The 57,671-nt window shown below is 42.9% G+C and carries 45 protein-coding genes (1 of these 45 only partly in view); 11 read left to right on the top strand and 34 right to left on the bottom strand.

The features are described from left to right. Positions 1-52: 52 nt before the first annotated feature. From DDV21_RS11080 to DDV21_RS11155, 16 genes are all read right to left on the bottom strand, one after another. Entirely contained in the window at positions 53-328 is a 276-nt protein-coding gene (locus tag DDV21_RS11080) for a PTS sugar transporter subunit IIB (RefSeq protein ID WP_116877841.1), read from the bottom strand. Further along, a complete protein-coding gene (locus tag DDV21_RS11085) occupies positions 321-785 on the bottom strand; it encodes a PTS sugar transporter subunit IIA (RefSeq protein WP_116877840.1) in 465 nt (154 codons plus the stop codon). Before DDV21_RS11085 ends, DDV21_RS11080 begins: the two co-directional genes overlap by 8 nt. 296 nt (positions 786-1,081) lie before the next feature. Next, positions 1,082-2,749 (bottom strand): BglG family transcription antiterminator, encoded by a 1,668-nt coding sequence (locus tag DDV21_RS11090; protein ID WP_116877839.1) that lies wholly within the window; start codon positions 2,747-2,749, stop codon positions 1,082-1,084. A gap of 638 nt (positions 2,750-3,387) precedes the next feature. Continuing rightward, positions 3,388-4,104 (bottom strand): L-ribulose-5-phosphate 4-epimerase, encoded by a 717-nt coding sequence (locus DDV21_RS11095; protein ID WP_116877838.1) that lies wholly within the window; start codon positions 4,102-4,104, stop codon positions 3,388-3,390. Continuing rightward, positions 4,105-4,968 carry an L-ribulose-5-phosphate 3-epimerase gene (locus DDV21_RS11100; protein WP_116877837.1) on the bottom strand — a complete coding sequence of 288 codons (864 nt, stop codon included), beginning with the start codon at positions 4,966-4,968 and terminating at the stop codon, positions 4,105-4,107. Positions 4,969-4,972: 4 nt separating this feature from the next. Beyond that, positions 4,973-5,638: a 3-keto-L-gulonate-6-phosphate decarboxylase UlaD gene (locus DDV21_RS11105; protein ID WP_116877836.1), complete on the bottom strand. Its 666-nt coding sequence runs from the start codon at positions 5,636-5,638 to the stop codon at positions 4,973-4,975. Positions 5,639-5,739: 101 nt separating this feature from the next. After that, entirely contained in the window at positions 5,740-6,225 is a 486-nt protein-coding gene (locus tag DDV21_RS11110; RefSeq protein ID WP_116877835.1) for a PTS sugar transporter subunit IIA, read from the bottom strand. Between the two features lie 170 nt (positions 6,226-6,395). Further along, entirely contained in the window at positions 6,396-6,674 is a 279-nt protein-coding gene (locus tag DDV21_RS11115) for a PTS sugar transporter subunit IIB (RefSeq protein WP_116877834.1), read from the bottom strand. A gap of 230 nt (positions 6,675-6,904) precedes the next feature. Further along, positions 6,905-8,365 carry a PTS ascorbate transporter subunit IIC gene (locus tag DDV21_RS11120; RefSeq protein WP_116877833.1) on the bottom strand — a complete coding sequence of 487 codons (1,461 nt, stop codon included), beginning with the start codon at positions 8,363-8,365 and terminating at the stop codon, positions 6,905-6,907. A 495-nt stretch (positions 8,366-8,860) separates the two neighbouring features. Further along, positions 8,861-11,224, bottom strand: a complete 2,364-nt coding sequence (locus DDV21_RS11125; protein ID WP_116877832.1) for a phosphoketolase family protein — start codon at positions 11,222-11,224, stop codon at positions 8,861-8,863. A gap of 341 nt (positions 11,225-11,565) precedes the next feature. Next, positions 11,566-12,633, bottom strand: coding sequence for a zinc-binding dehydrogenase (locus DDV21_RS11130; protein WP_162886323.1), 1,068 nt, complete (start codon positions 12,631-12,633; stop codon positions 11,566-11,568). A gap of 47 nt (positions 12,634-12,680) precedes the next feature. Beyond that, the gene (locus DDV21_RS11135) at positions 12,681-13,949 is read right to left on the bottom strand and encodes a PTS galactitol transporter subunit IIC (RefSeq protein WP_116877831.1); all 1,269 of its coding nucleotides are present in this window, start codon (positions 13,947-13,949) and stop codon (positions 12,681-12,683) included. A gap of 510 nt (positions 13,950-14,459) precedes the next feature. Beyond that, a complete protein-coding gene (locus tag DDV21_RS11140; protein WP_116877830.1) occupies positions 14,460-14,759 on the bottom strand; it encodes a PTS sugar transporter subunit IIB in 300 nt (99 codons plus the stop codon). Between the two features lie 243 nt (positions 14,760-15,002). Then, positions 15,003-15,476, bottom strand: a complete 474-nt coding sequence (locus DDV21_RS11145) for a PTS sugar transporter subunit IIA (protein WP_116877829.1) — start codon at positions 15,474-15,476, stop codon at positions 15,003-15,005. A gap of 31 nt (positions 15,477-15,507) precedes the next feature. After that, positions 15,508-17,451: a BglG family transcription antiterminator gene (locus DDV21_RS11150; RefSeq protein WP_116877828.1), complete on the bottom strand. Its 1,944-nt coding sequence runs from the start codon at positions 17,449-17,451 to the stop codon at positions 15,508-15,510. Positions 17,452-17,838: 387 nt separating this feature from the next. Next, on the bottom strand, positions 17,839-19,131 hold the full coding sequence (locus tag DDV21_RS11155; RefSeq protein WP_116877827.1) for an adenylosuccinate synthase: 1,293 nt from the start codon (positions 19,129-19,131) through the stop codon (positions 17,839-17,841). A 187-nt stretch (positions 19,132-19,318) separates the two neighbouring features. Here DDV21_RS11155 and gshAB point away from each other — a divergent pair, with 187 nt between their 5' ends. From gshAB to dusB, 5 genes are all read left to right on the top strand, one after another. Further along, positions 19,319-21,598: a bifunctional glutamate--cysteine ligase GshA/glutathione synthetase GshB gene (gshAB, locus tag DDV21_RS11160; RefSeq protein WP_116877826.1), complete on the top strand. Its 2,280-nt coding sequence runs from the start codon at positions 19,319-19,321 to the stop codon at positions 21,596-21,598. Between the two features lie 739 nt (positions 21,599-22,337). After that, positions 22,338-23,162 (top strand): hypothetical protein, encoded by an 825-nt coding sequence (locus DDV21_RS11165; protein ID WP_116877825.1) that lies wholly within the window; start codon positions 22,338-22,340, stop codon positions 23,160-23,162. 57 nt (positions 23,163-23,219) lie between these two features. Next, positions 23,220-24,509, top strand: coding sequence for a toxic anion resistance protein (locus tag DDV21_RS11170; RefSeq protein WP_116877824.1), 1,290 nt, complete (start codon positions 23,220-23,222; stop codon positions 24,507-24,509). Positions 24,510-25,225: 716 nt separating this feature from the next. Then, the gene (gene hslO / locus DDV21_RS11180) at positions 25,226-26,101 is read left to right on the top strand and encodes an Hsp33 family molecular chaperone HslO (RefSeq protein ID WP_116877822.1); all 876 of its coding nucleotides are present in this window, start codon (positions 25,226-25,228) and stop codon (positions 26,099-26,101) included. Beyond that, the gene (gene dusB / locus DDV21_RS11185) at positions 26,085-27,059 is read left to right on the top strand and encodes a tRNA dihydrouridine synthase DusB (RefSeq protein WP_116877821.1); all 975 of its coding nucleotides are present in this window, start codon (positions 26,085-26,087) and stop codon (positions 27,057-27,059) included. The genes hslO and dusB overlap by 17 nt, the downstream gene beginning before the upstream one ends. A gap of 356 nt (positions 27,060-27,415) precedes the next feature. Here the strand turns inward: dusB and DDV21_RS11190 are convergent, their stop codons facing one another. Together DDV21_RS11190 and DDV21_RS11195 are read right to left on the bottom strand one after the other, a co-directional pair. After that, positions 27,416-28,915, bottom strand: a complete 1,500-nt coding sequence (locus tag DDV21_RS11190; protein WP_116877820.1) for a CHAP domain-containing protein — start codon at positions 28,913-28,915, stop codon at positions 27,416-27,418. A 724-nt stretch (positions 28,916-29,639) separates the two neighbouring features. Next, positions 29,640-30,872 carry an Ig-like domain-containing protein gene (locus tag DDV21_RS11195; protein ID WP_116877819.1) on the bottom strand — a complete coding sequence of 411 codons (1,233 nt, stop codon included), beginning with the start codon at positions 30,870-30,872 and terminating at the stop codon, positions 29,640-29,642. Positions 30,873-31,107: 235 nt separating this feature from the next. Here DDV21_RS11195 and DDV21_RS11200 point away from each other — a divergent pair, with 235 nt between their 5' ends. After that, complete coding sequence (locus tag DDV21_RS11200; RefSeq protein ID WP_241964678.1) at positions 31,108-31,725, top strand: LPXTG cell wall anchor domain-containing protein; 618 nt, start codon at positions 31,108-31,110, stop codon at positions 31,723-31,725. An 87-nt stretch (positions 31,726-31,812) separates the two neighbouring features. Continuing rightward, the gene (locus DDV21_RS11205; RefSeq protein ID WP_116877817.1) at positions 31,813-35,964 is read left to right on the top strand and encodes a glycosyl hydrolase family 28-related protein; all 4,152 of its coding nucleotides are present in this window, start codon (positions 31,813-31,815) and stop codon (positions 35,962-35,964) included. Between the two features lie 620 nt (positions 35,965-36,584). On the opposite strand, the gene DDV21_RS11210 is transcribed toward DDV21_RS11205, so the two are convergent. From DDV21_RS11210 to ptcA, 5 genes are all read right to left on the bottom strand, one after another. After that, positions 36,585-38,330 (bottom strand): Ig-like domain-containing protein, encoded by a 1,746-nt coding sequence (locus DDV21_RS11210; RefSeq protein ID WP_241964679.1) that lies wholly within the window; start codon positions 38,328-38,330, stop codon positions 36,585-36,587. 332 nt (positions 38,331-38,662) lie between these two features. After that, complete coding sequence (arcC, locus tag DDV21_RS11215) at positions 38,663-39,628, bottom strand: carbamate kinase (protein ID WP_116877816.1); 966 nt, start codon at positions 39,626-39,628, stop codon at positions 38,663-38,665. Between the two features lie 126 nt (positions 39,629-39,754). Beyond that, complete coding sequence (gene aguA / locus DDV21_RS11220; RefSeq protein ID WP_116877815.1) at positions 39,755-40,852, bottom strand: agmatine deiminase; 1,098 nt, start codon at positions 40,850-40,852, stop codon at positions 39,755-39,757. A 455-nt stretch (positions 40,853-41,307) separates the two neighbouring features. Next, entirely contained in the window at positions 41,308-42,666 is a 1,359-nt protein-coding gene (locus DDV21_RS11225; RefSeq protein WP_116877814.1) for an APC family permease, read from the bottom strand. A 300-nt stretch (positions 42,667-42,966) separates the two neighbouring features. After that, entirely contained in the window at positions 42,967-43,980 is a 1,014-nt protein-coding gene (gene ptcA, locus DDV21_RS11230; RefSeq protein WP_116877862.1) for a putrescine carbamoyltransferase, read from the bottom strand. A 209-nt stretch (positions 43,981-44,189) separates the two neighbouring features. On the opposite strand from ptcA, the gene DDV21_RS11970 reads away from it, so the two are divergent. Further along, positions 44,190-45,146, top strand: a complete 957-nt coding sequence (locus tag DDV21_RS11970) for a helix-turn-helix transcriptional regulator (protein WP_116877813.1) — start codon at positions 44,190-44,192, stop codon at positions 45,144-45,146. A 121-nt stretch (positions 45,147-45,267) separates the two neighbouring features. Beyond that, positions 45,268-46,002, top strand: coding sequence for a peroxide stress protein YaaA (yaaA, locus tag DDV21_RS11240; protein ID WP_116877812.1), 735 nt, complete (start codon positions 45,268-45,270; stop codon positions 46,000-46,002). A 143-nt stretch (positions 46,003-46,145) separates the two neighbouring features. Here the strand turns inward: yaaA and nrdG are convergent, their stop codons facing one another. From nrdG to DDV21_RS11280, 9 genes are all read right to left on the bottom strand, one after another. Then, positions 46,146-46,760 (bottom strand): anaerobic ribonucleoside-triphosphate reductase activating protein, encoded by a 615-nt coding sequence (gene nrdG, locus DDV21_RS11245; RefSeq protein WP_116877861.1) that lies wholly within the window; start codon positions 46,758-46,760, stop codon positions 46,146-46,148. A gap of 243 nt (positions 46,761-47,003) precedes the next feature. Continuing rightward, positions 47,004-47,504, bottom strand: coding sequence for a GNAT family N-acetyltransferase (locus tag DDV21_RS11250; RefSeq protein WP_116877811.1), 501 nt, complete (start codon positions 47,502-47,504; stop codon positions 47,004-47,006). Between the two features lie 11 nt (positions 47,505-47,515). Then, positions 47,516-48,472: a Gfo/Idh/MocA family protein gene (locus tag DDV21_RS11255; RefSeq protein ID WP_116877810.1), complete on the bottom strand. Its 957-nt coding sequence runs from the start codon at positions 48,470-48,472 to the stop codon at positions 47,516-47,518. Positions 48,473-48,500: 28 nt separating this feature from the next. Next, complete coding sequence (locus DDV21_RS11835) at positions 48,501-48,638, bottom strand: hypothetical protein (protein ID WP_162886325.1); 138 nt, start codon at positions 48,636-48,638, stop codon at positions 48,501-48,503. A gap of 235 nt (positions 48,639-48,873) precedes the next feature. Next, entirely contained in the window at positions 48,874-51,072 is a 2,199-nt protein-coding gene (gene nrdD, locus DDV21_RS11260; RefSeq protein WP_116877809.1) for an anaerobic ribonucleoside-triphosphate reductase, read from the bottom strand. A gap of 109 nt (positions 51,073-51,181) precedes the next feature. Further along, positions 51,182-52,759 carry a DUF2079 domain-containing protein gene (locus DDV21_RS11265; RefSeq protein ID WP_116877808.1) on the bottom strand — a complete coding sequence of 526 codons (1,578 nt, stop codon included), beginning with the start codon at positions 52,757-52,759 and terminating at the stop codon, positions 51,182-51,184. 327 nt (positions 52,760-53,086) lie between these two features. Further along, complete coding sequence (locus DDV21_RS11270) at positions 53,087-53,386, bottom strand: DUF1292 domain-containing protein (protein ID WP_116877807.1); 300 nt, start codon at positions 53,384-53,386, stop codon at positions 53,087-53,089. A gap of 55 nt (positions 53,387-53,441) precedes the next feature. Next, the gene (gene ruvX / locus DDV21_RS11275; protein ID WP_116877806.1) at positions 53,442-53,861 is read right to left on the bottom strand and encodes a Holliday junction resolvase RuvX; all 420 of its coding nucleotides are present in this window, start codon (positions 53,859-53,861) and stop codon (positions 53,442-53,444) included. Next, positions 53,858-54,127 (bottom strand): IreB family regulatory phosphoprotein, encoded by a 270-nt coding sequence (locus tag DDV21_RS11280; RefSeq protein WP_116877805.1) that lies wholly within the window; start codon positions 54,125-54,127, stop codon positions 53,858-53,860. The genes ruvX and DDV21_RS11280 overlap by 4 nt, the downstream gene beginning before the upstream one ends. 302 nt (positions 54,128-54,429) lie before the next feature. Between DDV21_RS11280 and DDV21_RS11285 the strand changes: the two genes are divergently transcribed. Both DDV21_RS11285 and DDV21_RS11290 read left to right on the top strand, forming a co-directional pair. Further along, the gene (locus tag DDV21_RS11285) at positions 54,430-54,870 is read left to right on the top strand and encodes a LytTR family DNA-binding domain-containing protein (protein ID WP_116877804.1); all 441 of its coding nucleotides are present in this window, start codon (positions 54,430-54,432) and stop codon (positions 54,868-54,870) included. 391 nt (positions 54,871-55,261) lie between these two features. After that, a complete protein-coding gene (locus DDV21_RS11290) occupies positions 55,262-55,723 on the top strand; it encodes a DUF3021 domain-containing protein (RefSeq protein ID WP_116877803.1) in 462 nt (153 codons plus the stop codon). Between the two features lie 189 nt (positions 55,724-55,912). Here DDV21_RS11290 and spx read toward each other — a convergent pair whose 3' ends face one another. Both spx and recA read right to left on the bottom strand, forming a co-directional pair. Next, a complete protein-coding gene (spx, locus tag DDV21_RS11295; protein WP_067064532.1) occupies positions 55,913-56,311 on the bottom strand; it encodes a transcriptional regulator Spx in 399 nt (132 codons plus the stop codon). A 394-nt stretch (positions 56,312-56,705) separates the two neighbouring features. Next, on the bottom strand, positions 56,706-57,671 hold the 3' portion of the coding sequence (gene recA, locus DDV21_RS11300) for a recombinase RecA (RefSeq protein ID WP_116877802.1). It continues 189 nt past the right edge of the window; the window shows 966 of its 1,155 coding nt (coding positions 190-1,155); the start codon falls outside the window, past its right edge; it ends in the stop codon at positions 56,706-56,708.

Genomic DNA, 57,671 nt, shown 5'->3' on the forward strand with positions numbered 1-57,671 from the left:
CTGACTTATACCTCACACCAGACTGTCTCTTTTTGCTAAAGCTGGGAACTGGCTAATTTAAAACACTTTCCAGCTTATTTTTGATTTCTTCTTTGTCTACAACACTATTGATGCCGATAATTTTCTGAGGAATATGCTTTTCGGACAGCTCTTCAGCTACATCTGTCAATGTAATGACAATGTCTCCGTTAAAGCCCGGCAAAGCATCTAACGATGCATGCTCTACCTCCAAAGGAAGCTTATGCTCCCGTATAACTTCCTCAACTTTAATTTTTAACATCAGACTGGAACCTACTCCTGCACGACAGGCTACAAGTGCTTTAATCATAACTGCTGCCTCCTTCATACTTTTTTAATAATGATAGAAAATCCTGTTTTGTTGTCACCGCCGCCAATTGGCTTACAAATGTCTCATGGCTTAATAAATCGGCCAATCCCGATAATAATTCAAGGTGAGAGTGGTTAGCTGCAGCACTCAAAGGAAAAAGATATTTCACAGGATCGTTTGCTTTATGGCCAGAAAACACAGGCCGCTTCAGTTTTGTAAACCCCAGAGCTGTCTTTAGAGCGCCGCTGCTTTCTGGTGCATGCGGCAGGGCAATATGTCTGGTAATAACAATATAGGGTCCGCTTTCATGAAAAATATCAATAATCCGTTCAGCATAAGCGTCAGTTACAAAACCATTTTCCGCCAAAGGCTTTACCGATAATCTGATTGCATCCGTAAAATCTTGAGCCTCAACATCCATTAAAATGAAACGGCTATCTATAGCTTCCGATAACATAATGCCGCCTTCCCTCCTTTCTTCATGACAATAGTAACAAAAAAATAAGGGCTTTTTAAGCCCTGTTTTGGTCCGATTTTTGGCTTGCTGCCAGCTAAAAATCGGACTCTTAGTTTTAAATAAAAATAAGAATAGTCTGTTTTTTTAATTTTATGTATGCATAAAATTAAAAACTCATAAGCCGAAGCTTTACAGCATAAAAAAGCTGGGACAGACCTCTGCGCTTGCTCTGCAATCCACCGTTGAGATCTGTCCCATTTTATCTTATTTTATTATTATGTCAAAAACAGTCATTCTTACTCCAAATCGGCTAGTGAAGCCAGTTCTTCCCCCACTATTTTTTCAATTTGGGTTTTTAAAGCATAACGGTCTTTTTTATTAGAAATATAAGCTTGCAGACATTTTTCTAATTTTTGGCTGAACTGTGATTCTGCTTGACTGCCTTGATTGTTGACAAAGCGTTTTAATTTGATAATATCGTCGTCATTCATAATGGGATGCACAACAATCAGAGGAAAACGGCTGTCTAAGGCATCACTGGTTGAAATAACCATATCTGCTTCCATAATATCATTAACGCTGTGGAACTGTTCAGAGGTTAAAACAGCTTCGATTTGACAGTTGTGCAGATGCGTTCGGCACTGACTGAGAAGCAGTTTCTGTACACCGATACCCTCATCACACACCAGAACAACCCTCTTTTGATTCTGAACGATCTTGTCCTGTCTTTGCAGTTCTCCGCCCAGATGGATTGTAAGATAAGCGATATCGTCGTCTGTCATACGAATCAGCCACGCTTCTTCTAAAATAGGAACACAAGCTTTAGTCATCGCAAATAAATCACTGTATTTTTCTTTGATGTGTTTGGTTAAAGGGTTCACCGACAAAACCCCGTAAGTTTTTCGGTAGAGCATAGCCTTGCAATGTGTTAACAGCTGGTTCAGCAGATAATCAGGGTTTTCGAACTCCAGGCCGTAGCGCTGCTGAATTTGGTTAAGAAATTCTTCCAAAACAGCACGCATTTCATCATAGTCACGGCTTTCAAGATGACTGTCACGATCTTTGCGAAAAGAGAGCAAAAGCATAGCAATCAAGCTGATTTCAACATCGTCCAGCTGCAGTGCAAAGGCAGCCGACAGGCCGGCAGCAATCTCACGAGCCAGCTGGTATTCTTTCCTTTGCCATGTCATACTAAAATCTCTTCTGACCGCTTCTTTTTCAGAATCTGTCAGATCAATGCTGCGATAGCTCAGCAGCAAATAAGGCAGAACCTGTACCATAAACTGGCTGTCCTGAGCATTGAGCGTTTTCCCTAACCTTTCCTGAGCGGAAGAAAGCTGCTGCTGGAGGTAGGCTGTCACTTCATCAGAAAAATAACTGTTAAAACCTGTTAAATCAATGATTCTATCCCTAACAATGTCAACAAAGTTTTTATTCCCCTCAGTGTAAATCGTGTAGAGCAGCCGGTATAAAAACTGAATTTTTGACAAAGGATGGCATTTTAAATAATAGCCTCTGGCTTTAGTAACTTGCAGCTGAATATCATATTCATCAGTCATCAGCTTATGACGAATGTCATTGAGATCATTGAGAATGGTGTTGCGCGATACCGCATTTAACTGCATCAGCTGATCAATGGTTACCCGCTTTTTAGAAACAGCAATGTAAGTCAAAGTCAGCTGGATACGTTCTTCTACACTCATCACATAGCTGTACTCATCCAGCTGTTCCAAAAGTTCCTGACAAGCTGCTTTTTGCTCTTTATTCAGGACAATGCCAACCCGCGGATAGCTGATTATCTTTTCCACCCCATTAGGCAGAGCCTCATTAATTTTTTCTAAATGATAATAAATTTTTCGTCTGGACTGGTTGAGTTTCTTGGAGATTGCCATAACAGTCTCAGGTTCATTAAGACTCAGCAGATAAGACAGGAGGGCATAGCTTTTTTTATCTAATATAATCATTGTTCTCCCTCAAGTTAAGATACAAAGGCCGTGAAGAACGCAAAAGGAAAATGACGGTAAGCCAGAAATCTATGATTTCGTCTGCGCACCTCTGCCAGGATGACTAGGGAGCGAGACAGAACCCCAGACCATAACGTTCGATGTCTCGCCCCCGCAAAGCCTAGCAGACATTTTAAAGCTTTGAAAAAGCGGCTAAAATGACGCTAGGCTACTGCGTCTTGTACGTAACACCGACAAAATTAAGGATTAGTTTTAAAATTATCCTTTAGATCTGTCTATGGGCTGCAAAGACGACAAAGCCTTCAGTCAGCTACGGCTGATGGTAGCCAGAAATCTGTACTTTCGAGCGGGCGCACCCGTCATTTGCCGATATTCCTATAATTGTGCCTCTTTTTACGGCGGAACTTAGGCTGTGCTGTGATTTTTAAAACCTCTACTAACAATAGTATAATATAAAAATATTTATTTTTTCGCATTTCAACTTGAGGAATAAGTCAATTTGCTCATTGATAAAAATGCGGCTGACGGCCAGCTCTTAAGTTTTCCTTATTCGTTTTCGCTGCACATTAGCCTTAAGTGAAACCGGCTAAGAGATTAAGGAGCTGAGACAGATAACTGTCCCAACTCGCTTTTGTCTGTTAATGATCAGCACCCTTTTGTCCGTAATAAGCATTCGGTCCGTGCTTGCGCAGATAGTGCTTGTCCAAAATATACTGAGGAGCCGGCTGAACATGCGGATTAATTTGTTCCGTCAGCCGATTCATGCGGGCTACTTCTTCTAAAACAACACTGTGATAGACTGCCTGATCAGGATCTTTCCCCCAAACAAACGGACCGTGATTGCGGACAACAATGCCAGGAACAGCCACAGGATCGAGTCCGCGCTCCTTAAAGGTCTCAATAATAACCGTTCCTGTCTCCTTTTCATAAGCGGTATTCACTTCATCAGGAGTTAGAGAACGGGCGCAGGGAATCGGGCCGTAAAAATAGTCAGCATGGGTCGTTCCATAGAAAGGAATGTCCCGCCCTGCCTGAGCCCAGCCGACAGCTTCTGTTGAATGTGTATGGACAATGCCGCCGATCTCTGCAAAAGCCTTATAAAGCTGAACATGGGTCGGCAGGTCGGACGATGGGTTGAGATCCCCTTCAATCACATTACCGTCAAGGTCTGTCACAACCATATTTTCCGGTGTCAGTTTTTCATAATCAACACCGGAAGGCTTGATAACAATACGGCCGCCTTCACGGTCAATTTCTGACACATTGCCCCAAGTGAATTTAACCAAACCATGAGCCGGCAAAGCAATATTTGCTTCATAAACGCGCTGTCTCATAGCCTCTAGTGATTTAACCATTTATTTTAACCCCGCTTTCTCAATCAAAGGATAGAGAAAATCCTGAGCGGCCTTGATGGCCTTTTCCGTTTCCTCTACCGTTTCACAATTTTCAGACCACATTTCCAGTAAAAACGGGCCTTGGTAGTTAATGTCTTTTAAAACAGCAAACATCTCTTCCCAGTTGACACAGCCAGCCCCAAAAGCAACGTCACGGAACTGTCCCTTGCTTTCATGCGTAACAGCATAGGTATCCTTTAGATGCAGGGCAGCAATCGAACGATGGCCAAGGAAAAATTCACTGTAAATATCATTATGCCAAGCTGAGACATTGCCTGTATCCGGATAAACAAAAAGATAAGGAGAATCAATTTCTTTTTCAACTGCCAAATATTTTTCAATAGAATTGATAAAAGGATCATCCATAATCTCGATAGCCAGAATGACCTGAGCCGCCTCGGCCCAGTCGCAGGCCTTGCGTAAGTTTTTGAGAAAGCGCGACCGTGTCTGCGCAGTTTTTTCTTCATAGTAAACATCATAACCGGCCAGCTGGATAACCCGAACCCCTAAGTCCTGAGCCAGTTCAATGCATTTCCGCATCGTTTCTAAAGACCTGGCTTCAACCTCAGGTTTGCCGGAGCCTAAAGGGTAACGGCGGTGTCCCGAAAAACAGATAGTGGGAATCCGAACACCGGTTTCATAAACGGCCTTTACCAAATCAAGACGCTCTTCCTTACTCCAGTCCAGTCTGGCCAAGCGATCATCGCTTTCGTCAATCGACATCTCAACAAAATCAAATCCTAACTTTTTAGCAAAATGGAGCCGTTCCCGCCAGGAAAAGAATTTAGGTGTCGCCTTTTCATAAATACCAATAGGACGAGTCATTGAGTCACCCCCAAATCCGTTTGATTTCATCTTTAAAGGCCCGTGCTGCCGCTGCCGGATCGTCAGCTTCAGTAATGCCCCGGCCTGCAATAAAGGTAAAGACATCAACCCCTTCAAAGAGTTTCAGGGTATCAACCGACAGACCGCCTGTTACTGAAACGCGGAAGCCCATTTCAATGAGTTTTTTGACCTTGCTGAGATCTTTTTCTCCCCATGTTTCGCCTGCAAGCAGGGCATCCCGCGACTGGTGGTAAATAGCCTGTGAAATACCGGCATCCAGCCATTGCTGTGCTTGTTCATAGGTCCAGTCCCCGTATAATTCAATCTGGATTTCACCGCGTTCGCCGCGAACGGCCTCAATAGCCTTACGGGCCGCCTCCATAGTTGGAATGGTCGCACAGCAGATACAGGTCATCCAGTCAGCACCGCGTTCTGCATTATTTTTAGCAACTGTACCGCCTGCATCAGCACATTTTGTGTCGGCCACAATCCACTTATCTGGAAAAAGGCTGCGCAGGACTTCTACTAATTCACTGCCGACTTGCAGCAGGCAAACTGTGCCGGCTTCAATAATATCCACTTCATGGCCCACAGACACGGCAGCCTTGACGGCTCCCTGCAAATCTGAATGGTCAAGCGCAACCTGTAAATTTGGAAGAGTTTTGGTCATTTTTATCATCCTTTCAATAGTATTAATCGTCAAAACAGCGAAATAGCTGAACTGCTCTGGCTTACAGACCGGCAGACCAGCTGACGGTTCCGCAAAGCTTCTTAAGAATCCAAGTCCAGTCCTTCAAGATAAGGGCTGTCTTTCGATTCTTCCACCATCGCTAAAACGTCCTCGGGAGTCTGACAGTTTACTAAACGTTCAATTGAATTGTCAAGTTCAAACAGAGCAATAATCTGCGGAATAGCCACAGAAGTATGAATTTCCGAACTGGTTGCCGCCAAAGCCAGAAGGACAGATACCTCTTTTCCGTCTGGAAAAACAACGGGTTTAGTGAGTGTCACTAACGAAAAGGCATCACGGTTGACGCCGGCTTCGGGACGGGCATGGGGCATAGCCATACCGGGCATCAAAATATAATAAGGTCCGTATTCATCAGTTGAATCAATGATGGCTTGGTAGTATTCTTCTTTAACGGCTCCGCTGTCAATTAAAGGATCGACAGACAGTCTGACCGCCTCCTTCCAGTCTTCTGCCGTCAGCCCCAGACGTATAGACTGGTTTTCTTTAAAAGCTTGTGCTAAATTCATTATCTTCCCTCTCTTTATGAAATATAATCTAACCTGTTTTGACTGCATAAAGCAGTTAAAACAGACTCTAATACTGGATTTCCTCTCAACCAAACAAGCTCTCCTGCAATGCTGCTGGTTAACAGGAAAGGTGCCCTCAGCAAAATTGAAAGCACCTTATTAAAATATCATTACAAAATAGCCTGTAATTTCGTCTTGATTTCGTTGTCATCCATCAAATTATCAAGGCCGACAAGGTGCCCGTCAGTACGGCCCTCCAGCTCCTTGATCAGGTGATTGGAAGCAACAACAATATCATAGCCTGAAGCTAAGCCTTTAGCTTCACCAACTGAACAGGAAGCCGATTCAATATTGGTAACCCCAAGCTGACGCAGAGCGTTTTCAACCTTCATTTTGATTACCATTGATGAACCCATCCCGTTACCGCAAGCTGTAAGTACTTTAACCATTTGTTTTTCCTCCTGTTTTTATTTCGTTTTCACCCTAAAACTTCCAATTTTCAGCCGAACGCTCTGTATTCTAGAGGCCGCTCCTAAAGACAGCTGCCAAAAATGCAAAACTCGAATACTCAGCCTTTTATCAGTCAGCATCGTATCGCTGCAGACATTTAGTCTGTCAAAACAGCCTTGGAAGCAGAACGCCATAGTCCTTCGCCCTGTTTTCAGCCCTGCTGTCAAACTCATTCTTCAGCCGGTGCATCACCGCGATAGTAAGCTTCTTTGTCCTTAGCTTTGATAAACTGAAGCTGAGGAATAGCAAGCAGGAAGGCACAGACAAGGATAAAGCCGATGATACCAATATATTTAAAGAGATAAGCAAAAGGTACCCAAGGGATTTCAAAGTCAATATTACCATGGTAGCCGCCGTAAGAAGCCAAACCAAGCAGGGAAACAGCCAAAGCGCCGACAGCCACCTGCAGAACCCCTGAAATAAAGGAAAGGACAACGGCTGCCTTCCAGCCGCCGCGTTTATCAGCATAAACTGCAATGGCAGCATTATCAAAGAAGACTGGAACGAAACCGGTAATGATCAGAACCGGATTTTTAAAGACAATTAGGAGCATAATGGTCACTAATTGACCGATCAGCCCTGTTGCAAAACCAAAGAGGGTAGCTGAAGCTGAACCGAAACCGTAAGATGCTGCAACGTCAACCGCCGGAAATGAACCTGGCAGCAGTTTAGCAGAAATCCCTTGGAATGCATTGGTTAATTCTGCGACGAACATCCGCACCCCCTGCATCAAAATAAAGAGATAAACGGAGAAGGTGAAAGCCGTAGAGACGACATACATAAAGAACGACTGTGTTTCCGGATTAAAGACGGTTCCTGTTGTGATAATATCAGGATCTGACATGATTTCCGGACCTAAAATATAAAGAATAGCACCGAAAAAGAATAGCATCAGCGTAGCCGAAGCGACAACCGTATCGTGGAAAATATTTAAGAAAGCCGGCAGTTTTAAATCATCCAGATTTTCTTCCCTTTTACCGAGTTTCGGTGCCACTTTATCAACAAACCAGATGGCAAACTGCTGTTGGTGGCCGATGGCAAACCCCCCGCCGCCAGTCAGGCGCTGCGTAGCTTCCACAGTCATATTAGAGCTGACAGCCCAGTAAAGACCGCAGACGACCCCAATAGCCACAGTTCCCCAGAACTGATTACGCAGTACCGGAATCAGTACAAGAACCATCAATGTTACAGTTGCGGCCTGCTGCACCATAATATGGCCGGTAATAAATAAGGTCCGAATTTTGGTTATTCTGCGCAGAGCAACCAGCAGGATATTTAGGAAAAAACCAATCAGCAGAGCTGTTGTGGCTGTTCCTACAAAAGCTGGGAATTGTTCTTCAATCAGAGTATTTGCTGCAGTCAGCCCAAAATAAGGATCAATAACAGCCGCACCGATATTAAACTTAGTGTTCAAAGCTGCCAGAATCGGCCGGAAAGTTGTAACCAGCCCAGAAGCTCCGACATTGAGAATCATATAGCCGACTGTCGCCTTAACAAATCCCGCAAAAACATCGTGCCACGGTTTTTTCAGCAAAATATAGCCGATCAAAACCAGAAGTCCGACGAAGAAAGCCGGTTGCTGCAAAATATTTTGCGAGAACCAGTTAAGAATACTTAGCAGTATATTCATGTTAACGACTCCTTTTCTAAATGTGCTTTGTTTTCTTATATCTTTATTATAGATTCTGAAAGCCTAAACAAAAAGACCAAGAAACACACAAGCATGTGTACAAAAATGTGCTGAAAGGTTTTTGACCAAAAGGCTGATAATCTTATTTCAAGACCTTAAAAACTATTTATAGAGGTTAAATAAAAGCCGACTGCCAGTGTCTGCTGTCCTTTAATCATCTCATCCGACTTAGACTTAACGTTTTTTAGCTACTGTCGCTATAAAATTAGATAAGTCGATCATTTGCTTGAGGGTAAACACACTGAGCTAATCTTTAAAAATGGGAAAACTAAAAAAGAGAGAACTGTAAATTTCTTTCAATGAAAAAATTCACAGTCTCTCTTTAAACAAAAATAAGCAATTCTTCTAACATAAGAAAAACCGGGACTTTTATTTAGCCCGGTCTTAAGAAGTTATTTTAAAACGGTCACAGTATTTGTACTTGGGCAGATAGGTTTAGTCTAATCCTTCCCACTGCCAGCCTTTAACCTCCGGAATATCATCACCATGCTCCCGAATATATTGGGTATGGTAAGCGATTTTGTCATCCATTATTTTGGCAAAATCAGCTGCCTTATCTCCCAAAACAGCCACAGCAGCATCCTGTGCCAGGTGGAAGCGATCCAATTCAGACAGGACACGCATATCAAAAGGTGTGGTAATATCTCCGTTTTCTCGGTAGCCATGGACGTGAAGATTGTGGTTGCGTCGGGTGAAAAAGATATCCCGAATCATTCCTTCATAGGCATGAAAAGCGAAAATAACAGGTTTGTCTTTTGTAAAGACGGCATCAAATGCAGCATCGCTTAAACCTCGTGAATCGACATCTGGATGGCGGAGCTTAAGTATATCAACAACATTGACAAAGCGAATTTTCAGATCCGGGAAAGCCTTATGCAAAATCGTAATAGCAGCCAAGGCCTCTAGGTTCGGTTCCGTTCCAGCAGCAGCAAAGACCACATCCGGCTCCTGCCCTTTATCAGTCGATGCCCAATCAATAACCTTATAACCTTGTTCAGCCAGTTCTTCTGCTTCCTTGACGGAATAAAATTGAGGACGGGGATGTTTTGACGTCACAACTAAATTAATTTTATCCTCTGACTGCAGCGCCTTGTTCATTACAGCCAGCAAAGAATTGGTATCCGCCGGCAGGTATTCTCGAATAAATTCCAGTGTCTTTTCAGACAGATGAGTCAGAATACCCGGGTCTTGGTGGGTATAGCCATTATGATCCTGCTGAAAAACAGTGGAAGTAGAGATTAAATTTAAAGACGGATAATTCTTGCGCCAGTTCGTATGTGTTTTCGATTTACGCAGCCATTTAAAGTGCTGAGTAATCATCGTATCTACCACGCGCAAAAAGGATTCATAAGAAGCAAAGAAACCGTGGCGTCCCGTTAAAACATAGCCTTCCAGCATTCCCTCAGCCTGATGCTCAGACAGCTGGGAGTCAATCACGCGCCCGACCGGACTAAGCCATTCGTCATAAGTCTCATCCCTGCGAGCCAGCCACTGCCGGTCCGTTTTAGTGAACACTTCATTCAGCCGATTGGATTTTGATTCGTCCGGACCAAAAATACGAAAATGATTTGGATTTGCTTCCACTAAGTCGGCAGCATACTTCCCGAATTCTATCATATCTTGAGCAATGGCAGCACCTGGATTTGCAGTATCTACAGCAAATTTTTTCCAGTCGGCAGTGTCTATCGGCTTAAGGATGCCGGCATTAGTAATTGGATTAGCAGACATCCGCCGGTCTCCTTTAGGAGAAATGGCAGCGACATCAGGAACCAATCGGCCGGCCTCATCAAACAGTTCTTCCGGCCGGTAAGAGTTCAGCCACTTTATCAGAGCATCTGCTTGTTCCATATGCGCGGAATCGACAGGAATCGGAACCTGATGGGCACGAAAACCGCCTTCAATAGGTGCACCTTGCCATTCTTTAGGGCCTGTCCAGCCCTTAGGAATACGTGCAATAAGAACCGGCCATTGGGGCATACTGGCTTGTTCAGCCGGATGCTGCCGGGCCGCTGCCTGAATGGATTTTATCTTTTCAACAGCCTGATCCAGTTTTTCGGCCATCAGCTGATGAGCAGCCAAATCGGGAGTCTTAACATCTACAAAAATAGGATCCCAGCCCAGGCCTTGGAAGAATTGCTGCAGTTCTTCATCTGTACGGCGGGCAAAAATAGTCGGATTGTGGATTTTTCCGCCATTGAGATACAAAATCGGCAAAACTGCCCCATCATTAACAGGATTGATGAAGGTGTTCGACAGCCAGCCTGCCATCAAAGGGCCTGTTTCTGCCTCGCCATCTCCAATAACAGTTGCTGCAATAACATGAGGATTGTCTAGTACGGCACCAGCTGCATGTGACAGCGCGTAGCCCAATTCTCCGCCTTCATGAATGGAGCCCGGAGTTTCAGGAGCAGCATGCGAAGCGATTCCTCCAGGGAAAGAGAATATTTTGCACAGTTTGGTAAAACCAGCTTCAGTTTGGGGAATGTCAGGATTTAATTCCGTATAACGGCCGTCTAAATAGGCATTTGCGACCATCACTTGGCCTCCATGGCCGGGACCTTCAATATAGAACATGTCCAAGTCATATTTATTAATGACGCGGTTAAGATGGGCATAGATAAAATTTTGCCCCGGAACGGTTCCCCAGTGTCCAATTGGGTGAGCCTTAAGGTCATTTTTCACGAGCTCTCTTTTTAAAAGAGAATTGTCCTTGAGGTACATTTGTGCAGCTGAAAGATAGTTGGCTGCGCGCCACCAAGCGTCAACCTTTTTTAAGTAGTCTTCTGATTCATAGGTCATAAGTTTTCTCCTTGTGATTTTTTGAGCATAGCTCTTTTAAATAAAGGGGCGGGACGAGAATCAGCAGATGCGGGGAATCCATTGTTCGTCCCACCCCATACAGTCGGCTGAACCGTCCTTTCCTTTGCCTAGGCAAGGAAGGCGATCAGACAACTTTTGCGTTTTATGTTTAAACCGGTATACTGTAAGACTTTGAGGTCCTTTTTACTCAAAGCCTGATTGTAGGCTGAAAGTCAGCATCAGTCTGCCTCATACACGTTTTTAAGAAAGAACCGGTTAGGTTAGACAGATAAATTTCCTGTGAACAAACCAGCAGCAGGCCTGTTCTTTCTTTTTTTCAGTTAGTCTAACTCTCCGGGATTGGAGGCAATCAAAACTTTCAGTTCTTTACCGGCCATCATCGCCTCAAAAGCATCGCGCCAATGTTCCAAATCAAAGACAGCAGTCACCATTTTTTCTTCATCGATAGCCCCTTTGCCTTCCAAATGAATGGCTATGGGCCAGTCATACGGGTTCTGTGAACGCGATCCCTGATACAGAATTTCATGCTGAATAATGGTTCTTTCATCCAGCTCGTTCAAGTCTTTAGCGAACAGCCCAACTTGCTGCAGGACCCCTCCTTTGCGAATCAAAGGGAGAGCTGCATTGACTGCTGGGATAGCACCGGAACAGTCATAAACCTTATCCACACCCACGCCATCAGTTACCTCTCTTATAATTTGCGCCAAGTCTTCTTCCTGTGTATTAACGACAATATCTGCCCCTAATTCTTTTGCAATCTGCAGCCTGTCTGCATCTTTAGTCACCCCTGAGACAATAGTAAAGGCGCCGATTTCTTTGGCAATCTGCAGAGACAGCAGCCCCATTGGCCCAGGTCCGATAATCAGGATAGTATCGTGAAAATCAAGCGGTGTCAGCTGATACATGGCATGCACACAGGAAGCTAGAGGTTCAGACATAGCAGCCAGTTTGTAGCTGACATTATCCGGAAGGATATGGACACTTTCCTCCCGTGTCAAAACATAATTGGCCATGCTTCCAAAGGCTTTTGTCCCAATTCCCGACCGCTTTTCACACAAGTTATACTTTTTCTCTTTACAGTAAGTACAGGTCCCGCAGGTATCAAAGGTTGTCTCACTGGTTACACGGTCTCCTACTTTGACTTTTGTGACCTCTTCTCCGACAGCTACTACCTGTCCTGAGAATTCATGTCCTAAAACCAAAGGCGTAACAGCATTTTTATATTCCCCTTTATAGGTGTGAATGTCTGTTCCGCAGATACCTGTATAGGCCACTTTCATCAACACACGGTCCCCTTTTACCTCAGGAACATCAATCTCTTCCAAAGACATATGATCAAAACCGGGTGCTGATTTTAAAACAGCCTTCATTTTTTTAGGAATACTCATTTTCATCTCCTCCATACCCATCATTTATAAGATTATCAGAATGCCTTTTAAAAAACGGAGTTAATCAATTCTGACAGCTTCAGGAAAATCCAGTTCAATAAGTTCCCGCCTGTATCAAAATTGGAAATTTGCGAAGCCCCCTTAGGAAATTTAATGACACCTTCTGCCATTTGGGTAAGTACAGGCGCATAGTCTGTTGCCATCCACAGAGCAAAGGTAATCACGACTGTCAAAGCAATAACAGAGTGTAAAATGTTACCCTTTCGTGTAGGCACAACCAAAGCAGCGAAAAATGGAATAGTCGCTAAGTCAGCAAAAGGCAGGACGCGGTTCCCTGGAAGCAAAACAGCAATCAAGAGAGTAATGGGAACCATCAGGAGCCCCGTTGACAATGCAGCAGGTGAGCCGGTTGCCAGTGCTGCATCCATCCCTAAGAAAATTTCACGATCGGCATAACGTTTTTGAAGCGTAGCCTGAGCGGCTTCCTGAATCGGAATAAGGCCTTCCATCAGAATCTTGACCATACGAGGCAGAATAAACATGACTGCTCCCATAGCCATGGCTGTCTGCAGAATTCTTGTGATATCATAACCGCCTAAAATAGCCATAGCACCACCGATGATAATCCCCATAATCATCGGCTCTCCAAAAATACCAAAGCGTTTTTGAATCGTCTCAGGTTCGACATCCAGTTTTCCAATACCGGGAATCTTGCTTACTGCCCAAGCAATCGGTATCCCAAGAAGCGCATAGCCCTGAGCTGAGCCGGTTGTTATCGAAACCCCTTCAAGCCCATAATAGTCCTGAACATAAGGAGCTGTTTTGTCTGCAATAATCTGGACAATGACAGTATAGCCGATACCGCAGACAATACCCCAGAAAAAGCTTTTAGTTACAATATAACCGGTCGCAGCTGCCGCACTCATATGCCAATAATTCCAGATATCAATATTAAGTGTTTTGGTCCAGTTAAAAGCCAGCATAATAAGATTCACTGCTAAGATAACCGGTATCATGACTGCTGCAATCGGCTGGGCCCATGTCGCTGCCGCAACAGCTGGCCAGCCCGCATCTACAATTGTCAGCTCTAAACCAAACCGCTCAACCATAGCCTGAGCTGCAGGACCGACATTATCGGACAAAAGCCCTAATACCAGACTAATTCCCAGCATCCCTATCCCTACAGTTAAGCCTGACGTGATAGCATTTCGGATAGGCACCCGAAAAATAACAGCTAAGGTAAAAATGATTATCGGAAGCACTACGCTTGATCCCATATTCAAAATACCTTGAACAACAGTTGTTAACGTATCCATAACCCACTCCTTTTATAAGATACAAAGGCCGTGAAGAACGCAAAGAGAAAATAGGCGTCCGACCGCTGAGTCACTAAAGACTCAAGAGAGGACGGTCTTTTTCTCACAGCGTTTAGGCCGTGTTCAATTTACAAGATACAAAGGCCGTTAAAAGAGCAAAGCAAAAATAGGAAAATTGACGAAGAGTCGCTGAGACTTTAGGAAATTTTATACTCACAGAGTAGCCACACTCGTAAGTCGTTGACGCCTCCAACAATTGCGTCTCTTTTTTGCACCGCTCTTAGGCCGTGTTCATTTCCAACAAGATTCAAAGCCCGTTTAAAGCTCACAGCAAAAATGACGGTAAGCCAGAAATCTTCGATTTCGTCTGCACACCTCTGCCAAGACGACAAAGCCTTCAGACGGCTACGGCTAGACAATGATTAAAAATCAGAATTCAGCTTGGTCCATTCTTTTTTGCAAAGAGTTTAGGCGTGTTCAGTTCAACAAAGATAGTAACCAGATGTTTTCTCACTGGCGGGCCTGTATTTTGGCAGCTTCTTCTAAAATTTGGGCTTCAACCTTGTCTTGTCCAATTCCAGTTAAGAATGCCATTGCTTTTATTGCCGGTATTTTATACTCTGTAGGCAGCATCGTTGTTGTAATCAGCATATCATTTGAATCCTGCTTAGAAACAGCCTCTGCTATTTTAATCTGTGTAATTTGTGCATCAATCTGATTGCGGGCAAATAAATCTTCAATCTTTTTCATAACAACTGTAGAAGTTGCTATACCTGCTCCACAGGCTACCAGTACTCTAACTTTTGACATAATCAATCTCCTCTCAACAAGATACAAAAGCCGTTAAGAACGCAATGGGAAAATAGGGGGCTGACTGACGAATCGCTAGATTCTAAGTCAGGACATCTTTTTCCCGCAGCGTTTAGGCCGTGTTCAGTTCCAACAAGATACAAAGGCCGTTAAGAACGCAATGGGAAAATAGGGACAGTCGGGCGATGACTCGCATCGCGACGGATATCATTCTTTTCACTAGGATTTTAAGCCGTGTTCCATTTAAATGTTATTTGTTTTTACTATCGTTACAATATCATCTGCAGAATGTGCTTCTCTCATTCGTGCCAATACTTCTGAGTTCTGCAGCAGCCCCATTAACGACTGAAGCATTTCAAGCTGGGCATGAGGCTCTTTCAGCCCTAAGATAAAAGCAATTTCCGCAGCTACCGATTGATTAAAATCTTCCATGCTGACAAAGGCAACCGGGTCAGTTGTGACAATAGCAACAAATTCTTTTTTGATGCATTCAGCATCAGTATGAGGGATAGCGACACCCATTGTTTCTAACTGCAGGCCTGTAGGGAAATTTCTTTCACGTTCTATGATTTTTTCAAGAAAGCTTTTATGGACATAGCCCAAGTCGAAAGATTCTTGATAAATCTTCTGAAACAGAGCGCTCTTTGAGTCAAAATGTTCATTGACAAAAATTAGTTTGGGTGTGATATAATCCCGAAGTTTCATTTTTTCAGTCATACGGTTCCTCCCTTCCATTAGCTTCCTTAATTTACAATCGTTCCATAAAATCAGAGACAGTCGTCGAATGCCATAATTGATCAATATAATCTGAACTGTCAATTTTTGAATAAAGGCTGATAAGGGCATCCTTATAAAAAAATTCATCTTCCTGAGACATGGAAATTAGCATAATCACTTTGACCATATTGCTGCCCCAGCGAATCGGTTTTTTCAAAGTCATAATCACTAATTGGGACTCACTTACAGCAATTGACAGGGCATGCGGAAGCGCTATGCCGGTATAGACACTGGTACTCCCTAAGTCTTCTCGGATCTGGATAGACTGACGGTATGACTGATTCTTACGATTTTGAGGTGCTGATTTCTCTACAAGAAAATCGATACAGTCATTAGCAGTCCCCTTATCCACTTTTAAAAAAACATTGTCCCCAATCAGCTGCTGAATCAAAGATTTTGTGTAAGCTTCTTTGCTTTCTATAACGGATAAAACCCGTCTGTTTCCCTTTTGAAGCTGCAAATAGCGGCTTTGCAGATTTTCTAAATCAGCATCGGTCAATATAGGACTGATAAAAATAATCTTAGAAGCATCCATATCTGTATCTGACAGTGAAATAGAACTGATAATCATATCGGCCTGCTCAATTTTAGTTTGAGTCAGTTCACTAGCATCAATTTTGACCAAATGGTCAAAATTGGATATGACATGCGAGAGTGACCTTATATTCAGCTCAGTCGTTGCCAACCCCTGAGGACAGACGACATAGATCAGCAAAGGCTTAGCTAATTTTTCAATGGCAATTTCAAAGTGTACAGTTAAAAACGCCATTTCCCCATCAGTCATATCGATAGAAAATGTATCCGAGAGTTCACGGCAGGACAGCCAAACAATATTGTAGAGAACGCTATACTTTTTTTTGATTTCTTCTGTGATATCACTGCTGACAATAATCTTATTTTTCAAACGGAAAATCATTGGCTGAACATGGCTGATTAACATCTTAAACAGATGGCGATCTTGTCTCAAATCAATACTGAGAAGCCGACTAACACGATCGATCAAATTGCTGATAATACTGTTAATCTGGTCTCCAACAATCAAATCCTTGGTTTCATAGCCGACAGATAATAAAGTATAAGACAGGTTAATAATCTCTAACAGCGGCATTGAGTTATCTTTAAAATAAAGATACTCCCTGAATAAGTCACAGGCAAAAGTATAGACCTCATAGTAAGAAAGTTTGTCAACAAAATTTATATTGTCATTGAGGGCAAATGTATGACCGTTTACATAACGCATCTTTGCAACCAATAAGTCGACAATGAGATAAATGCTGTACTGTTCACTTAAAGTAAAGTGATAGACTTCCGCATAATGATTGACAATTGACATGACACGCTCTATTTCCTCTTTGGAGAAGAAATAGGTAAAGCGCTTAGTTTGAGTAATGCTGGATAGATCTAAATGGAATTCTGCTATCAGGTAATTCCTCAGAAAAGTCCGAATTTCCTGCTCTTGTCCGACAATATGATATTTGCCATTACGACGTTCCATGCGAATACGATAGTCAGCAAATTTATTTTCTAATTTACCGATGTCTCTTCTGACAGAGGTTTCACTGACAAAGTACTGAACGGACCAGTCGATAATGTCTACTTCTTTTTCATCAAAGAAAAGGGACTTCAGCAGCAAATATTCTCTGGATATATCGTTGATTTCTTCTGCATGGAAATGAAAATGGTTTAACAAATCCGCAAGATGCTTTTTTTCATTGGCATCAACAGCCAAGCGTATTCCTCTTCTAGGAATCTTTTCAATTTTATTAGACAGCTCTTCGATCTCACTATTTAAGAAAGACAAATCTGAGTAAATTGTCTTAGTTGAGACAGAATATTTATCAGCCAGTGTTTTACCTGTAATAAACTGTTCTGTCAGCAGCAAATCTCTCAAAATGCTTATCTGTCTGTAATTCATCTCACCACCCCCTTTCATTAGTCTGTTTTGTTCCATTATAAGGGTTTACCTGTGTAAGACAAAGCCAATATTTTTCTTCATTAATGCGGAAGCGCTGCCAACCTTGATGTTGTTGCTATTGTTGTTATTCAGCGAATTCAGCTTTTGACCGTCACTAGTCCGTCAGATGGATCGTATGGCAAGATACACAGGCAGCGTAGCATAAATCTCCCGGTCCAAGTTTATTCTAATAGCACACAATCCGATATTGCTTTGTCAGTTTATAAAAATAAGCATCAGATAGCAAAAAACACCTCTAAAGCTGAAAATAAAGTTCAGCTTTAGAGGTGCGCTTCAAATTCAAGTTTCAATCATTTTATTCTTAAAAAGCAGTCGACGCTCTCATCCTCAGCTATTGGCCCAAACGCTCTCCAAAATATTTGTTTGGTCTCGGCCCGGCCCGACTGAAAATGTTGAAATGCGTACACCGACCAGCTCACCGATGCGGCGCACATAATGCCGGGCATTTTCCGGCAGTTCTTCTAGGCTCCTAGCCTCCGTTATATCCTCCGTCCAACCCGGCAGTTCTTCATAAATCGGCTGACAGCGCTTGAGCTGCTCCAGACTGGCCGGATAATGATTAATCCGTTTGCCGTCCAGCTCATAAGCCACACAAATCTTAACCGTCTTAAGACCTGAAAGCACATCAATACAGTTCAGGGACAGATTTGTAATCCCCGAAACTCTGCGGCTGTGCCGCATCACAACTGAGTCGAACCAGCCGACCCGGCGCGGCCGGCCTGTTGTCGTTCCATACTCATGGCCTATATCCCGAATGCGGTCCCCTACTTCATCAAACAGTTCTGTCGGGAAAGGTCCGTCTCCGACTCGGCTGGTGTAGGCTTTACAAACCCCAACGACCTTGTTGATTTTACTTGGACCGACACCTGAACCAATCGTTACGCCGCCGGCAACCGGATTAGATGAGGTCACAAATGGATAGGTTCCCTGATCGATATCAAGCATAACCCCTTGTGCGCCCTCGAAAAGCACTCGTTTGCCGGCATCGAGAGCATCATTGAGAATCACAGAAGTATCGGTCACATAGTTTTTAATCCTTTGGCCATAAGCATAATATTCGTCAAAAATATCGGCAAAAGTCATCTCAGCACAGTCATACATCTTTTGAAAAAGGCGGTTTTTTTCAGCCAGATTAGCCTGCAGCCGCTCAGCGAAAATATCTTTATCTAAAAGATCGGCAATCCGAATACCGACACGCGCAGCTTTATCCATATAAGCCGGCCCGATCCCTTTATTTGTCGTGCCGATTTTATTGTCCCCTTTAGCTTCTTCCTGCAGCTGATCAAGTTTAATATGATAAGGAAGAATAACATGAGCCCGATCTGAAATACGCAAGCTCTCAGTCGCGACTCCCTCCTGATGCAAATAATCCAGCTCCTCAACCAAAGACTTGGGATTGATGACTACCCCATTGCCGATAACAGAGATTTTTTCCGGAAAAAAAATTCCTGAAGGGATCAGATGGAGTTTAAAGGTCTTATCATCAATCACAATGGTGTGCCCGGCATTATCCCCGCCCTGATAACGGGCAATAACTTCGGCATCGGCCGATAGAAAATCTGTGATTTTCCCCTTGCCTTCATCTCCCCATTGCGTACCAACAACTACTACTGATGTCATACTTTTGTCACAGGCCTCTTCGGGCCTCTATCCTTTCTTGTCAGCATGGCAGGAATCCCACCTGCAGATTTGCCCTACAATTCATTATAGGAGATTTCTGAACATTTTTCAATATGCCGTAGTCAAACACTGCGTTTTCCCGAATAATCATGTAAACTAAAGATATACTGCTAGCAAGGAGAAAACTATGTCAAAAATAAATCATATTTTGCAAAACAGCCCCAGAGACATTCCCATTCTTCAGGCTACCTTTGGATTAGAGAGAGAAAGCCTCCGCATCAATTCTGATACTCATAAACTGGCCCAAAGCCCTCACCCTGAGTGTTTGGGCAGCCGGGACTTTCACCCCTATATTCAGACAGACTACAGCGAACCCCAGATAGAGCTCATCACTCCTATCGCTTCTTCAACGGCAGAAGCCCTGCGTTTTTTACAGGCTATCACCGATGTCGCGCAGCGCTCGCTGGATCAGGCTGAATACCTCTGGCCCTTATCTATGCCGCCGCAGCTTACAGAAGAAGAAATTGACATCGCACACCTGAACGATGACTTTGAATACCGCTACAGGGAATACTTAGCCGATGTTTACGGCAAAATTCTCCAATCTATGTCAGGAATCCATTATAATATCGAACTGGGTAAAGACTTGGTGCAGCTGCTTTTTGCAGAGAGCGGCTACAGCTCGCTGACGGCTTTTAGAAACGCTCTGCATCTGAAACTGGCACAGAATTTCCTGCGCTATCAGTGGCTTTTGACCTATCTTTACGGTGCCAGCCCGCTGGCTGAACCGGGTTCCCTCAAAGAAAAGCTGGAAAAACCTGTGCGCTCCATCCGCAACAGCCATTTAGGCTATATCAACCACGATGATATCAAGGTTTCTTATGACAGTTTAGAGCGCTATGTCACCGATATTGAAAGCTGTGTGGCAGATGGCCGTTTAATCGCCGAAAAGGAATTCTATTCTGCGGTTCGGCTGCGCGGCAGCAAGCATAACCGAGATTATTTGACCCAAGGTGTTACTTATCTGGAATTTCGCTGTTTTGACCTCAATCCCTATTCACCTGTCGGAATTGATCAGGAAACCTTGGATACTGTCCACCTCTTCAGTTTGGCATTGCTGTGGCTGGACAGCTTAGAGCAGGTCGACGCTGAACTGGCTCAAGCTCAAGAGCTGAATGATCGAATTGCCCTCAGTCATCCCTTGGAAAAACTGCCTGACGATGCTCCGCTGGCTGAAATCACAGAGGCTATGCAGGCTGTCATTACCCATTTTCAGCTGCCATCCTACTATCAGGAGCTGCTGGAAAAACTCTGCCGGCAAATAGACAGCCCGGCTCTGACAATCGCCGGCAAACTTTATCAGGAAGCTGAACAGGATTCATTGGCCCTTTTTGGACAAAAAAAGGGTCTGGAGCATCATGCTTATGCCTGGCAGGACCATTATGCTCTTAAAGGGTACGAGACTATGGAACTCTCTACCCAAATGCTGCTTTTTGATGCTGTTCAGAAAGGCATCCATTTTGACATTCTCGATGAAGCCGATCAGTTTATCAAACTCTGGCACGGCAAGCATTTCGAGTATGTCAAAAACGGAAATATGACCGCTAAAGACAATTATGTTGTTCCTTTAGCTATGGCCAATAAGACTGTTACGAAAAAAATTCTCAGAGAAGCCGGATTCCCAGTTCCAGGTGGTGCTGAATTTTCTGATAAAGACAGCGCTCTGCGCTACTATAAGCACATTCAAGACAAAGCTGTTGTTATTAAACCTAAATCTACCAACTTCGGATTGGGCATATCTATTTTTAAAGAAGCGGTCAGCTTAGAAGCTTACGAGAAAGCGTTAAATATTGCATTTGCCGAAGACAGTGCCGTCCTGGTTGAAGAATATATTGCCGGAACCGAATACCGCTTCTTTGTTTTAGACGGTCAGTGCGAAGCTGTCCTCCTGCGTGTTGCAGCTAATGTTGTCGGCGACGGCAGACATACTGTCCGGCAGCTCATAGACCGGAAAAACACTAACCCACTCAGGGGGCAGGACCACCGCTCGCCCTTAGAAATCATTCAGCTGGGAGAAGTGGAAAAACTCATGCTGGAACAGCAAGGCTACAGTCCGGACAGTGTACTGCCCAAAGATGTTAAGGTTTATCTGCGCAGAAACTCCAATGTCTCAACAGGCGGTGACTCCATTGACTGCACCGAAAACATGGATAAATCCTATAAAGAGTTGGCTGCTGCTATGGCTAAAGCCATGGGAGCCTGGGTCTGCGGCGTGGATCTTATCATTCCTGATAAAGAGAAACCTTCGACTGTGAAACAGCCTCGCTGCACCTGCATTGAGCTCAACTTCAATCCCTCTATGTATATGCATACTTACTGCCACGAGGGACCGGGTCAAGCTATCACCCCAAAAATCTTGGCCAAACTCTTCCCAGAAGTTTCTGTCAGCTCAGACGGCAAAAACTGAAATTTGAGATACAAGTATCCAAATCTGTTTACTTTACAGCCTTCTCACGGCCGGTGATCTTATCTGGACGCTTCTTAATTGCCAAGTATCTTCCTCAATAGTCCGCCCCCTGTAAGTCAAGCCATCCCTATAAACTGTGGCAAGCTGCGAGTGCTCTATAGCAGTCTAAAGCTAGAAATGGAAAGGGACAGAACTTTAAGCCCTAAGGTTCTGTCCCTCTCTTTTTCAACTAAGAAAACACACTCACCTCACGCTTAAAAACAAGATAGCTTGCTAAAAAGACTGACAGAAAAAATTGTTTTTTACATGATTTTTAGATAAAATAGAGGTAAGTTTGACGGGAGTTTTGAAGTTTGCAAAATGTCAAGAACAGGTTAAGCCGGCAGGTGTTTTTCTTTTGTATGACTATTTCAGAGAATGCTGAAAACTGCAGATACTCTTGCTGTCTGGAGTTTTTAACCTGAAAAAACTGAGCAGCTTAAAAAAGGGCTGGAGACCTTCCTTGTCAGCCTCCTTCACACAAACAGCTAATAATTGGATTTTTACGGTAAATTCTTGTCAGAAAAGCTTATTTTAGGCTGAAATGATAATAAGCAGTGCTGACAGCAGATAAAACAGCTGTTTTATTTTCTCCTCTTAGTAAAAATCTGAGACGACAAATCCCAAGCAGACACAGCGGCCTAGAAAACAGCCTTTCCCCGCTGCCGCACTGTTCAACTAAAAGAAAGGGCTGGTGTTTATGCCTTATTACGGCCGTCCGCCAAAACGAAATGGCATTTTTAGATGGGTCATCGGAAGTATTTTTATTTTGATTTTTTTAGGGGTTATTATGGACTACTTTCTGCCGATTTTATTGCTGTTAGGGGCAGGCGGGGGAATCTATTATTTAGCAACCCGAAAATCCAGTCTTGAAAAAGCTAATATTGCGCAGCGCTTACAGGACCTAAAAGACAGTATCCGGCTGGCCGACCGTCAGGTTAAACTTTTGGATAATTACCTAGATGAAAAAGAGTATGCTCAGTACAGTGTCGTTGGGCGTCAGCTCCTGCCAAAATTAGCAGAAATCAAAACAGAAGCTGACAGTTTAAAGAATAATATGGATATTAATATCTATAAAAGGGTGACCAAAAAAGCTGAAGCCGTTGAGACAGATATCAAATTACAATTGGAAAAACTGCATGTCAGTTCGGCTTCTGAGCCAATCAGCCAAGCAGAAAACGATTTACTCAGACAGGCTCCTGAACTTGTTAAAGTTTACGACAGTATCCAGACCGACCATCGAGCCATTCTCGAAAAAATCGAGGAAACGGATAACAAAGCAGAGCTCACGGCACTTCATCAGGCTAACATGCAGCGTTTTCAGGATATTTTGGACGGTTACCTGAAAATTAAAGCTTCTCCTAAAAATTACTATAATGCCGATGAACGCCTGGCTAAAGCCAAAGCGGCCTTAGAACAATTTGATCTTGATTTGGATGAGACCCTGCGCCAGCTCAACGAAAGTGAACTTAAAGATTTTGATGTCAGTCTCAGAATGATGGGACAAAAAACAGAAGAACTCTAAACAGACTGACCGCCTTTCTCCAAACATCTAAAACATATAAGCAGCAAGGAGTTTATTATGACAGATACCTTTAATTTTGATATTGATGCCATCGCCAACAACGCTGTTGCTAAAACAGATAAAACGACAGAAATTATTGCCTCCAGCGATACCAGTACGTCAGGAGGACTGTCTTTCTATGAAAAACTGACAGCTGAACAGCAACAAGCCATTTCGGAAAAAGCACCAGCTTTGGTTGATAACTTTATCAGCGATCAAAATGCCTTGCTGGACTTCGGCCAGTCGGCGGTAGAAGGTGTCAATACAACGGTCAACCATATTTTGGCTGAGCAGAGAAAGCTTGAAATTCCTCAGGTTGATGAATTGCTGCGCAATACCAACCGTGAACTTAATGGCTTTATCGCCAAATATAAGGATGCTAAACCAGCCGAGCTCGAGAAAAAACCAAATTTCCTGCAAAAATTCTTTAAACAAGGCAAAGCAGGACTGCAGGAATTCTACTTTGATTCCAAAACCATTGAACAAAAAATGGACAGTATGGCAGCCAATGTGGTTCAGCAGGAGGAAACTCTGGCCAGAAATATCGTTTCTGCTGAAATGCTGATCGAAGATAACACTAAATCCATTGAGAATTTAGTCGGCGTGATTGCTTTCATTGAAGCCAGCCAGCAAGAAGCGGCGCAGCGGGCCGCTAAATTTCAGGAAGAACTGGCACAGCTGGACAGCTCTACTCCTGACTACCAAGTAAAAACAGATGAGCTGGCCCGGATGACCGAAGTTATCAATACCCTTGAACAGCAGCACACGGAGTATGTCAGCCGCCTCTATGTCGCTTGGGCAACGACACCGCAAATGCGCAATATGGTTAAAGTCTCTTCGGACATGCGGCAAAAACTGGGAATGCTGCGCCGCAATACCATTCCTACCATGAAGCTTTCCATCGCCCAGCTCGGCATGCTGCAGCAGTCTGTGCAGTCAGGTGTTACAGCTGATGCTATTGTCAATGCCAACAATGCTGCTTTACAGATGCTGTCTGAGACAAGCAAAGAAGCCATCCCCGCTTTAGAAAAATCTGCTCAAAGCCCTACGGTCACCATTGCCTCAGTTACGTCATTAGCCGAGAGCCTCGTCGCACAAAATCAAGGTATAATCGCAGCCATTGACAGCGGACGCAAGCAGCGGGCTCAGCTGGAAACCGCTATTGTCAAATCCGCTGAAACCATTAACGATTCTGTCAAACTCCGTGATGAAAAAATCGTACAGGCTCTGCTTAATCAAGGCAAAGAAACGCAGCAGGATGTCGAAAAAACGGATACTCCAGCTGCAGATGAAGAAACAGCAGACTAATTTTTTAAACCTTAATCTTTCAAACAGCCTCAAACGAATCTTAGCCCTGCTAATCTAATCGTACAGGGTTGTTTTTATTTATATAAGATACAAAGGGCGTTCAAGCTCACAGTAAAAATAGGAGCCTGACCGCCGAGTCACTAAAGACTCAAGGGGGAGGGTTATACTCACCGAGCAGCCACATTCGTACATCAGCTTGCGCTTCCTGCGATTGCGTCTCTTTTTTACAAAGAGCTTAGCCCGTGTTCAATTCAACAAGACACAAAGGCCGTGAAAAGAGCAAAGCAAAAATAGGAGGCTGGGCGAAGAACCGCAAGGTTCTAGGACAGACTGTCTTTTTTGCACAGCTCTTAGGCCGTGTTCAATTCAACAAGACACAAAGGCCGTTAAAAATCCGTATGAAAGACGGTAAGTCCGAAATCTTCGATTTCGCAGACGCACCTCTGCCAGGACGACTAGAAAGGGGCGGCTGTTAGGACGGCTACGGCTGACGGCAAGTCCGAAATCTGAGATTTCTCAGTCAGTACCCCTGTCAAGACGGCTAAGGAGTGAGACAGAATCTCAACCTATAAGATTTCCTAACTGCCGCAGATTTTAAACCGTATCTAGGTCAACTTACCGCTGCTGTTAAAGGTTAAAAACCATTGCCGGCTGACCTTATAGAGGTTTCAGTTTTCTTCCCGTTCTCTTTGTCTTTTTTATGTTAAAATAGCTTTATGGATAAAATCATTAAAACAATTTCAGAAAACGGGGCCTTCCGTGCTTATGTCCTTGACTGTACAGAAACCGTACGGACTGCTCAGCAAAAACATCACACTCTGGCCAGCTCTACCGTTGCTTTGGGACGTGCCTTAATCGCCAATCAGATATTGGCAGCTAACCAGAAAGGCGACAGTCAAGTTACGCTCAAAATCATTGGTGAGGGGGCTTTCGGCCATATTATTTCTATTGCAGATAACAAAGGAAATGTTAAAGGCTATATTCAAAATACTGGCCTTAACCTCAAAAAAACAGCCAACGGTCAAATCATCGTCGGGCCGTTAATGGGGAACGGCCATTTTGTTGTTATTACCGATTATGGAACTGGCAAGCCCTATACATCAACAACACCTCTGATTTCGGGAGAAATTGGTGAAGATCTTGCCTATTATTTTACCGAAAGTGAACAGACTCCGTCTGCAATCGGTCTCAATGTCCTTCTAAATGATGAGGACTGTGTCCAAGTCGCCGGCGGTTTTATGCTGCAGGCTTTGCCGAATGCTGCAGAGGCAGATATTGCCCGTTTTGAAAAACGCATTCAGGAAATGCCCTCTATTTCAAGTCTGCTTGCTTCGGAGAACCATATCGAGGCCTTATTAGCGGCTGTTTACGGAGACGATAACTATAAACGATTAGCGGAAACAGAACTCCGTTTTACCTGCGACTGCTCCCGCCAGCGCTTCACAAATGCCCTCAGGACCTTAGCCGCAGCAGAACTGCGAGATATGCTGAAAGAGGACCGAGGGGCTGAGATTGTCTGCCAGTTCTGCGGTCAAAAATACAATTTCACAGAAAAAGATTTAGAGGAGATAATAAATGACAAAACTGAATAGTTCATTTAAGATCGGTCAGGTGGAAATCCCTCACCGTACCGTCTTAGCCCCTATGGCCGGTGTGACCAATGCCGCTTTTCGAACCATCGCTAAAGAATTCGGGGCAGGACTTGTTGTCATGGAAATGGTATCTGACAAGGGAATTCAGTACAATAACAGCAAAACCTTGCATATGCTGCATATTGATGAAGAGGAGCATCCCGTATCCATCCAGCTTTTTGGCAATGATGGCGAAAGCTTGGCCAGGGCAGCTGACTTCATCCAAACCCATACTGCAGCTGACCTTGTCGATATCAACATGGGCTGCCCAGTCAATAAAATTGTCAAAAATGAAGCTGGAGCTATGTGGTTAAAAGATCCTGAAAAAATTTACTCCGTTGTCACAGCCGTTAAATCTGTGTTAAGTATTCCGCTGACCGTTAAAATGCGGACAGGCTGGGCTGATGCCAGCTTAGCTGTTGAAAATGCTCTGGCTGCTGAAAGCGCCGGAGCAGCTGCCTTAGCCATGCATGGCCGCACCCGTGAACAAATGTACACCGGACACTGTGACCATGAGACATTGACCAGAGTTGCTCAGGCTATTCAGACGATTCCCTTTATCGCTAACGGTGACATCCGCTCTGTTGAAGATGCCCGATTCATGATCGAAGAAGTCGGAGCTGATGCTGTTATGATCGGACGAGGCGCCCGCAGTAACCCCTATATTTTTAGTCAGATTAATCATTATTTTGAAACCGGAGAACTTCTGCCGGATTTACCTTTTAAAGACATGCTGGCTATCGCCCGCGACCATCTGAATCGGCTGGTTGAACTCAAAGGAGAAGAGACAGCTGTTCGTGAATTCCGCGGCTTAGCTCCGCACTACTTACGCGGCACTGCGGGTGCCGCTAAAATCAGAGGAGCTGTAGCCCGCGCAAAAACAGCGGCTGAGGTGGAAACGATTTTCGCTGCTATCTAAGAACGCTTAAAATAGCCGAGAAGCTCTGGACCTCTTTGGCTAAAATCAATAAACAGGCTGTATCAAACCTTTGTATTTATAACAAAAAAGGAGAGTGGGACAAACGTATATTTCTGTCTCATTCTCCTTTTTTTGTTCTAACCATTTAAAGACTGGCGTTTTTTTCAACTGTAACTGTGTCCGCCAAAAGCCTTAAGTGAAAAACGAACTTTCGTCTTCCCAATTAACAGCCAGCCTTAACGATTTTATTCTCTAAAAAAGACTGGTCCCCATGAGTTTGTCCCTATTCGTTAGATTTTGTGTCCAACTTTTTAGGGGCAGTGAATGACCAGTCTTTTATTAATTCTCAAATTATATTAGTCTTTCTGACCGACTACATAAGTCAGCTGTTTAGCTTGGGAAGCTGAGAAAGTACGGTAAGAAATAACACCGAGTCCCAGCGCATTAGATTCAGAGATTAGAACTGAACCGTCCTCTTTGACTTCTTCTACAATAGCGACATGGCCGTAGGTGCCATCAGCACCAGCCTGGCCTGGCGCAAACGAAACAGCGTATCCAACTTCAGGCTTATGAACGGTTTCATATCCTGCCTTATTCTGCCAATCTCCGCCATTGCCCATATAGGCATCAAAGCGATAGCCCAGCTCCTCAGCACGGTTAAAGACATACCAAGTACACTGTCCCCAAGGATAAGTTGCAGCAATATAACCAGAGGCGTTAACTGCAGTAGAGATACTGTATCCTACTGGAATTTCAGCATAAGTTACCCCTGAAATATTCTTCAGTTCTTCCGGAATTTCAGGAGTTCCGCCATGCTTATCGATCCATTCATCCAAATCTTCCATGATTTCTGCACGCTTTTTACCTGTCCCGGAAGTATCTGTAAAATAGACACCCCCGTCTGCAACAGTATCCAGCTGACCCAAAGCCAGTTTTTTAGCTTTATCGTCCTGCCGTTTAAAAGTCGTATTCTTATTTTGGATAATCGTTACCTTAGTCAGCTCACGAACTGCCTTTTCGTCATTATAATTAGCAGCATTCTCAGGATTGTTATCAAAGGCGCCGTAACCAAAAACATTCGATCCGGGCAGTGCAGCAACACCCGCTGAACCGAGAGAGCTTTCAGCCATAGCAATAGCAACAATAGCACGAACATCTAAACCGCTGGCTTCCTCCCACTCCAGCAGTTTTTTACCGTTAATACGGTTTTTATCATAGGATACTCCTGTTGAAGCCAGATAGCCGTCTAATTGTTCAGCAGTAATCCCGTAGCGATGGGATAACAAATTATGTGTATAAGCGTCATCACCCGTCCAGTGCTCAACATAAGCACGGTTAGTCGTTGTGGCATCAGCAATATCGCTGTCAGCAGAAAACGGCAGACCAAAAGCCATCAGTGGGCTGTTCAGGGGAGCGTCAGAGCCTTGCTTGACTGAAGAAGCCTTATCCGCATTAGCTACTGACTGGCTGTTAATATTCTTTCCTGTTTTAGCTGTACCAGAGCCGGTGCTGGGTGCTGTAACTGCTTCTGTAGTTGTCGTCGTGCTGGTTGTTTCAGTCGTCGTCGCTTCTGTCACATCTGCTGGAGGTGTCTCCTCAGCAGGAGACTGCGCAGCACCGGAACCAGCATTTGCCCCTTCTTCATCAGCTTCGGAATCTTTATTAGTATCTGTATCAGGTTCCGTCACAGCCTCTTCTTCATCAGCAGGTTCGGCCTCTGTTGTGGTGGTCGTAGTCGTCGTTTCTGTCGGCGCATCATCCGCAATAATAGATGAGACCTGAGTTAATCCTGAAGCTTCTGATAAAATCAAGCCAGAAATAGTAAGCAATGCTAATAATTTTCTCTTGTAAGACATGAGACTCTCCTTAATTACTTTTTCTTATAACTATCTATTCGAAAATAAAATGTCATATAATATTTCTGTTATGTTACATTATAACATTTTTCTAATATTTTTTCCTTAAAATAACTCGAAATATCAAATAATTTTTCCCTTTTTTCAGCAATTAAATACTAAAGCAACAAAAAAAGTATTTTAAGAAAAAAATAATTAGTAGCTGTAAGAAAGGTTCTTTTTTCTGTCTATAAATCTTCTCCTTTCACATTATATCAAAAAATAAAAGAAAGAAAAGTACTTTTGCTCATAGAAGCTATTCGTAATTTTTCCCAATTTTTAATACTAACTATTAACAATAAAATCACTCGTTTTTTTATAAACATGACGCAATCCAATCTGCTATTTTTAACCTCTTCAAGAGGAGTGTCTTTGTTCGGCTGTGCTTTAAGAACTTTCCCGGCCCTATTATTGAATAGGCCTAACCACTGTGAGAAAAAGAGACACAATCGTTGGAAGCATCAGCGACTGACGAGTGTGGCTGCTCTGTGAGTATCCCCTATCCTAGAATCTAACGGTTCTTCGTCCGGTCTCCTATTTTCTTTTTGTGTTCTAACAGCTTTGCTATTCTTAATAAAATAAGTTCGGCACCTTGAAAGGTGCCGAACTGAGGCTGAAATCAATTGGACAGTCTTAAATAAGCAAGTGCATTACGCAGCTGATAAGCTGAAAGAACCAAACCCCATCATTCTGGGGCTTCGATAGCAGAAACACGTATAGAACTTGTTTCTGATTTATTTTGCGCTGCATTAGTTGAATAAACCTTTAGCTCATCATTTTCTTGAAGCACTGTGCCCTCAGGAACTGCGGCCGTGTAGCTGCCGTCACTGCCAGAAGTTATTTCAGCAGTTGTACCGTCCGCAAAAACGACAGTCACTTTGATATTCGGCTGAGCTTGGCCTGAAACAGTTCTGTCACCTGCTGTTACTGGTGAGAACTGCGGTTTTTGGTAATCTGTATATTTAGGACGTGCTACAAAACTCAGTTTCGATTGCAGGTAGCTGTTCAAATCTTCCACAGCCACTCCCGGATGGTTATCATTATCATCTTCATCATGAGAATGCATGATTTTCCCTTCGCCAAGATAAATAGCGGTATGGAAAATGTTGCCGTAGTATTTCCCTGTCGTATCTTCCCCTTCAGGATCCTGTTTGGAGAAAAAGAGGATATCGCCTTTTTGATACTGCGGATTTTCTGGATTATTCAGCCAAACATCAGTCTGGCTGCTCTCAGTCGTCAGCCACTTGGCTAAACGCCAAGCTTGCCAGTCAAAGCTGGCAGTCGGTGCACCGAAATCAACATAATCACCGACAACGGTATTTTCATCTTCAACATAAGTTGTATGGCTAAAATCATAGCCGGCAAGAACCTGACCTACGAATGAGGAGCAGGTTATAGGATAAGGAGACGTAGTTTCCCGATGAACAATGCCATCCTTTAATGGAGGAAATCTGGTTGGATCCCATTTCAGCTGAGTGCCTGCATCCGCAAAAGTCTGAGCACGTTTGACAGCATCCTCAGCTGCTTCTGAATGATAGTCGCCTGTCGGTCCTGTCCTCAGATCTATCGGAACAGCCCATTTCCCATCAATTGTAGGAACAGCAATATTTTCCGAAACACCTGTCGGCTTTTCTTCTTTTATGATATAGGTCATACCGGCCCCATCATCGACCGACATATGACCGCGGGTCCGGACTATCCCTGACAGCCCTTTGGTATGCATTAGCTTATAATAAGTATCAACTTGTGTGACATTATCACTTGTCTCGGATACAGCATCATCTCTCATTTCTGTTTTTTGCTCTGTCGTTTCGGCATGAAGAACAGACCGTTCAGGTATAGCTGCTATCAGGCTGAAAGTGAGAACTGCACTAATTGCAATGGTCCCAAATTGGGGCATTTTTCCTAAAATTGTCATTTCATTCAATCTCCCTTCGTTAAAATACAAAAGCAATACGGGCACAGTCGTAAACATATAACAATTTAAACCGTCCCCCAACTCCTTTGTTTCTATTCTATTGTAAAAATCAACCCATTTCAATAAAGTGCAGATTATTTATTGATGTCAAAAAGGTAATATACATTTACATCTTCTTAAAAATAACCGCTGACGTCGCATTTTTTATGTTGTGCTCACGGGAGCAACAGTTACAGTGGTTGATAAAGCAGAGACAACAACCACTACAGAAGCGGCTACCACTACAGAAGCAGCTACTACTACGGAAGCGACTACCACTACAGAAGCAGCTACTACTACGGAAGCGGCTACTACTACAGAAGCAGCTACTACTACAGAAGCGGCTACTACTACAGAAGCAGCTACTACTACGGAAGCGGCTACCACTACAGAAGCGGCTACCACTACAGAAGCAGCTACTACTACGGAAGCGACTACCACTACAGAAGCAGCTACTACTACGGAAGCGGCTACTACTACAGAAGCAGCTACTACTACAGAAGCGGCTACTACTACAGAAGCAGCTACTACTACGGAAGCGGCTACCACTACAGAAGCAGCTACTACTACAGAAGCGGCTACTACTACAGAAGCAGCTACTACTACGGAAGCGGCTACCACTACAGAAGCAGCTACTACTACGGAAGCGACTACTACAGTGTCAACAGGAGCTAATAATAAAGGCGGTAAATCTGGTTCAAACAAAGGTTTACCAAATACAGGTGAACGAGCAGGTTTCTTCCTAACAGTTCTCGGCCTCATTATTATTGTTTTAGCTGGCAGTTACTTCTTTTTTATCAAAAAACATAGTTAGATAACTGTCTAAGCAAGCTGAGAGCACCTTCTCAACTTGCTTTTTAGCTATAAAACCATAATTACCGTGTATGAAAGGTAAATTACAATGAAAGTTTTTATAAAAAATAACAAAGCCCTTATCATTACAGTTAATATGGCGGTCCTTTTATATTTGAACTCCTCCACTATCTTTGCAGAAACAACAGATATCTCTTCCATAACAACAGGAACAGAGTCATCAAATATGATACAAGAGACTATTTCTGCAGATGGTAATAACGAACATTCAGCTAATGATTCTGAGGCTATTATTTTATCAAAAGAAAATAATGATGGATCAACAGTTACAATAGAGAACGAACAAGCTGTGTTGGAACAAAATCTACCAGAAATAAATACATCAGCTGTCAATAATGATACAGAAAACTACTCGGAAGAACTGCAGATCTCTGAAACCGAAGCAGATACATCAGTCAATGCAAACAATATTGGTGATATAAAAACTTTAGCAGAGGTAAATATTACAAACAGCAAATTAGGGGCACATGTCCCCGCATCAGCTACAGATTTTGTTGTTAATGTCAAAGATAGCCCATATAGTGCTGTAGGAGACGGTCAAACAGATGATACAGCAGCAATTCAAAAAGCAATTGATACTGCAGCTGCAACGGGCGGCGGCATTGTGGATATTCCCGCCGGTACCTACCTGATTGACACCGTGAAATATCTGATCGATCCGAATCAGACGTACAGGGGAGGGCTGCAACTGAAAAGCAACGTTACCCTGCGCATGGCGGACGACACCGTGCTTCAGGCTATCCCCAACGGTGAGAAAGCTTACGCCCTGATCAGCATCTTTAACGCGGACAATGCCCATGTGATCGGCGGTACGATGATCGGCGACCGCGACACCCATACTTCGCAGGAAGGCCAGACCGGATACGGCGTGCGCATTGCGCATGCTACCAATGTGGTTGTTGAAAACGTAACCGCCAAAGAATTCTGGGGCGACGGCTTTTTTGTGTCGGAAGGGCACAGCAGGATAGAACGCGGCAGTGAAAACATCACGTTTTACCGCATTGTTTCCGACCACAACCGCCGTCAGGGCCTGTCCATCGTCAGCGGCAGGAACATCAAGATACTGAACTCCGAATTCAGCAATGCCGACGGAACGGATCCGCGTGCAGGTATCGATATCGAGCCCGACAGGGGAACAGACCAGGTCAGCGATGTGGAAATACGCGACAGCGTGTTTACGGGTAATTATTATGGTCTTGTCGTCGGCAACCACTGGCGCGGCGCTTCGATCAAGAACGTCACTTTCGTCAACAATACCTTGAAGGACAACAAGGTCGACGTCAACCTGGTCGGGCTGGAAGGCGGGCTTATTGCCGACAACACCATTTACAACGATCACAGCGTCAACCAGTACAATCCGAACGATCGCCTCCACTACGGCATCCGACTGCAAAACGGCACCCATATCGCGACGCAGAACGTCACCGTCAAGGACAATACGATTTACGGCGGCAATGTTGTCGACAGCACCGGCAGCGGCAGCAATACCGTCGAAAACAACGCATATAAACCAGCGGTCTATATCCGCGGCATAGCGCACGCAGGGCAAACCCTGACCGCACAGGTATATGATGGCGACTACGGCGAGCCGAACGTGCATAAGGCCGTGCTGGTTCCGTCCTCCGCCATTTCCTACCAGTGGTTTGCCGACGGCGCGCCCATTGACGGCGCGACACAGTCCACTTATGTACCGACCGATGCCGACAGCGGCAAGGCCATTACCGTGCAGGTGCAGTTTACCGACAAGGCGGGCAATGCCGAAACGGCGCTCAGCGCCGCCACCCAGCCGGTGAACTATGTCAACAGCGCGCCGACCGGCATCCACCTGTCGCCGCTGGTCATCCACGGCGATACCTATCAGGCGGAGCTAGCAGGCAACCTGAAAACCACCGACCCCGATGCGAACGACACCCACACCTACACCGTCAGCGACAGCCGTTTTGAAATCGTGCACGGGGACACTCTACGCCTGAAAGAGGGGCAATACCTTGACTACGCCGGCGAAAAAAGCGTTACCCTGACGATTACCGCCACAGACCCGTTCGGCGCCAGCTACAGTCAAACCTTTACACTGGAAGTGGTTCCTTCCAAAAATATAGCGCCGCAGGGAATCACGCTTTCCGGCGACAAATTGGCAGAAGGGCAGACAGGAGCCATTGTGGGGCAGCTGACCACGCTTGACCCCAATATCGGCGACACACACACCTACACCGTGAGCGATGCACGTTTTGAAGTGACTGCTGATGGTATACTAAAACTGAAAGAAAACGAGAAAGTCGAGTATGTTAATGAAGATACTATCACTCTACAAGTAATTGCAACTGATAAAGCAAATAGAATTTATACTAAAACGTTCGTCTTGCAGGTGCAAGATGATCCTAGTTATCCTATTATTCCTCAATCAGATAATGAAAATGGAGACAATACTGAGACAGAACCATGTGATGCCTCTGAAACAGCTACCACTACCAGCATAGTATTTTCACGCAGTGATATGGGCAACTATTCTGAAGACCCACTGATTCCTTATATTGGTGAATGGGGGGCAACAGATCCGGCATATATTGAACAAGCGGAAATAATAAAAAATAAAGGTGGTCGTAAGTTTTTACCTTACGTTAACACAGTGCACGGACTAGTCAATTATCCAGAGATAGCTGAAGAATTAGGTATTACGAACGCAGCCGACTATACGAAAGAATTTATATTGAACGAAATAGCTACGGCAAAAAAAATTTATGGCGATTTAATGGACGGTGTCTTTTTAGACACTTTCACATCCGGATTGGGAAATTGGTGGCGTCCGACAGTTCCATGGTATAAAGATTTAGTGGATAGCATTCGTGAAATTTATGGTGAAGACTTTTTTATTGTTGGGAATCCAGGAGAAAAAGTATCTGATGAAGTGTTAAACCTAGATGTTGATGTTTTAATCACATTTGAAGGAACAGCAGAAAAATATTTGACCTCCGATGTGCATCCGGATAATATGGCACTGGCACATGCTGATAGCTCCCGCTTGTGGCATGTCGTATATAATATTACAAAAGATAATATTAATGATGTACTGGCCAAAGCCGATTCAATGAATATAGATCATCTATGGTTATCTGATGGAGAAATTATCAATGGACCTAGACGTGATGGTATGCCAGCACAATCTCCTTATAAAGATGTTCCTAGCGATTGGGTAATTGAAGCGATGATAGAATGGCAAAATAAAAAAATGCCTTCAGGGAACGATCTAGAAAATGGTTCAAGATATATTAGTCCAATTTCATATTGGAATCCAGATTCTTTAGATTATGCTGATAGGCATAGGTATGAAAATATATTAAAATTAACCGATAGACTTGGTATTGTATTGATGAGCCATTATGAAGGTTTGTCTTGGAATATGAAAGATATAGCCACATTAAGATATCAATTAAGTTGGTCTGGTTTTGAAGATGTGGATACTGATTTATCCAATTATATGTATCGCATAAAGGTCCCTACAAACGTTAAGGTGCAGAGCTACACAGATATCGTGTGGGAAGATGGATTAGATGGATACTTCTATGCTCCTGCACAAATAGGAAATAAAGCATTGTGGCTAGAATATAACGGTACAGATGAATCCACTGATCCGTGGACAATTGAATTTGATATCGTAGATAAAGAAACCAAAGAGCCTATTTGTAATAAAATAGGTTCTAGCATAACACACAATGTTGCTTGGATAGAATATAACAATGTCGATGAAAACACAATATCTGACGACACAAAAGCTACCGAGGATATGGCAGGAAATGAAGATGCAGATAAAACGATAGAGGAACAACTCAAACCCTCTATAGAAAGTTCTACTTCTGCAAATGTAACTGTAGATACACTACTAACAGAAGAAACTCAAAAATCGTCCTCTGAAACAGTCATTTCTGCTGAGAATAAAACTACTACTCAGGTTGCTTCTCCTAAAGATGCTCTCCTTATTGCAGCTAAAAATGATAGCAAAAAATTCACACCGACAGTCTCTAATGGTAAACTCAACGAATTTGAAGAGTTACCAAATACGGGAGATAGCGAGGGAAAGTCCTCTTTTCTAACTACTTTGATTGCCAGTCTGCTTCTTTTTTTCAATTATTGTATTTTTATTGCAAAAAAGGTAACTACTTTATTCACTAAAAACCAACGATAAAACATTTATAAAGACTTAACTCTGTATGCTATAACATGTAGAATTAAGTCTTTTTTTATATCAAACTAAAGTCAAAAATTAATTTATATCTCTGACACGATCAAAAAATGAATATCAAATATTTCTTCTAATAGTTTTTCTAGATGGTGGATAATGTTGTCTAACATAAGAATAAAACTCTTATAGAACCAAACCACATAGGATTTGCTTTCATTTCTTAAGTGAATTGAACAAGTTTGAGCAGAAACCCGCAAGCGAGAATTTTAAGAACAGGATAGTTAAAACATTAACTGCTGTATGAACTCCAAAAAATAGAATGTTTCGTGCTTAAATTAGTTATCCATAAAAAAAGGTCGAATTTCAGATTTTTAACTAACTATTAATTTTCGTATATCAGAGAGATACACACGTTAAGTCCTTAGAAGTATGTTTTATAAAAAAGGAAATTATCCAATTCTCTTTAATTATATAACTATATTCCAATGAGAATGGATCTCTTTTAGGAAAAAAACAGAACACTTCCTATCGATAGAAATGTGACCTTTCTATTCCGATTTGCTCATAAAAAAGAATCCGAGATTAACTCAGATTCTCATTTTTTAATATTTTGCGCTTTTAAACTAAGCTTTTTTACGGCCGGCAAAGAATAACCCTGCAACAGAGAGAACAGTGATACCTGCTAACATAACAACTGTATTTTCCTGATCACCTGTGCTTGGCAGTTTTTTCTTAGATTTGCTGCCTTTATCACCACTTGTAACCGGAGCAGGTGTCGTGCTAGTGCTCGATTCTTGGCTACCGGCAGGTGGAGTTGTTTCCTCTGGAGTCGTAGTCAGAGTTGTTGGTTCTTCCGTTGTTGTCGTTGAACTTTCTGTTGTGGCAGCCGCTGTTGTAGTGGTCGGCGCTGCTGTTGTGGTCGTCGGACTTTCCGTTGTAGTAGTCGCTGTTGTGGTGGTTGGCGCCGCCGTCGTGGTCGTCGGACTTTCTGTTGTAGTAGCCGCTGTTGTGGTGGTTGGCGCTGCTGTCGTGGTCGTCGGACTTTCTGTCGTGGTAGAGGTTGTTGTCGTAGTGGTAGTTGTTGTCGTGGTTGTTACAACAGGCTCATTGACAACATCCCTTGAAACAGATTTATCGCTGCCAAAATCACTTTCTGAGATTTTAATAGGATCAGCTAAGGTTTGATACCCTGAAGGTGCCTGTATCTCTGTAATCGTATAGTTCCCTTTCAGCAGTCTGGTAATGGTCACATTGCCTTCCGAATCAGTTGTGAAATCACCAACAACTTCACCATTAGCATCGCGCGTGACTCTAAATACAGCTCCTGAAAGCGAACCGCCATCAGCAGATACTTTATGCAGGTTGATAGAGTAAACATAACCTTCTGCACTGCCACCAGCTTCTTTGTAGGTTTCCCGATAATTGACACGAGCCAGTTCAGTTCCATTTGCTACCAGTGTAGCCCTGTTGAAAAAGTTCTCACCGTCTGCCGGTTTATAGGAAGGCACAACATCGTAAGTGATATAATAGCCATCTTCCGCATTGATGTCTCCTAAATTAACCGAAAAACCACTGCCATCTTCAGTATAATTAACTGTAAACTCACTAGTAACGTCAACACCATTTTGAAAGACCCAGCTGCCATTCTGTGCCACCCAAGTGCCTTTTTCAATTTTAAACGTTTCAGGCAAATAGCTGACTCCAACGGACTGTAAACTATCGGTCACAACAGCTGATAGAAGGCCGACTCCAGCACGGTTAATCGGTACTTGATAGTGAATGACATCGTCAGAACTGATCCAGCCTGATTTTGTTAATGTTGTCTGTCTTGCCTCCCCGACACCATTATACTCTACAGAGCCTGCATCAAATGTTCTTCCTTCTATATCTAACACAACTGGAACTGTCCCTGCCTGTGTCACCACATTGTGGTTAATATAAACATAGAAAAAGAATGAACCAGTTACGTCTGAATGTGTTTCTACATAATTTGTATAAGTCAGAACAACCTGTCTACTGGATGGATCAATCACTGCATTAGCTACAAGATTGCCATCTGTATCCCGGATTTCAAATGCTTTCGAGTCGCCAAAAGCCAGATTAGCCGGTAAATTCATTGTCGTTGTATCACCAGCTTTTACCTGACCGTTGGGCAGACTGAAATTAGCATTAATTCTGAATCTCTCATATCTGTTAAGACCGTGATCCAAAACAGCCCCCCGTTCATCAGTGATACTCAGGGATGTGATCACATTATCCTGTGCCGCAGCTGAAACCTGGTGTTCTTTTAGCCAGAGGCCAGCAACGAGAAACACTGTTGCCAACAATAAGGAAACGATTGTTCCTATTAGTTTTCTTTTTTTCATCATAAACCTCTTTATTCATGTTTATTACTGTTATACCGCCTTGCACAGCACCTGTACATAGCGTTAAAATTATATCTCAATTAAAGGTTTTTGTCAATATTCTCAGACTTCTTTATTTACTTTAATGTAAAGATTCTTCATCTATTCTAAGAAATTAACTCTGATAAAAAAGACAGGCGTTTCCCGGTATTTATCTGCAAGGTAAGAGCAAATCTGGCGAATTTATGTACACAATCCTTATATCTGCTAATGTTTTAGGCAGAATTCTTTACAGAAAAAACTGATAAACATGATGCTAAATTTACTTCATGAATGTCCGTACAGCACTGCAAGAACTATAGATTAGGCGAGCTTTTTTTATTGACGATAACTGTCCCTGAACCTGTAAAAATATTGCCCAAATTATCGAGGGAAGTGATGACAGCCCGTGACTGGGGATGAGACTGGACAAAAGCTACAGCCGCTTCAACTTTAGGCAGCATACTGCCTGCAGCAAACTGACCCTCTGCTATATAAGCATTCATTTCGTCAGTTGTTACTGTTCCAAGCTGCTTTTGCCGAGGGGTGTTGAAATTGATATAGACATGGCTCACACCGGTCAGAAGAACAAATACATCAGCTGCAATCAGATCTGACAGTAAACCGCTAGCAAAGTCTTTATCAACAACTGCTTCAACACCCGTCAGAGTTTTTGTTTCCGGGTCCTCAGCAACCGGAATTCCGCCGCCGCCCGCTGTAATGACGACAGTTTCAGCAGCAAGAAGCTGCTTAATAGTAGTAATTTCTCTGATACTGACCGGCTTTGGGGAAGGAACGACCTTGCGCCAGCCTCGGCCAGCATCTTCCTTGAAAACTTCTGTGCTCTTCTTCTGCTGGTGCCGCACTTCTTCTTCAGATAAAAAAGGGCCAATCGGTTTTGAAGGGGCAGCAAAGGCCGGGTCGTCCCAATCGACCACGACTTCTGTTACAACTGATGCAACTTCTTTTTTTAGACCCTGACGGTTTAATTCATTAATCAGCGCTGTCTGCAGCCAGTAGCTGATACTACCTTCTGTCATAGCCACTAAGGTATCCAGAGGCATGGCTGGGTTTTCAGGAGAATCCGCAGCCAACTGCTGCAGAAGAAGATTGCCAACTTGCGGGCCGTTCCCGTGTGTAATAACAATATCATCTCCGTTTCTAATAAATGCCACCAGATGTTTGGCTGTATCAGCCAGAGCTCTTTGCTGGGCCTGAGCTGAACTGTCTGCAGTTAAAATAGCGTTTCCTCCCAAAGCAATCACGATTCTTCGTTTCACCATAATCTTTTCTCTCTTTTTAGTTTTATAATAAAGAAAAGGGAAAACAAGTGCGTTTGTCTCCTTTTTCTTTCTGCTCTTAAAATATAAATACTGACCCGTTTATCCCCAAAGGACAGCAGATCATGTTTAAACCTTAGGCTGATGCTGCGTGATACAATGAATATTGCCGCCGCCGTAAGCAATTTCTTCTGTTCTAACACCGACAACCTCATGATCCGGAAACATTGCAGCTACCTGCCTCATAGCTAAATCGTCATTTTCATCACCGTATTGCGGTAAAATAATACCGCCATTGACAATCAAAAAGTTCATATAAGAAGCTATTGAAACTTCTCCTTCCCTACGCGGCAAAGTCCCTTCGACAAAGTCAATGGTATCTGCCCCTTTAAGATAGCAAGGTTTTTGAGTTACGCACAGTTTGTGCACCTTAAGTCTGCGGCCTTTTGCATCAACAGCATTCATTAATGTTCTGTAAGCTGCCTGTGCTTCCTGATAAAATGGGTGATCTTGATCTTCAGTATAGATACAGGCAACTTCTCCGGGTCTGATAAAGCAAGCAACATCATCAATGTGGCCATTTGTTTCATCAGGGTCTATTCCATCTTTTATCCAAATAATTTTTTCAAGATTTAAATGCTCTTTCAGTTTTTCTTCAATAGCATCTTTGCTCATATGGGGATTGCGTCCTTCGCTCAGCAAGCACATTTCAGTCGTAATCAGAGTGCCCTCACCATCTACAGTGATAGACCCGCCCTCCAAAACAAAATTATCTGTGCGATAAGAATCTATCCCTTCAATTTCACAAATTTTTTGCGCCACTTGGTCATCTTTGTCCCAAGGAAAATAAAGACCGTCTACTAATCCGCCCCAAGCATTGAAAACCCAGTCGTTAGCCCGAAGCTGACCTTTATCATTGACAAGAAAGGTAGGACCGCAGTCTCTTACCCAAGCATCGTCTGAAGACATTTCAACCAGCCTGACCTCTTCGGGCAGATGGGCTCTGGCATTCTGATACTGATCAGCACTGACACACATTGTGACAGATTCAAAACGGCTGATTGCGCTGGCGACATTAACAAAGGCTATCTGAGCCGGCTTACCGCCATTACGCCAGTTATCCGGCCGTTCCGGCCAGATCATCCAGACCTGCTGCTGCTTTTCAAATTCTCCCGGCATCCGAAAGCCATCCTGCCTAGGAGTTGTCTTTAATATACGTTTTGCCATAACATACCTCCACCAAGATACAAAGGCCGTGAAGAACGCAAAGAGAAAATAGGAGACTGGACGAAGAGCCGCAAGACTCTAGGACAGGCTATCTTTTTCTCACAGCGTTTAGGCCGTGTTCAATTCCACCAAGATACAAAGGCCGTGAAGAACGCAAAGAGAAAATAGGAGACTGGACAAAGAGCCGCAAGGCTCTAGGACAAGCTATCTTTTTCTCACAGCGTTTAGGCCGTGTTCAATTCCACCAAGATACAAAGGCCGTTAAAAACGCAAAGAGAAAATAGGCGGTAAGTCCGAAATCTATGATTTCGCAGACGCACCCCTGCCAAGATGACTAGAAGGGTGCGGTCGGCTGTTAAGACGACAAAGCCTTCAGTCATCTACGACTGGCTAAGCCTCAAATGGCAGGATCCCTCACTCCCGCAGCGTTTAGGCCATTCTTCATTTGATACAGATTAAGTTTTTATTTTTTTAACAGCAATGATCGCTTCTCCTATCATAATAAAAATAACCGAACCGATAGTAACCGGCAGCTGCTCCGCCAACGTTTCAGCAGTAAAAGATAAAGGCAGAGCTGTAAAAATCAGTGAAATAATAATTAAAAGCATAGGAGCAGCAACCAGTAGTTTGAGCAAACTTTTCCCGCCGCCCACTTTAAAAGGACGAGGATGATCGGGATCAATCTCCCGAAGTTTATAGAATGCAGGAAATACTGGAACATAAGAAAGCAAAAACATAACCAGATTCAGCGAGAAAAACGACCAAAATAAGTCCTGATTAGGCAGCAAAGGGGCTACCGCCACCACAAGGCTGGCTACTGCTCCGTTAGCAATCGCTGCACCGATCGGCATATCGTTTTTTGAGCTTCTTTTAGCAAAGAAAGCTGGCATATCTCCATTTTGGGCAGCATAGGAAGCCGTATTGTTCACCCCTAATGACCAAGAAATCATATTGCCAAAAAGGGTTAACAAGAATAAGAAAGCCATTAAGATAATAAACCAGCCTGTACTTGACCCTGTTAACAGCTGAAAACTGTCCATCATCCCGCTGCTTGTTGAAATTTGGTCAACCGGAATGGCCACCCCGATGCCAAAGGCCGAAAAAATATAGATAGCAGCGATAACTAAGCCAGCTGCAATTATAGACTGAGGAATTTGTTTTTTAGGATTTTCCATACCATCTGCAAATGTACAGATAACCTCAAAGCCCAGCAAGTTAAAAATGATGACTGATATATAAGACAGGCTGTTGATATTAAAAGAGGGCAGCAGAGAACGGAGAGTCATCTCATTGGCCATACCTTTCGTGAAGGCAACGTAAAGTCCCAGTCCGCCCACCAGCAAGGCTAAAATCATTTTAATAAGCGCTGCTCCATTTAAAATCCAAATACTGTCACTCACCGGATAAAAACTAATCCATACGATAAGCCAGATAAAAAGCAGCTCCAGTACAAGAGCAGACAGGGTTGTAAAACGAAAACCTGTAATGGTTGTCAGCAAACCGGGTGTCATAACGGCTAAAGAAGCCAGCCAGAGTGGAAAATTGATCCAGTAATACCAAGAGACACGCGATCCCCACCGATGGCCAAAAGCCTTGGTTACCCAGTCATAAATGCCCCCTTCTCCAATATAGCTTGTTCCCAGCTCGGAAGAAATCAAACCGTAAGGAAGAAGGAAAGCCAGCAAAAGAAAAATCCACCAAAAAAACTGGGAATTTCCTATTGCAGCTACTGGGGCAGCTGCTTCTGCAACAAAAACGACACAGATAACAGAAAGTACAGCGCTAAACAGGCTAAATTTTTTCTTTTCTACCATAAAATTGTCCTTTCCAGCAGCTATAAGAAAGGAAGCAAAACAGTTCAAACAGTCTCGGGTAAAGCATACAAGAGGAAACAGCAATCAGTATGTCATAAGAAATTAACTGTCTCTTGCCCCGGTCTTCATACTAGAGCTTAAATAATGCTGTTCCCTTTTCCCGTACAACGAACCAGATTCTAAAAACCTCTACTAAAAGAAGCGAAGAATCCAGCAAACCGCTGCAGGGTCCGCTTTTAACAAGTCAAAGAAATCTAGAGACTTTCGGATTCGCTCCCTTTTTTGCTGTCTTTCTATTACCTATGATAACAGGTCCTCTAATTCTAATTTAGCTTTCGCCTGCTTGTCTGTATCATAAGGATTTTTTTGAGCAAAATCTCTCATTAGGTAAACCAATAAGCCGCGAATTGAAGTCAAACGGTTCCCTGCTTGTTCAAAGCAAATAGACTGCGGACCATCCATAACTTGGTCTGTGACCTCTTCACCTCGGGTAGCAGGCAGGCAGTGCATAAAACGGCATTGATCTCCAGCCTTAGCCAAGAGCTGTTCATTCACTTGATACTTAGGATAGAAAATCTGCATCCTTTCCGCTTCTGACAGTTCCGCTTCATATAAGCCGTACCAAACATCGGTATAAAGGAAATCCGCTCCTACAACAGCCTCCTCATCGTCCGTAACCGCGTAGTTCCCCCCTGACTGAGCACAGATACTGTCCAGTATAGCCTGATGCCTTTCATTTAACTGAAAACCTTTAGGACCGAAATGGATAAATTCCATCCCCATTTTAGTCGTCATCAAACCGACTGAAAAGCAGACTTGTGTTGCATCACCTACAAAAACAACTTTACAGTCTTCTAACTGTTTGCCGGTTGGTAAATGTTCCAGCATTGTACATAAATCACCAAGTTCCTGAGTTGGATGATTATAATCAGACATCCCGTTAATAACCGGGACAGATGCACAGCGTGCTAAATCGACGACACTTTGGTGGCGCTCTACACGCGCCATTAAAATATCATCTAAACGGGATAAAACAGTACTTGTATCTTCAATGGTTTCATGGCCCCCAAGCTGAATCTGCCCTGGAGCTAAATACTGAGCATGCCCGCCCAGCTGTGTCATCGCTGTTTCAAATGAAACCCGAGTGCGAGTAGAGGACTGCTGAAAAATCATGCCGAGAGTTTTATGCTTAAGCAAAGGCGGATAATAGCCATTTTCAATACAAGCCTTAATCTTAAGGGATAAGTTTGCTATATTGAGCAGTTCTTCTTTGCTAAACGATTCTGTGGTGATATAATCCGTTTTTTTCATAATGTCCGTCTCCTTATTCTTCTTTTGCAGCAATTATATCCCTAAAAAGAAAACGTTTACAATAATCTTTGCGTTCTAATCTTAACGTATAAAAAAACAAGCCCTGAATAAGGGTTTATAAAAGGTTTAGACCGAGGTTTATAAGGTTCAACCTAAAGAGTTTATTCGTCTATGATATAATTTAGATAGTAAAGGATAGGGGGTGATACTATATGACTTTGATTTACATTTACAATCTTTTGCTTACTATTCTCTATACAACAACATTAGCCCTGTGTTTCCACAATTTTCTTTTTGAAAAGAGTCAGCACATCAAAAAAGGTTTACTGGCTCTAACTGTTTTCTTTATTTTTTTCACCTTGGATAATTGGATTATTTCTATGACAGAGCTCATTGCTTCCTTTGAGAGATACTATAATCAGACTTTCTCTGGACTTCCTCTGATTAAAACGGTTACCTTTCTGGTCAGAAACTATTGCATGATTTATACCATCAGATTACTGAAGCAGGAGAACGTTTGGGCTGCTGATTATGTTCTTTTAACAGTAAATATGATTTGGATGCTGATTATGCCGCTCTTCCCCAGCTCACAAACACAGGTCTTCCTTTATTATCTCCCCAATCAATTGTTTTTAGCCTACTGCGGACTTCAGGCTGTTCCGAGAAATACAAAACCTCTCAATCAAATCAGTCAAAAATATTTAAAAAAAGCTGCTCTGGTGATGATGCTGTTTGCCTTCTTGATTTTACTGGAAGACAGTTTTGTTATTTTTAACATTGATAACTATGACAAACTGGCTATGCGCATTCAAAATCGTAATTTTTCTGAAGATCTTTTTTCTGTTTCTGTTTCTATCATTACGATTGCCTATCTCATAAGAGATTACCCTCATCATAAACAAACGGAAAGAAGGAAACTCGATAAAGAAGAAAGAGCAAAATATTACATTGATGCTTTTTGCCGAGATTACCAGCTCACCAAACGGGAGAAAGAGATTTTCCTTTTACTTCTTGAACATCGGCATAATCAGGAAATAGCGGATGCACTCTTTTTATCTTTAGGAACTGTCAAAACTCATATCCACAACATTTATGTAAAGCTTAATGTCAACAAACGTGAAGCTATTGATGATTTTTATCAGACATACTGCCAAAAACTGAAAGACTGACTGCTTTTATACAGACAGACTTTTACTGCCAAAATATGATAGCGTAAGTCAGCTATCTTTTCAAATAAGCCTGCAAGCCCCATACTTGACAAGCCCTGTCGGAGGTTTTTATAATGGAAATATGATAACATACCTAATTCCTACTGCAAAAGAAATGAAGTTTTCAGGCCAGACTTATCCACACTTTGTCCCAAATAAAACCCGACCCCTCATTCAAAAACTCTGTCAAAAATCAGTTGAAGAACTGACGGACTTCTATAATATCAAGCCAACAGCTGCGGCTCTTGAATTTGAACGTTTGCAGGCTTTAAAAACAGGACAGGCGGCGGCCTATCCTGCTTTGACATTATTTAACGGGCTGATGTACCGGCATATTGAAACTGATGCTATCCCTGAACAGAAACTAACAAAGCAAGTCTATATTGCCTCAGCACTGTACGGCATCATTCCGGCAGATCGGCCGATTGCCCCCCACCGTTTAGACTTCAGTCATAAGTTAAAAATGCACGGACACTCTTTGAAAAGTTACTGGCGTGAAGATTATGACCATTTTGCCCATAAACAAGAACTGATTATTTCACTGCTGTCAGCCGAATTCGCAGATGTTTTTTCGCCAGAGCAAAGAAAACGGTTCATTACTCTGGAATTTATGGAGGAAAAAGAGGGGCAGTTAAAAAAACATGCAACTATCTCAAAAAAAGCACGGGGACAGTTTTTAAGCCAAGCACTCAAAGAAGACTGCCAGACTGTTCAGGACATCAAAGAACTGCAGTTCCATGGTTTCGCTTACCGGCCTGATTTATCCACAGCCGGCCGGACGCTTGTTTTTGTCAAAACAGCAGCACATAAACATTAGCGCAGTCAAAAGCATCAAAAAACACTGAAAAGCAAGCTGTATATGGAGCTTGCTTTTCAGTGTTTGCTGTTCTCAACAAATTTAAAAAACGAATCGATCAACAAACTGTGGATAAAGTCACAGTTAGATCCTGTCTTGTCAGGTTAGATCAGCTTATCTCGGCTGACCTGTTCAAAATTTTCCTGACCGTCATTAAGTTTATCCCAGATAACAACCTCCCCAGTCTGCAGCGATTTTTGAACATCGATAATCCGTTGATTAGAAGAGCCGCGAAACTGAAGCATAAGATTTTTTTTCTTAATATCAAAGCGGCCATCAACCAAAATATCAATTAAACTAAGCATTTCAAGTTTATCTGGAGTTTCCTGCATCAGCTCTTCCCAAGTATATCCCGTCCATGACCAGATGTCTTTGCTAGGCAGTTCCCGCCGGACACGTTTAATCAGTTTCAAAAGGATTCCCGTGTTTAAAAAGGGTTCACCGCCAAGAAGAGTCAGTCCCTGAACATAAGGCTGGGCCAAATCTTCCATGATCTGCTCCTCAAGTTCCTCCGTATAAGGAATACCAGCTTTAAAAGACCAGGTTGCCGCATTATAACACCCTTGACAGTGAAACATACATCCTGAAACATATAATGAATTTCGAACCCCTTCACCGTCAACAAAATTAAAGGCCTTATAATCAATAATACGCCCCTGACTTAATTCTTCTGATTTCCATTCTTTCGGTTTCGGCGTATTCCACGTTGCTTCACTCACCTCAACACCCCCCCATTCACCAAAATACAAAGGCCGTGAAAAGCTCACAGCAAAAATAGGAAAACTGACAAAAAATGTTAATTCCTAGGAAGTTTTATGCTCACAGAGCAGCCAAACTCGTACGTCGGCTTGCGCTTCCTACGATTGCGTCTCTTTTTGCATAGCTCTTAGGCCATGTTCAATTCTATCAGCCAGCAGCGGATAAGGCAAAGCCGGCTGCCTAACCTTTTCTCTTGCCGTATTTTATTCCAGCTCAATCCAGTAACGCTCAGCAGTTCCTCTAGTATCATCATAGACACCGCCGTTAGCAAGAATAACTCTGCGGCTGGCTTCATTCGCTATGTCACATGTCAGCAGCACCGAGCTAATATTCTTCTTTTTGGCTTCTGTTAATCCTAATCGCAGCATCTCTTTAGCATGGCCTTTCCCGCGCTCTGACGGGCGGACAGAATAACCGATATGGCCGCCCTCAATAAGTAAGCTGTCATTGAGACGCAGCCGCAGATTCAGAAAACCTAAAGCCCGGCCCGAAGCATCAAAAGCAACGAACTGAATGGCCGGTACAAAATGATCTGGAATATTAATCCCCATTTCACTGTCTAAGTTATTCTGCAGCCAACTATCGTAGTCGAAATGCTCATTATCCCAAAAACCGCCATCATGGCTGGCAGCTGTTTGGTTAAATTCCGCCATTAAATCAAGGACAGCTTTCTTATCGGCTGAACTTGGTCGCCTTAACTGCATACAGTCCTCCTCTAATCCGGCAAAGTCATACTGAGGCACCCAAAACTATGCTCGGAACGGTTGATTTGATCGCAAATCCAATGACTGAGCAGGCTTGACTGCTCAGTAACAGGATTTTTAAAAACAATCGCACCTTCTTCTTTATGATCTAGGACAGCTTGTAAAAAACGGTCTATGACCCCCTCAAAGCCTCTTTTATAAAGGGTTGTATCCCAGGAACCAAAAGATTTGCCGTAAGACTTATCCCCTTGATAAACAGTCATTTCAGATAAATTGATTAATGTATGTGTCTCCTGCGGAGACTGCACCTCAATGACTTCCTGACGGGAACCTGCCTGCAAATTCATAGAAACTTCGGCAAGCTCCGTCTCACTCTCAAAGATAACCTTAATCTGGACCAATTGGCTATTTTGCTTTTTGCAGATAAACCAGCCGTTTACCGGCTGCTGATCCATAAGAAAGAGAGCAGTGTCTAAAGGATGAATAAAGAGATCAAAGAGCTTATATTGGAAATCTGCCGGCGCATTGATGTCATTTTTGCTGGCAATAATCCGGGTCTTATTTGAAATGGTCTTTAATTCAGTAACTCTGGGGGCAAAACGGCGATTAAAGCCTGCCATGAGAAAAGTACCGTTTTCTGCTGCCAAATTGTAAAGTGCTCTGCTGCTCTCATAAGATTCTGTCAAAGGTTTATCCATATAGACCGGAAGACCGCGTTTAAGAAAAAGCTCCGCTGTTTTCCAATGTACCTCGGTCGCTGTATGGATAAAGACACCATCCAAGGGAGCAGCCGCCAACTCTTCTAACGAACCGTAAATTTCAGCCTGGCCAAAGAGAGAAGCCGCCTCCTGCAGCACCTCTGCTTTTCGGGTGAAAAGATGCCAGCGGATACCCGTTAGCTGACGCATATAAGGCAGATAGGCTTTCTGGGAAATACTGCCCAGACCAATGATTCCGATATTGAGCATAGCAGGCCTCCTAATCTTTTTGAGCGGATTACTGTTTAGTTTTTGCCAAAAAACGTGCTCTCAACTCTCTGACACGAGCGTGCTTATCAAACCTTTTCATCACATTTTTCTCGTGGAAGCGCTCCACCTGCTGCATCCCTTTATAATCTAATTGATACTTCCCCATAATTTTTCCTTTTGAGATAAGAAGAGGCTGGGACAAAAGTCCTGCCTCATTTTACTTTTCAAACAAATGAGTTTGACGCAGTGACTGATTAGAAGTCCTTATCCCTTGTTGCCCAAGGGATAGCGGTCTCCCTAATCAGCTGTGCGGAGGCGGAACAGTAAAATCGAAAGCATCATGTTACGACAATTGACCGATTTTCGTTCCGCTCTCTCTTCATCTTTTTCTTCTAATCGCTTTACTGACCTGGGTGTTTAATCGTTGAACCGTTCATATGTTTGACCCGGGCCGAAATTTCTTTATGACGGCCGTGCACCATCGGCCGAGCCTGCGGATTTCCTAAATAGCCGCAGGTGCGTTTAACAACATCAACTGTCTTCGGGTCGCTGTTGCCGCAGTTAGGACAAGTAAAACCGCGTTCAGTCGGCTGAAAATCGCCTTCAAAACCACATTCATAGCATTTATCAATTGGCGTATTCGTACCAAGGTAGCCTACTCGGTCATAAGCATAATCCCAAACAGCCTCAAGCGCCTTCGGATTCTGCTGTAAAACCGGATACTCACAGTAGTGGATGAAACCGCCGGTTGCCCCAGCTTCTGGGTAGACCTTTTCAAAATCCAGTTTCTCAAATGGTGTTGGATTTTTTCGAACATCATAATGGAAAGAGTTGGTGTAGTACTCTTTGTCAGTAATGTCAGCGACTGAACCAAATTTTTCCAGATCCAGACGGCAGAAACGGTCAGTCAGGCTTTCTGAAGGCGTAGAGTAAACCGAGAAATGGTAATCATATTCATCTGACCAGTCATTGCAGAAATGTTTCATAGCCTTCACAATATTGACTGTAAATTCCTTGGCTTCCGGATTATTTTCCCAATTGCCGCCATAAAAGACTGTAGCAACCTCATAAAGCCCAATATAACCGAGTGAAACTGTGGCACGGCGGTGTTTAAAGAGTTCATCAACATTATCATACTTGCCGAGCCGCTGTCCAAAGGCGCCGTACTGGTAAAGGATAGGAGCATTGGCAGGTGTGGCTTCCTTAACACGTTCGACACGGTAAACCAAAGCATCCTTAGCAATCGCCATCCGTTCGTTGAAAATTTCCCAAAACTTATCCATATCACCATTTGCTTCCATGGCAATACGCGGCAGATTAACAGTCACAACCCCAAGGTTCATACGGCCGGAGTTAACTTCAGCTCCATTCTCATCTTTCCAACCCTGCAGGAAAGAGCGGCAGCCCATAGGCACCTTAAAAGAACCTGTCAGGTCAACGATTTTATCATAAGAAAGAACATCAGGGTACATCCGTTTTGTCGCACATTCAAGCGCTAATTCTTTGATATCGTAATTAGGTGACCCTGGCTCCAAGTTAAGACCGCGTTTCAAAGTAAAAATCAGCTTAGGAAAAATAGCTGTCCGGTGTTCGCTCCCCAGACCCTTGATACGGATATTGAGGATAGCCTTTTGAATTTCGCGTTCAAACCAAGAGGTCCCCAAACCAAAGCCAAGTGACGTAAACGGTGTCTGCCCGTTAGATGTAAACAGAGTATTAATTTCATACTCCAAAGACTGCATGGCATCATAAATATCTTTCTTTGTTTTAGCCTGTGCATAATCTTCACGCTTATCTGCCACGACCCAAGCTTCAGCATCCTTAAGATGTTTTTGATAGTTCAGTTCAGCATAAGGAGCCAAGGTTTCGTCTATGCGGTCAGCAGAGCAGCCGCCGTACTGGCTGGAAGCTACATTGGCGATAATTTGCGAAATCTGAGCTGTCGCTGTTTGAATTGATTTGGGACTCTCTACTTCAGCATTGCCGATTTTAAAGCCATTAGCAAGCATTCCCTTAAAGTCAATCAAACAGCAGTTAGTCATCGGTGTGTAAGGGCTGTAGTCCAAATCATGATAGTGGATATCCCCTTTTTGATGAGCATTTGAAACATGAGGCGGCAGCATTTTCAGCCCCAGCGATTTGCCGACAATACCGGCAGTGAGATCGCGCTGAGTATTGAAAACATCGCTGTCCTTATTGGCATTTTCATTGACAACTGTCTGATCCTTATTGATCAGTTTATCAATCGTAAAATTAATGTCTGTTGCCTGAGAACGCTCAAAATCACGCTGAGTGCGATAATTAATGTATTCCTTCGCAATAGCGTACTCTCCGGCAGCCAGCAGTTCATGCTCAACAATGTTTTGAATTTCATAGATTTTGATATTATCACTAAAACGCTCATAAATCTCAGCCATGATACGATCTGAGATAGCCTCTAATTTAGCTTCAATAAGCGGTGAAATCTTTGTCACATTATTGCTGGCTTTTAAAAGAGCACTATAAATTTTATTAGCATCAAAAGATACTAAACGGCCGTCACGCTTAATCACTTTGATACTTGGCTGAGTCACAATGTTTTCTTTTTCCAGTGTAATCATGTCTATTCTCCTTACTCGTCTATTATAACACGCGCAAAAAAAAAATCAATATGTTGTGCCAATTTTTTTAATTAGACACAATATATTGATTTTAGGCCTGTACTTTGGCCTATTTTATCTGATAAATCGTAAAAGCAGAGAGGCCGTCTAAACTCAGCACATCATAGTTGGCAAGCAGATGATCTCTTAGCGTTTCTGATATTGACTGACTGTTATTAACAACAACATAGCTGGCTCCGTTTTGCAATAGTTCATCTTCTAAAATTTTAGCATTGGCAGCTTTTGCTGTATAAACAGACGGGAGCGAAAACTGTGAGCTGCTGGCCAACTCTCCGGTTAGATAAATCTTAGCCGTCCTGTCCCACACGTAAACGGTATTATCACCAGACACTGATTGCTTGAGGTACTCAGCAACAGTCTCCCGTTCTTGATTGACATTATGATTAATGGCATAGGATACTAAGGGGACAGCAAAAGCAAACAAAGCGACCAGCAAGGGCAGATAAGCGTGCCGGCCAAGGAAAATACCAAAGATTTTACCGACACCTGTTGTTTTCTTACGGCGATGTGAGTGCCAGCTGCGTCTGGCCTGATAGACAGTATTAACCCTTAAAGCTGTTAAAATCAGCCCAAAAGGCAACAGCCCCAGCAAATGATAGGTCTGGAAATCCTGCACCAGACAAAGCATGGTAAATTCAGCCAAAAAAACAAGACAAATCAGCCATTTAATGACTTTGTTTTCCGGGTATCTCTTTAACTGACCAGGCAAGGCAAAGACCCCCAAAAGAAGACCTGAAGCCAAAGCTAAGAAAACCTGAAACAGCAAAGACAGCCATAAATTAGCGTTACCGCTGGCAAAAAAAGTAAATTGATAAATCACAGCCTGTGCAATGTAGGAAGACAAAATTTGCAGATTTAAAAGAAAATAAACGGCGAAATAAATAACTAAAATGACCCCGAAAATAATACACAAAAGCTGATAAAAACCTCTCGCCAAATGCCTCTTAGATAAATTATAGACTGCTATTGTTACAAAAGACAGCACCCAAAAGACTAATGTCCGCGGTTCAAACAAGATTGAAAGTGCTCCGGCAAAACCGTATAAAATAAAAGCTTCATCCGTAGTAATATCTGCAAAATATTTAGTCAGAAACCAAAGACCGATCAGTACAAAAGGCATAGCCCACTGAACAGGGTACAAGCCGCCAAAGCCAAGTGTCCCGTTTAAAAGATAGAAGAAACAGATGAAACAGTAGGCAACTTCTGTACTGGCTGTCAAAAACCTTACCGTCTTATAAAGATAAATGCCTGATATATACATGGCTAAGAACTGCACAGGGAGCAGCCAAACAGTTGAGCCCAGAAGATAGCTGAAAGCAATTAAAACATAGTAAAAGAAACCGCCCGTTGCAAAGATATCACTGTAGGGAAGCTGCCCTTTAGTCATCATCAAGCCGGTGTAGAGATTCTGCGATTGAACACTATTTGCTAAATCCGTAAACAAAGGAAGAGCCACTGTACACACAGCCAAAACGATACTGAAGAGTAAGATTGAGAATTTATGTTTACCTAAGACCCTAGTACTTGGCTTCTTTGGCCTGACCGCCGTTTCTTTTTCCAAATCATTCTGCTCACGGCGGCCGACACGGCTGTATGTTCTGTCAGCCAGGGCTTTTTCTTTTGACATTGCTTTACTTCTCCTTGATTAGTCTACTTCCAGTATAACAAAATATGCGGTTTAGTCAATTTTATCAGAAAAAACCGCTGATTAGCTCTATCCTCTAAGTTTAACAGCAGTTCCAGTCTAACCGCATCTGAACAATTAATAATTAAGTTTTCTATAAACAGATAATCTATCACAAACAAACGGTCTTATCTCAAAACATAGCCCGTAAATTAATACGGTCTGTCTGGGCTCTAAAAGGTTAAGCAGCCTTTCACTGCATAAAAAAAAGAGCTGGGCTCTTCTCAAAAATTGACAGCAGTTGCTGATAGAATAAATCTGAACTCCGCACTAATCCTCATCTAAGAAACTGTTAAACACTTCTTCAATCATATTCCATTCAGCTTCTGAATCTTCCGGAATCGGCTGCAGATCCCCTTCTGTCCCGTCTTCATTTTCGGTATATGAATAAGCCTGAATTTCAATTTCGTCCTGTTCAGCTTCCTCCGCGCCAGCCGGAACTAAAAGAACATAGTTTTTGCCAAATTCTTCCTGCCCATCAATTGTTAATAAAATTTCAAATAAAGTTTCGTTCCCTTGCTCATCAACAAGAGTAATCACTTCATGCTCATGGTCATGCTTATGTGTCATTTATGTCTCCTTAAACATATTCATTTAATTGAAGTCGGGGAAACTGTTTTCAGTTTCAAAAATTACGATCGAGATAATTTTGCAAAATCAGCTGAGCCGCTAATTTATCAATCACCTTTTTTCTCTTTCCGCGGCTGAGATCGGCTTCTTCAACCAGCATACGCTCTGCCTGCATCGTTGTCAGACGCTCATCTTGGTAATCAACCGGAAGATTAAATAATTTTTCCAACCTCTCGCCGTAGGCTTGGCTGGCCGTAACACGAGGTCCGCTGGTATTATTCATATTTTTGGGAAGACCGATGACAAATTTATCAACCTTATACTCTTTTACTAATTCACTTAATCGGTCAAAGCCAAATTCCCCTGCCTTTTCATTAATTTTAATAATTTCCAAGCCTTGAGCTGTCATGCCTAAAAGATCGCTGACGGCTACTCCAACCGTTTTGGATCCGACATCGAGTCCCATTATTCTCATTTCAAATCAATCCCATTTCCCTTAAGGTAATAACGGACCAGCTCTTCAACGATTTCATCACGTTCATATTTGCGAATTTGGTTTCTGGCATCATTGTAACGCGGCACATAAGCAGGATCTCCGCTTAAGACGTAACCGACAATCTGATTAATGGGATTGTAGCCTTTTTCCTCTAAAGAACGGTAGACTGCAGTCAGTGTTTCACTAATTTCTTTTTTATTACTGTCATCTAAATTGAAGCGGACGGTTTCATCTGTAAACCCCATACTGACACCTTCTTTCTAATAACTTTACCCCTTATTATAACGTATTCCCAGCAATTAAACAAGATTTTAACACTGGAAATACAGGCTTTTCCGGGCTAAAATGGAGTTTTTCCAAGAATAAGCAGTGCTTTTTGCCTCAAACTCCAGAAAAACAGCTCTTGCTCAAGAACACAATGATTAAACAGAGATGCCTACACACTAAATACCACTTAGCATTGAAAAACGACCATCTAGCCCAGCTCTCTGGAAAATCCTTTCAAAATCAATTATACTAAATAAAAAAACGAGAGGGGCAAGCAGGAATGAAACTTGAAATTATTAAAGACTTAAGCTTCAAAGAGACCTTAATTAAAATGTACCTCAGCCGCATCGATGCTAAGAACCAAAGAATCATTGATTTTATAAAACAAGTCTCTGACTGCGATTACCTTTACGGAAGCCGGAACAGCAGTATCTACCTAGTGAAACCGGAACAAATTATTCGGTTTTACACAGAAAACAAAAAAGTTTTCTTTGAAACCCCGCACTCGAACTATAGTTCTAAATATCGTCTCTACCAGCTTGAAGAGATGCTTCCCAAACATTTTATCAGAATTTCCCATAGTGAAATCATCAATCTTAAATATATAAAGCAACTTAATTTAAATTTTAAGGGCACTATTCAGGTCATCTTCAAAACCGGACAAAACAGTTTTGTTTCCCGCCGTTCCATTTCTAACTTTAAAAAGGCATTGGGACTTTAACTCTAAACTGCCAAGTCGTTTTTACCTGATTTTTGAACTAAACACAGCCTAAAGTCCTAGTGAAAAAGATGAAACTTGTCGATGCGGGGGATATTACAAAACAACCCTAGCCGTAGATGACTGAAAGCAGGCAAACATCCTAGCCTCCCAAATCATTGCTTGTACTATAACAAGAGGCAGTAGCCTAACGTCATTTTAGTCGCTTTTTCAAAGCTTGAAAATGTCTGCTAAGCTTTGCGGGAGCAAGACGTCGAACATTATGGTCTGGGGTTCTAACTCGCTCCCTAGTCATCCCGCAGAGGTGTGCCTGCAAAATCATAGATTTTTGGCTTACCGCCTATTTTTTCCTTTTGCGTTTTTCACGGCCTTTCTACCTTATTGGAGGATACCTATGAAATTATTAAAACAAATCATCCCCTCTGCTTTTATCGGTATGGGAATCGGCACTCTTGTTAACTTTATGTTCGTCCTTGTAACAGGCAGAGATTTCAGCTTCGGACTCCCTGCATTCATCGATCAGTTCCCCTCAGAGACAGTCGCTGCAGGACTGCAGCTTATAATCTTTGCAGTATTGGGTATCAGTCAGGGATTAGCCGGCAATTTATTCACGATTGCTCACTATAAACAGAATCTTTTAGTAATAAGCATTCTGCATTACCTGCTTATTATTTTCCCCCTTCTCTCAGCGGCTTGGTATTTGCGCTGGTTTTCAGCTTCTTGGTTAGCCTTTCTTGCCCTGCTGCTTAGCGTCAGCTTTACTTATCTGCTTATCTATACTTTCAACTACCTTATGATAAAAAGAGATATCCTGTCCATCAATCAAAAATTGAAAGAACACGGGGAAGAGGAATAAAAACGGCTCTCTTTCTATGTGTATTTTCATAACAGCCTTAACAATACAAAAAAGGCTCATAAACCTGCAGGTGATATCCTCCCCATATAGTGGACAGTGAAAAAACAAAAATTCTTTTGTGATTTCATTATCTACTTAACAGGGAGCAGTTCACAGGCAGGATCTATGAGCCTTTTGTTTGCTGTATACTTACAAAGCCGCACGAAGACGAGCTTCGGTATTTTCTACATTACGAATAGAGCGCGGCAAAAAAGCGCGGATATCATCTTCCTTATACCCCACTTGAAGCCGCTTATCATCAATCAAAATTGGGCTTTTAAGAATACGCGGGTTATTCTGAATCAGGTCAATAACCTCACTGACACTTAAATCCTCTATATTGCAATTAAGGGCTTTTGCATAGCGATTTTTTGAGGAAACAATACTTTCAATGCCATTTTCTGTCTTAGTAAGGATGGCCAAAATTTCTTCTTTAGTCAGCGGTTCTTTTCCTAAATTCTGTTCTTTATAAGGAAGTTGATGAGCATTGAGCCAAGTCTTAGCCTTCTTGCAGCTCGTACAACTTGAAATCGTATATATTTTAATCATGTTCATTCTCTCTTTCTATCCCATGATAGATACATTGTAACATAGTTCACTGAACAAAACATAGGTCTTTGGACCTATTTTTAAAATGAAACATAAAATTAATATTTGTCTCTTAACACTAAACTAGATAAAATAAGGGCTTTGTCACAGACAGTTCGAATCCAGCATCTGAATGTGCTTCGCTTTCTTATTTTTAGGTTCAGGAAAGAGAGTGTGACAACAATCGGTCAATGGTCATAAAATGATGCTTTCGATTTTGCCGTCCCGCCTGCTCACAGTTGATTAGGTAGGCCGCTATCCCATGTGCAGCAAGGGATAAGAACGTCCAATCAGCCACTGCGCCACATTCATCTGTTTAAAAAAGAAAATAAGGCAGGATTTTGTCACTGCCCCTTTACTCTTCAATTTCAATTGCATCATCAAGATCCAAAACAAGATCGCCATCTTTTGCTTGTTTTTCTGATTCAGCTTCATTTTCTGCTGGATTTTCCTGATTTGGGTCTCCTTCAAGCAGGCCGTATTCTACACGAACTTGTCTATCCACTTCATCAAAAATTTCAGGGTGCTCAGCCAAAAATTTCTTAGCATTTTCTGAACCCTGACCGATTTTTTCATTCTTGTAAGAATACCAAGCTCCTGCTTTTTGGATGATATCCAGTTCACTGGCTATTTTTAGAAGCTCTCCTGTACGTGAAATCCCTTCACCGTACATAATTTCAACAAATGCTTCCTTAAATGGAGGAGCCACCTTATTTTTGACAACCTTGATCTTGGTCTCTTTACCAACATTGGTATCCTTACTGCTGCCAGTTCCTTTAATTTGTGTGTTGCCGCGGACATCCAGACGCACCGAAGCATAAAATTTAAGCGCCCGTCCGCCGGGAGTTGTTTCCGGATTGCCAAACATAATTCCGACCTTTTCTCGCAGCTGATTGATGAAAATGGCAATTGTTTTCGTTTTATTAATTGAAGCCGAGAGTTTGCGCATAGCTTGGCTCATCATACGTGCCTGCAGCCCAACATGGCTGTCACCAATATCTCCATCAATTTCGGCACGCGGTACAAGTGCAGCTACAGAGTCTACTACAACAAGGTCAACCGCACCCGAATCAATTAACTGACCGGCAATTTCAAGACCTTGTTCACCTGAATCCGGCTGTGACAGGAGAAGTTCATCAATATTAACACCAAGAGCCTGTGCATAAGCCGGATCAAGCGCATGCTCTGCATCAATGAAAGCAGCAATGCCGCCTTCCTTTTGTGCCTGAGCTACAGCATGTAGGGCGACAGTTGTCTTCCCAGAAGATTCAGGGCCGTAAATCTCAATGATACGCCCTTTAGGGTAACCGCCCACCCCGAG

Source organism: Streptococcus chenjunshii (assembly GCF_003086355.1).
Classification (GTDB): Bacteria; Bacillota; Bacilli; order Lactobacillales; family Streptococcaceae; genus Streptococcus; species Streptococcus chenjunshii.

What these genes read in the sequence shown, in the direction of transcription:
- DDV21_RS11170 (WP_116877824.1), top strand. Translation starts at nt 23,220, where the DNA reads ATGACAGATACCTTTAATTTTGATATTGATGCCATCGCCAACAACGCT.
- DDV21_RS11115 (WP_116877834.1), bottom strand. Translation starts at nt 6,674, where the DNA reads ATGGTTAAAGTACTTACAGCTTGCGGTAACGGGATGGGTTCATCAATG.
- DDV21_RS11085 (WP_116877840.1), bottom strand. Translation starts at nt 785, where the DNA reads ATGTTATCGGAAGCTATAGATAGCCGTTTCATTTTAATGGATGTTGAG.
- DDV21_RS11285 (WP_116877804.1), top strand. Translation starts at nt 54,430, where the DNA reads ATGAAACTTGAAATTATTAAAGACTTAAGCTTCAAAGAGACCTTAATT.
- DDV21_RS11145 (WP_116877829.1), bottom strand. Translation starts at nt 15,476, where the DNA reads ATGACTGAAAAAATGAAACTTCGGGATTATATCACACCCAAACTAATT.
- DDV21_RS11190 (WP_116877820.1), bottom strand. Translation starts at nt 28,915, where the DNA reads ATGTCTTACAAGAGAAAATTATTAGCATTGCTTACTATTTCTGGCTTG.
- DDV21_RS11155 (WP_116877827.1), bottom strand. Translation starts at nt 19,131, where the DNA reads ATGACATCAGTAGTAGTTGTTGGTACGCAATGGGGAGATGAAGGCAAG.
- DDV21_RS11150 (WP_116877828.1), bottom strand. Translation starts at nt 17,451, where the DNA reads ATGAATTACAGACAGATAAGCATTTTGAGAGATTTGCTGCTGACAGAA.
- DDV21_RS11135 (WP_116877831.1), bottom strand. Translation starts at nt 13,949, where the DNA reads ATGGATACGTTAACAACTGTTGTTCAAGGTATTTTGAATATGGGATCA.
- ruvX (WP_116877806.1), bottom strand. Translation starts at nt 53,861, where the DNA reads ATGAGAATAATGGGACTCGATGTCGGATCCAAAACGGTTGGAGTAGCC.
- DDV21_RS11835 (WP_162886325.1), bottom strand. Translation starts at nt 48,638, where the DNA reads ATGGGGAAGTATCAATTAGATTATAAAGGGATGCAGCAGGTGGAGCGC.
- nrdD (WP_116877809.1), bottom strand. Translation starts at nt 51,072, where the DNA reads ATGATTACACTGGAAAAAGAAAACATTGTGACTCAGCCAAGTATCAAA.
- DDV21_RS11165 (WP_116877825.1), top strand. Translation starts at nt 22,338, where the DNA reads ATGCCTTATTACGGCCGTCCGCCAAAACGAAATGGCATTTTTAGATGG.
- spx (WP_067064532.1), bottom strand. Translation starts at nt 56,311, where the DNA reads ATGATTAAAATATATACGATTTCAAGTTGTACGAGCTGCAAGAAGGCT.
- DDV21_RS11280 (WP_116877805.1), bottom strand. Translation starts at nt 54,127, where the DNA reads ATGGGGTTTACAGATGAAACCGTCCGCTTCAATTTAGATGACAGTAAT.
- DDV21_RS11100 (WP_116877837.1), bottom strand. Translation starts at nt 4,968, where the DNA reads ATGACTCGTCCTATTGGTATTTATGAAAAGGCGACACCTAAATTCTTT.
- DDV21_RS11290 (WP_116877803.1), top strand. Translation starts at nt 55,262, where the DNA reads ATGAAATTATTAAAACAAATCATCCCCTCTGCTTTTATCGGTATGGGA.
- DDV21_RS11250 (WP_116877811.1), bottom strand. Translation starts at nt 47,504, where the DNA reads ATGCAGTTAAGGCGACCAAGTTCAGCCGATAAGAAAGCTGTCCTTGAT.
- yaaA (WP_116877812.1), top strand. Translation starts at nt 45,268, where the DNA reads ATGATAACATACCTAATTCCTACTGCAAAAGAAATGAAGTTTTCAGGC.
- DDV21_RS11125 (WP_116877832.1), bottom strand. Translation starts at nt 11,224, where the DNA reads ATGACCTATGAATCAGAAGACTACTTAAAAAAGGTTGACGCTTGGTGG.
- DDV21_RS11130 (WP_162886323.1), bottom strand. Translation starts at nt 12,633, where the DNA reads ATGAGTATTCCTAAAAAAATGAAGGCTGTTTTAAAATCAGCACCCGGT.
- DDV21_RS11255 (WP_116877810.1), bottom strand. Translation starts at nt 48,472, where the DNA reads ATGCTCAATATCGGAATCATTGGTCTGGGCAGTATTTCCCAGAAAGCC.
- DDV21_RS11195 (WP_116877819.1), bottom strand. Translation starts at nt 30,872, where the DNA reads ATGACAATTTTAGGAAAAATGCCCCAATTTGGGACCATTGCAATTAGT.
- DDV21_RS11140 (WP_116877830.1), bottom strand. Translation starts at nt 14,759, where the DNA reads ATGTCAAAAGTTAGAGTACTGGTAGCCTGTGGAGCAGGTATAGCAACT.
- DDV21_RS11205 (WP_116877817.1), top strand. Translation starts at nt 31,813, where the DNA reads ATGAAAGTTTTTATAAAAAATAACAAAGCCCTTATCATTACAGTTAAT.
- DDV21_RS11120 (WP_116877833.1), bottom strand. Translation starts at nt 8,365, where the DNA reads ATGAATATACTGCTAAGTATTCTTAACTGGTTCTCGCAAAATATTTTG.
- DDV21_RS11080 (WP_116877841.1), bottom strand. Translation starts at nt 328, where the DNA reads ATGATTAAAGCACTTGTAGCCTGTCGTGCAGGAGTAGGTTCCAGTCTG.
- DDV21_RS11265 (WP_116877808.1), bottom strand. Translation starts at nt 52,759, where the DNA reads ATGTCAAAAGAAAAAGCCCTGGCTGACAGAACATACAGCCGTGTCGGC.
- DDV21_RS11270 (WP_116877807.1), bottom strand. Translation starts at nt 53,386, where the DNA reads ATGACACATAAGCATGACCATGAGCATGAAGTGATTACTCTTGTTGAT.
- DDV21_RS11970 (WP_116877813.1), top strand. Translation starts at nt 44,190, where the DNA reads ATGACTTTGATTTACATTTACAATCTTTTGCTTACTATTCTCTATACA.
- arcC (WP_116877816.1), bottom strand. Translation starts at nt 39,628, where the DNA reads ATGGTGAAACGAAGAATCGTGATTGCTTTGGGAGGAAACGCTATTTTA.
- gshAB (WP_116877826.1), top strand. Translation starts at nt 19,319, where the DNA reads ATGTCAAAAATAAATCATATTTTGCAAAACAGCCCCAGAGACATTCCC.
- DDV21_RS11095 (WP_116877838.1), bottom strand. Translation starts at nt 4,104, where the DNA reads ATGGTTAAATCACTAGAGGCTATGAGACAGCGCGTTTATGAAGCAAAT.
- DDV21_RS11210 (WP_241964679.1), bottom strand. Translation starts at nt 38,330, where the DNA reads ATGATGAAAAAAAGAAAACTAATAGGAACAATCGTTTCCTTATTGTTG.
- dusB (WP_116877821.1), top strand. Translation starts at nt 26,085, where the DNA reads ATGACAAAACTGAATAGTTCATTTAAGATCGGTCAGGTGGAAATCCCT.
- DDV21_RS11110 (WP_116877835.1), bottom strand. Translation starts at nt 6,225, where the DNA reads ATGAATTTAGCACAAGCTTTTAAAGAAAACCAGTCTATACGTCTGGGG.
- DDV21_RS11225 (WP_116877814.1), bottom strand. Translation starts at nt 42,666, where the DNA reads ATGGTAGAAAAGAAAAAATTTAGCCTGTTTAGCGCTGTACTTTCTGTT.
- aguA (WP_116877815.1), bottom strand. Translation starts at nt 40,852, where the DNA reads ATGGCAAAACGTATATTAAAGACAACTCCTAGGCAGGATGGCTTTCGG.
- DDV21_RS11105 (WP_116877836.1), bottom strand. Translation starts at nt 5,638, where the DNA reads ATGACCAAAACTCTTCCAAATTTACAGGTTGCGCTTGACCATTCAGAT.
- hslO (WP_116877822.1), top strand. Translation starts at nt 25,226, where the DNA reads ATGGATAAAATCATTAAAACAATTTCAGAAAACGGGGCCTTCCGTGCT.
- DDV21_RS11090 (WP_116877839.1), bottom strand. Translation starts at nt 2,749, where the DNA reads ATGATTATATTAGATAAAAAAAGCTATGCCCTCCTGTCTTATCTGCTG.